General features: G+C 32.1%; 49 protein-coding genes, 2 tRNA genes and 1 rRNA gene (2 of these 52 cut by a window edge). 27 read left to right on the top strand and 25 right to left on the bottom strand.

The annotated features are described in order from the left end of the window. A 16S ribosomal RNA gene (locus tag TD29_RS07890) occupies positions 1-946 on the bottom strand (it extends 576 nt beyond the left edge of the window). 853 nt (positions 947-1,799) lie between these two features. Here TD29_RS07890 and thrS point away from each other — a divergent pair. From thrS to TD29_RS07860, 5 genes are all read left to right on the top strand, one after another. After that, positions 1,800-3,743 (top strand): threonine--tRNA ligase, encoded by a 1,944-nt coding sequence (gene thrS / locus TD29_RS07880; RefSeq protein ID WP_040279933.1) that lies wholly within the window; start codon positions 1,800-1,802, stop codon positions 3,741-3,743. A gap of 36 nt (positions 3,744-3,779) precedes the next feature. Then, complete coding sequence (gene infC / locus TD29_RS07875) at positions 3,780-4,325, top strand: translation initiation factor IF-3 (RefSeq protein WP_084203416.1); 546 nt, start codon at positions 3,780-3,782, stop codon at positions 4,323-4,325. Between the two features lie 64 nt (positions 4,326-4,389). After that, positions 4,390-4,587 carry a 50S ribosomal protein L35 gene (rpmI, locus tag TD29_RS07870; protein ID WP_040279932.1) on the top strand — a complete coding sequence of 66 codons (198 nt, stop codon included), beginning with the start codon at positions 4,390-4,392 and terminating at the stop codon, positions 4,585-4,587. A 105-nt stretch (positions 4,588-4,692) separates the two neighbouring features. Continuing rightward, positions 4,693-5,037, top strand: a complete 345-nt coding sequence (gene rplT / locus TD29_RS07865; RefSeq protein WP_040279931.1) for a 50S ribosomal protein L20 — start codon at positions 4,693-4,695, stop codon at positions 5,035-5,037. A gap of 162 nt (positions 5,038-5,199) precedes the next feature. Then, positions 5,200-8,469, top strand: a complete 3,270-nt coding sequence (locus TD29_RS07860; RefSeq protein ID WP_040279930.1) for an amidohydrolase family protein — start codon at positions 5,200-5,202, stop codon at positions 8,467-8,469. Positions 8,470-8,512: 43 nt separating this feature from the next. On the opposite strand, the gene TD29_RS07855 is transcribed toward TD29_RS07860, so the two are convergent. From TD29_RS07855 to tgt, 12 genes are all read right to left on the bottom strand, one after another. Continuing rightward, positions 8,513-9,589 carry an adenylate/guanylate cyclase domain-containing protein gene (locus TD29_RS07855; RefSeq protein ID WP_040279929.1) on the bottom strand — a complete coding sequence of 359 codons (1,077 nt, stop codon included), beginning with the start codon at positions 9,587-9,589 and terminating at the stop codon, positions 8,513-8,515. Positions 9,590-9,597: 8 nt separating this feature from the next. Continuing rightward, positions 9,598-9,873 carry an EF-hand domain-containing protein gene (locus tag TD29_RS07850; RefSeq protein ID WP_040279928.1) on the bottom strand — a complete coding sequence of 92 codons (276 nt, stop codon included), beginning with the start codon at positions 9,871-9,873 and terminating at the stop codon, positions 9,598-9,600. A 57-nt stretch (positions 9,874-9,930) separates the two neighbouring features. Beyond that, entirely contained in the window at positions 9,931-11,115 is a 1,185-nt protein-coding gene (locus TD29_RS07845) for a hypothetical protein (protein WP_040280135.1), read from the bottom strand. A gap of 243 nt (positions 11,116-11,358) precedes the next feature. Then, on the bottom strand, positions 11,359-12,090 hold the full coding sequence (locus TD29_RS07840) for a sulfotransferase-like domain-containing protein (RefSeq protein WP_040279927.1): 732 nt from the start codon (positions 12,088-12,090) through the stop codon (positions 11,359-11,361). Then, positions 12,077-13,000, bottom strand: a complete 924-nt coding sequence (locus tag TD29_RS07835) for an aminotransferase class IV (protein WP_040279926.1) — start codon at positions 12,998-13,000, stop codon at positions 12,077-12,079. Before TD29_RS07835 ends, TD29_RS07840 begins: the two co-directional genes overlap by 14 nt. 130 nt (positions 13,001-13,130) lie before the next feature. After that, entirely contained in the window at positions 13,131-14,177 is a 1,047-nt protein-coding gene (locus TD29_RS07830; RefSeq protein ID WP_040279925.1) for an AI-2E family transporter, read from the bottom strand. A 147-nt stretch (positions 14,178-14,324) separates the two neighbouring features. Then, on the bottom strand, positions 14,325-15,212 hold the full coding sequence (locus TD29_RS07825; RefSeq protein WP_040279924.1) for a hypothetical protein: 888 nt from the start codon (positions 15,210-15,212) through the stop codon (positions 14,325-14,327). 1 nt (position 15,213) lies between these two features. Next, a complete protein-coding gene (gene dnaB, locus TD29_RS07820) occupies positions 15,214-16,752 on the bottom strand; it encodes a replicative DNA helicase (RefSeq protein WP_040279923.1) in 1,539 nt (512 codons plus the stop codon). 167 nt (positions 16,753-16,919) lie between these two features. Then, a complete protein-coding gene (locus TD29_RS07815; protein ID WP_040279922.1) occupies positions 16,920-17,873 on the bottom strand; it encodes an acetyl-CoA carboxylase carboxyltransferase subunit alpha in 954 nt (317 codons plus the stop codon). A 189-nt stretch (positions 17,874-18,062) separates the two neighbouring features. After that, on the bottom strand, positions 18,063-18,974 hold the full coding sequence (locus tag TD29_RS07810) for a DMT family transporter (RefSeq protein WP_040279921.1): 912 nt from the start codon (positions 18,972-18,974) through the stop codon (positions 18,063-18,065). Beyond that, a complete protein-coding gene (locus tag TD29_RS07805) occupies positions 18,961-20,031 on the bottom strand; it encodes an LptF/LptG family permease (RefSeq protein WP_040279920.1) in 1,071 nt (356 codons plus the stop codon). Before TD29_RS07805 ends, TD29_RS07810 begins: the two co-directional genes overlap by 14 nt. A gap of 69 nt (positions 20,032-20,100) precedes the next feature. After that, positions 20,101-21,231, bottom strand: a complete 1,131-nt coding sequence (tgt, locus tag TD29_RS07800) for a tRNA guanosine(34) transglycosylase Tgt (protein ID WP_040279919.1) — start codon at positions 21,229-21,231, stop codon at positions 20,101-20,103. 222 nt (positions 21,232-21,453) lie between these two features. Between tgt and TD29_RS07795 the strand changes: the two genes are divergently transcribed. From TD29_RS07795 to TD29_RS07785, 3 genes are all read left to right on the top strand, one after another. Beyond that, positions 21,454-22,299: a transketolase gene (locus TD29_RS07795; RefSeq protein WP_040279918.1), complete on the top strand. Its 846-nt coding sequence runs from the start codon at positions 21,454-21,456 to the stop codon at positions 22,297-22,299. Positions 22,300-22,320: 21 nt separating this feature from the next. After that, positions 22,321-23,274, top strand: a complete 954-nt coding sequence (locus TD29_RS07790; RefSeq protein WP_040279917.1) for a transketolase family protein — start codon at positions 22,321-22,323, stop codon at positions 23,272-23,274. Positions 23,275-23,434: 160 nt separating this feature from the next. Further along, a complete protein-coding gene (locus TD29_RS07785) occupies positions 23,435-24,025 on the top strand; it encodes an outer membrane beta-barrel protein (protein WP_040279916.1) in 591 nt (196 codons plus the stop codon). A 78-nt stretch (positions 24,026-24,103) separates the two neighbouring features. Here TD29_RS07785 and TD29_RS07780 read toward each other — a convergent pair whose 3' ends face one another. Then, a complete protein-coding gene (locus TD29_RS07780) occupies positions 24,104-25,042 on the bottom strand; it encodes an FKBP-type peptidyl-prolyl cis-trans isomerase (RefSeq protein WP_040279915.1) in 939 nt (312 codons plus the stop codon). Positions 25,043-25,168: 126 nt separating this feature from the next. On the opposite strand from TD29_RS07780, the gene TD29_RS07775 reads away from it, so the two are divergent. Beyond that, positions 25,169-25,549: an RNA-binding S4 domain-containing protein gene (locus TD29_RS07775; protein WP_040279914.1), complete on the top strand. Its 381-nt coding sequence runs from the start codon at positions 25,169-25,171 to the stop codon at positions 25,547-25,549. Between the two features lie 57 nt (positions 25,550-25,606). After that, positions 25,607-26,110 carry a phosphoribosyltransferase family protein gene (locus TD29_RS07770; protein ID WP_040279913.1) on the top strand — a complete coding sequence of 168 codons (504 nt, stop codon included), beginning with the start codon at positions 25,607-25,609 and terminating at the stop codon, positions 26,108-26,110. On the opposite strand, the gene TD29_RS07765 is transcribed toward TD29_RS07770, so the two are convergent. Further along, on the bottom strand, positions 26,102-26,620 hold the full coding sequence (locus TD29_RS07765; RefSeq protein ID WP_040279912.1) for a shikimate kinase: 519 nt from the start codon (positions 26,618-26,620) through the stop codon (positions 26,102-26,104). The genes TD29_RS07770 and TD29_RS07765 overlap by 9 nt on opposite strands. A 129-nt stretch (positions 26,621-26,749) precedes the next feature. On the opposite strand from TD29_RS07765, the gene TD29_RS07760 reads away from it, so the two are divergent. The 12 genes from TD29_RS07760 (at position 26,750) to TD29_RS07705 (ending at position 41,894) form a co-directional block, all read left to right on the top strand. Then, positions 26,750-26,822, top strand: a tRNA-Lys gene (locus TD29_RS07760). A 58-nt stretch (positions 26,823-26,880) separates the two neighbouring features. Further along, positions 26,881-26,964: transfer RNA gene (locus tag TD29_RS07755), tRNA-Leu, on the top strand. A gap of 268 nt (positions 26,965-27,232) precedes the next feature. Beyond that, positions 27,233-28,132, top strand: a complete 900-nt coding sequence (locus TD29_RS07750) for a MerR family transcriptional regulator (protein ID WP_040279911.1) — start codon at positions 27,233-27,235, stop codon at positions 28,130-28,132. Between the two features lie 53 nt (positions 28,133-28,185). Continuing rightward, entirely contained in the window at positions 28,186-29,652 is a 1,467-nt protein-coding gene (locus tag TD29_RS07745) for a phytoene desaturase family protein (RefSeq protein WP_040279910.1), read from the top strand. A gap of 1 nt (position 29,653) precedes the next feature. Next, positions 29,654-30,493 carry a phytoene/squalene synthase family protein gene (locus tag TD29_RS07740; protein WP_040279909.1) on the top strand — a complete coding sequence of 280 codons (840 nt, stop codon included), beginning with the start codon at positions 29,654-29,656 and terminating at the stop codon, positions 30,491-30,493. A 4-nt stretch (positions 30,494-30,497) separates the two neighbouring features. After that, positions 30,498-30,947: a sterol desaturase family protein gene (locus tag TD29_RS07735; RefSeq protein WP_040279908.1), complete on the top strand. Its 450-nt coding sequence runs from the start codon at positions 30,498-30,500 to the stop codon at positions 30,945-30,947. A 16-nt stretch (positions 30,948-30,963) separates the two neighbouring features. Next, a complete protein-coding gene (locus TD29_RS07730) occupies positions 30,964-32,127 on the top strand; it encodes a lycopene cyclase family protein (protein ID WP_040279907.1) in 1,164 nt (387 codons plus the stop codon). Positions 32,128-32,204: 77 nt separating this feature from the next. Next, entirely contained in the window at positions 32,205-35,111 is a 2,907-nt protein-coding gene (locus TD29_RS17855) for a sensor histidine kinase (protein WP_052467024.1), read from the top strand. A gap of 15 nt (positions 35,112-35,126) precedes the next feature. Further along, on the top strand, positions 35,127-35,879 hold the full coding sequence (locus TD29_RS07720) for a LytR/AlgR family response regulator transcription factor (RefSeq protein ID WP_040279906.1): 753 nt from the start codon (positions 35,127-35,129) through the stop codon (positions 35,877-35,879). Between the two features lie 120 nt (positions 35,880-35,999). Continuing rightward, the gene (locus tag TD29_RS07715; RefSeq protein WP_040279905.1) at positions 36,000-38,627 is read left to right on the top strand and encodes a T9SS type A sorting domain-containing protein; all 2,628 of its coding nucleotides are present in this window, start codon (positions 36,000-36,002) and stop codon (positions 38,625-38,627) included. Between the two features lie 156 nt (positions 38,628-38,783). Next, entirely contained in the window at positions 38,784-40,862 is a 2,079-nt protein-coding gene (locus TD29_RS07710; RefSeq protein WP_040279904.1) for a T9SS type A sorting domain-containing protein, read from the top strand. Positions 40,863-41,018: 156 nt separating this feature from the next. After that, entirely contained in the window at positions 41,019-41,894 is an 876-nt protein-coding gene (locus TD29_RS07705) for a hypothetical protein (RefSeq protein WP_040279903.1), read from the top strand. A gap of 135 nt (positions 41,895-42,029) precedes the next feature. Here the strand turns inward: TD29_RS07705 and TD29_RS07700 are convergent, their stop codons facing one another. The 5 genes from TD29_RS07700 to TD29_RS07680 all read right to left on the bottom strand — a co-directional run bounded on the left by TD29_RS07700 (position 42,030) and on the right by TD29_RS07680 (position 48,101). Next, positions 42,030-42,605 (bottom strand): TlpA family protein disulfide reductase, encoded by a 576-nt coding sequence (locus TD29_RS07700; RefSeq protein ID WP_040279902.1) that lies wholly within the window; start codon positions 42,603-42,605, stop codon positions 42,030-42,032. A gap of 91 nt (positions 42,606-42,696) precedes the next feature. Next, positions 42,697-43,578, bottom strand: coding sequence for an anti-sigma factor (locus tag TD29_RS07695; RefSeq protein WP_040279901.1), 882 nt, complete (start codon positions 43,576-43,578; stop codon positions 42,697-42,699). An 84-nt stretch (positions 43,579-43,662) separates the two neighbouring features. Beyond that, positions 43,663-44,334 (bottom strand): Crp/Fnr family transcriptional regulator, encoded by a 672-nt coding sequence (locus tag TD29_RS07690; protein WP_040279900.1) that lies wholly within the window; start codon positions 44,332-44,334, stop codon positions 43,663-43,665. A 120-nt stretch (positions 44,335-44,454) separates the two neighbouring features. Next, complete coding sequence (locus TD29_RS07685) at positions 44,455-46,725, bottom strand: aconitate hydratase (protein ID WP_040279899.1); 2,271 nt, start codon at positions 46,723-46,725, stop codon at positions 44,455-44,457. A 239-nt stretch (positions 46,726-46,964) separates the two neighbouring features. After that, a complete protein-coding gene (locus tag TD29_RS07680) occupies positions 46,965-48,101 on the bottom strand; it encodes an acyltransferase family protein (RefSeq protein WP_084203415.1) in 1,137 nt (378 codons plus the stop codon). Between the two features lie 38 nt (positions 48,102-48,139). Between TD29_RS07680 and TD29_RS07675 the strand changes: the two genes are divergently transcribed. Both TD29_RS07675 and TD29_RS07670 read left to right on the top strand, forming a co-directional pair. After that, complete coding sequence (locus tag TD29_RS07675) at positions 48,140-49,282, top strand: hypothetical protein (RefSeq protein WP_040279897.1); 1,143 nt, start codon at positions 48,140-48,142, stop codon at positions 49,280-49,282. A 3-nt stretch (positions 49,283-49,285) separates the two neighbouring features. After that, complete coding sequence (locus TD29_RS07670) at positions 49,286-49,879, top strand: SCO family protein (protein WP_152611485.1); 594 nt, start codon at positions 49,286-49,288, stop codon at positions 49,877-49,879. Here the strand turns inward: TD29_RS07670 and TD29_RS07665 are convergent. The 5 genes from TD29_RS07665 to TD29_RS07645 are packed head-to-tail and all read right to left on the bottom strand — an operon-like array spanning position 49,876 to position 55,249. Then, positions 49,876-50,070 (bottom strand): GldL-related protein, encoded by a 195-nt coding sequence (locus tag TD29_RS07665; protein WP_040279895.1) that lies wholly within the window; start codon positions 50,068-50,070, stop codon positions 49,876-49,878. The two genes, TD29_RS07670 and TD29_RS07665, sit on opposite strands and share 4 nt — an antisense overlap. Further along, complete coding sequence (locus TD29_RS07660) at positions 50,071-51,024, bottom strand: AAA family ATPase (protein WP_040279894.1); 954 nt, start codon at positions 51,022-51,024, stop codon at positions 50,071-50,073. It lies immediately after the preceding gene. A gap of 2 nt (positions 51,025-51,026) precedes the next feature. Next, a complete protein-coding gene (locus tag TD29_RS07655) occupies positions 51,027-52,466 on the bottom strand; it encodes a peptidylprolyl isomerase (RefSeq protein WP_316931851.1) in 1,440 nt (479 codons plus the stop codon). Beyond that, positions 52,450-53,301 carry a hypothetical protein gene (locus tag TD29_RS07650; protein WP_040279892.1) on the bottom strand — a complete coding sequence of 284 codons (852 nt, stop codon included), beginning with the start codon at positions 53,299-53,301 and terminating at the stop codon, positions 52,450-52,452. Before TD29_RS07650 ends, TD29_RS07655 begins: the two co-directional genes overlap by 17 nt. Position 53,302: 1 nt before the next feature. Beyond that, positions 53,303-55,249, bottom strand: coding sequence for a peptidylprolyl isomerase (locus TD29_RS07645; RefSeq protein ID WP_040279891.1), 1,947 nt, complete (start codon positions 55,247-55,249; stop codon positions 53,303-53,305). Positions 55,250-55,557: 308 nt separating this feature from the next. On the opposite strand from TD29_RS07645, the gene TD29_RS07640 reads away from it, so the two are divergent. The 3 genes from TD29_RS07640 to TD29_RS07630 form a co-directional block, all read left to right on the top strand. Then, complete coding sequence (locus TD29_RS07640; RefSeq protein WP_040279890.1) at positions 55,558-56,013, top strand: SRPBCC family protein; 456 nt, start codon at positions 55,558-55,560, stop codon at positions 56,011-56,013. Beyond that, positions 56,006-56,242, top strand: a complete 237-nt coding sequence (locus TD29_RS07635) for a hypothetical protein (RefSeq protein WP_040279889.1) — start codon at positions 56,006-56,008, stop codon at positions 56,240-56,242. The genes TD29_RS07640 and TD29_RS07635 overlap by 8 nt, the downstream gene beginning before the upstream one ends. A 100-nt stretch (positions 56,243-56,342) precedes the next feature. After that, positions 56,343-56,986, top strand: the 5' end (the start) of a protein-coding gene (locus TD29_RS07630; protein ID WP_040279888.1) for a M1 family metallopeptidase. It continues 1,213 nt past the right edge of the window; the window shows 644 of its 1,857 coding nt (coding positions 1-644); its start codon is at positions 56,343-56,345; its stop codon lies off the right edge, out of view.

Below are 56,986 nucleotides of genomic sequence, written 5' to 3'. Positions count from 1 at the left end.
ACCACATGCTCCACCGCTTGTGCGGGCCCCCGTCAATTCCTTTGAGTTTCATTCTTGCGAACGTACTCCCCAGGTGGGTTACTTATCACTTTCGCTTAGCCACTCAGACCGAAATCCGAACAGCTAGTAACCATCGTTTACGGCGTGGACTACCAGGGTATCTAATCCTGTTCGCTCCCCACGCTTTCGTCCATCAGTGTCAGTTGATTATTAGTAATCTGCCTTCGCAATTGGTATTCTATGTAATATCTATGCATTTCACCGCTACACTACATATTCTAACTACTTCATAATAACTCAAGATAACCAGTATCAAAGGCAATTTTACGGTTGAGCCGCAAACTTTCACCTCTGACTTAATTATCCACCTACGGACCCTTTAAACCCAATGATTCCGGATAACGCTTGGATCCTCCGTATTACCGCGGCTGCTGGCACGGAGTTAGCCGATCCTTATTCTTACAGTACCGTCAGAGCTCTACACGTAGAGCGGTTTCTTCCTGTATAAAAGCAGTTTACAACCCATAGGGCAGTCTTCCTGCACGCGGCATGGCTGGATCAGAGTTGCCTCCATTGTCCAATATTCCTCACTGCTGCCTCCCGTAGGAGTCTGGTCCGTGTCTCAGTACCAGTGTGGGGGATCCCCCTCTCAGGGCCCCTATCTATCGTTGCCATGGTGTGCCGTTACCACACCATCTAGCTAATAGAACGCATACTCATCTTTTACCACCGAAGCTTTAATTATTAATTGATGCCAATCAATAATACCATGGAGTATTAATCTTCATTTCTAAAGGCTATCCTCCTGTAAAAGGTAGATTGTATACGCGTTACGCACCCGTGCGCCACTCGTCATCAAGAGCAAGCTCTCATGTTACCGTTCGACTTGCATGTGTTAGGCCTGCCGCTAGCGTTCATCCTGAGCCAGGATCAAACTCTTCATCGTTAATTTTTAAGTCTTACGACTATTCTTTTAACAACTAATCGAAATTGTTTAATTTCAGTACTCAAAATGGTCTATTCTTTTGTTTTTAAAGCTATCGTTTCCAATAACTTTTTTACGCTGTCAATTCAATATGTTAATGAACTTTTTTATCTCTTATCTTAAGCACTTTATTACCTAAGCGGGTGCAAATATAAAACCCTTTTTTAATTCCTACAATGTTTTTTTTGTTTTATTTTGAAAAAAAATTTAACTCTTTTTTTTGGCAACAAAAACAATCTTTGCGTGAACTTTTTCCCTAAAAACGTTACCGTTTTTAGCGGCTGCAAATATACAACCTTATTTAACTCTCACAATGTTTTTTTGCTTTTTTTTAGAAAGTTTTTTTAAACTTCTTTTAATACAAAAAAGACAATATATACATGAACTTTTATTTACTCAAAACGTTACCGTTTTTAGCGGCTGCAAATATACAACCTTTTTTAATTCCTGCAATGTTTTTTTTTATTTTTTTAAAAAAAATTTCCAAACAATATAAACACTATAATTTTAATGAACTTATCACCGTAAACGTTACCGTTTTTAGCGGCTGCAAATATACAACCTATACTTGACCAAATCCTAATCTTTTTGAACCTTTTTTTGAAGTATTTTTCAAAACTGAGATTAACACCTTATTACTAACGAATTACACGAGACAATAATTACTATGATATTAACTAAGCTCATCATAAAGACCTTTATATGGACTACTCGGTAGAAGATTATACACAAAACACAAAATTATACATATATATATATTGTTTGTCTGTATTTATCATACTATCTTTGTATACTTAATATTTACTCTATATAAATGATTGACATTACACTACCAGATGGCACTGTAAAAAGCTTTAATGAAGGTACTACTGCTATGGACGTTGCTAAAAGCATCAGTGAAGGATTTGCAAGAAATGTTATTTCGGCAAATTTTAATAAAGAAACAATTGAAACATCTACTCCTTTATATAATGATGGTTCATTAATTCTTTATACGTGGTCTAATGATGAAGGAAAAAAAGCATTTTGGCATTCAAGTTCTCATGTATTAGCTCAAGCTCTTGAAGAATTGTATCCTGGGATTAAGTTATCTATAGGACCTGCAATTGATAATGGGTTTTATTATGACGTAGATTTTGGAGAATATTCAATTTCAGAAAAGGACTTTAAGGCTATAGAAACGAAAATGATTGAAATCGCTAGAGGTAAGCATGATTTTAAAATGCGCTCTGTCACCAAAGGTGAAGCTCTATCCTTATATAAGTCACAAAGCAACGAATACAAAGTTGAGTTAATCGAAAATCTTGAAGATGGAACTATTACATTTTGCGATCATTCAACATTTACCGATTTATGTCGAGGAGGCCATATCCCTAATACAGGTATAATTAAGGCTGTTAAAATAATGTCTGTTGCTGGTGCTTATTGGAGAGGTGATGAGAATAATAAACAATTGACTAGAATTTATGGCATCTCATTTCCGAAGCAAAAAGAATTAACTGAATATTTACATTTACTAGAAGAGGCAAAAAAACGCGACCATAGAAAATTAGGTAAAGAGTTAGAGTTATTCACCTTTTCTCAAAAAGTTGGTCAAGGTCTTCCTCTTTGGCTACCCAAAGGTGCTGCGTTAAGAGAGCGTCTTGAGAATTTTTTAAAAACAGCTCAAAAGAAGGCTGGTTACGAAATGGTAGTCACGCCACATATAGGACAAAAGGAATTATATGAAACCTCTGGTCATTATGCTAAATATGGAGAAGATAGCTTTCAGCCAATTACCACTCCTAAAGAAGGTGAAGAGTTTTTGCTTAAACCGATGAATTGTCCTCACCATTGTGAAATCTATAATAGCAGTCAATGGTCATATAAAGATTTACCAAAACGTTTTGCTGAATTTGGCACTGTTTATAGATATGAACAAAGTGGAGAGCTACATGGTTTAACTCGTGTAAGAGGCTTCACTCAAGATGATGCACATATTTTTTGTACACCTGACCAATTAGATAAAGAATTTAAAGATGTTATTGATTTAGTATTATATGTATTTGGCTCATTAGGTTTTGAAAACTTTACAGCCCAAGTATCTCTTAGAGATCCTGAAAACCCAGAAAAATACATTGGTACTGATGACAATTGGAAAAAAGCAGAAGACGCCATATTAAATGCTGCTATAGATAAAGGATTAAACTATATCGTTGAAACTGGAGAAGCTGCTTTTTATGGACCTAAACTAGATTTTATGGTTAAGGATGCGTTAGGAAGGCAGTGGCAACTTGGTACAATACAAGTAGATTACACGTTACCAGAGCGTTTTGATTTAACATATAAAGGTAGTGATAATGAATTACACAGACCTATAATGATACATCGAGCTCCTTTTGGAAGCTTAGAACGTTTTATAGCTATTTTACTAGAACATACTGGTGGTAACTTCCCGTTATGGTTGATGCCAGAGCAAGCAATTGTACTGACATTAAGTGAGAAATATGAAAAATACTCCGAAAAAGTTTTAAGTTTGCTAGAAAATCACGAAATTCGCGCCCTCGCGGATAATAGAAACGAAACGATTGGAAAGAAAATTCGCGAAGCCGAAATGAACAAAATACCGTTCATGATTATTATAGGCGAGAATGAAGAAAATGAAAATAAAATTTCTGTACGCCAACATGGTGGTGAAGATTTAGGCATGATTAGTGTAGAAGAGTTTTCAGAAATAATTACAACAGAAGTCAATAAGACATTAAAAACATTTAAATAAAAATTTAGTTTAACTTAAAATATATAAGCCATAGCAATACGTAGAAGACACAACTCTAAGCGAGTCGTAAAAGAAGATCAACACAAAATCAACTCTAAAATTAGAGCCGAAAAGATAAGACTTGTAGGCGATAATATAGAGGTTGGAATTTATGCAATAAAAGATGCACTAGCCATTGCTGATGAGCAAGGGTTAGATCTTGTTGAAATTTCACCAAAAGCTGATCCTCCAGTTTGTAAGGTTATGGACTATAAGAAGTTTCTTTATGAACAAAAGAAACGTGATAAAGCTCTAAAATCTAAAGCAACAAAGGTAACTATCAAAGAAATTCGTTTTGGTCCTCAAACTGATGATCATGATTATGAATTTAAAAAGAAACATGCTGAGAAGTTTTTAAAAGATGGAGCAAAATTGAAAGCATTTGTGTTTTTCAAAGGACGATCAATCATATTTAAGGAACAAGGTCAAATCTTATTATTAAGGTTAGCTCAAGATCTTGAAGAATTAGGTAAGGTTGAACAAATGCCTAGATTAGAAGGTAAGCGAATGACGATGTTCATCGCGCCAAAAAAAGTAAAATAAGCTGAACCGACGCTTCGGAACAGTATTAAAAATAATAAGCGAATCGTAAATAAAATAGGAAACAATGCCTAAAATGAAAACAAAATCTAGTGCTAAAAAGCGTTTTAAGCTTACAGGTACTGGTAAAATTAAAAGAAAGCATGCTTTTAAGAGTCATATTTTGACAAAAAAATCTAAAAAGCGTAAGCTTAAGTTAACTCATGATGCTTTAGTACATAAAGCAGATGAGGATAACATTAAAACAATGTTACGTTTAAAGTAATCTTGTTTTAATCGGTTAAAACAAATTTATAAACCCTGGAGTTAGGCAAAATAATTTAGCAAGTATCGAACTATCGATCGCCTACTACAAAACACAATTAAAGAAATGCCAAGATCAGTAAATTCAGTAGCAAAAAGAGCCAGAAGAAAAAAGGTTCTTAAGCAAGCAAAAGGTTACTTTGGAAGACGTAAAAACGTTTGGACAGTAGCAAAAAATGCGGTTGATAAAGCGATGCAATATTCGTATAGAGACCGTCGAGTAAAAAAGAGAAATTTCCGTTCATTATGGATTATGCGTATTAACGCAGGAGCTAGAGAGCACGGAATGAGTTATTCAAAATTTATGGGAAAACTTAAAGCTAATAATATCGAATTGAACCGTAAAGTTCTTGCCGATTTAGCTATGAATAATCCTGCAGCTTTTGAAGCTATAGTAAATAAAGTAAAGTAAGGCGTTGGCCTAAACAATAACAACAATTCGCTTATAAAAACCGATTCAGAAATGAATCGGTTTTTTTATGCACTACAATTCTGTGTACTTAATATTTCCGAAGAGATTGAGTTTATACATTTTTATTTTTTAGTAACTTACAAAAGAAATAAAACCAATACAATGAAACTTAGTCAACTCATTACGTGCCTCATCCTACTTATATCTCTTACCTGTTTTAGTCAAGACGATAAAAAAAATAAAGAACAAGATAAACCTTGGGATGTATCTAATCCTGAAGGTAATTGGGATTTTAAAGAGTTAAAACTATCGACCACCGAAGGCACTTGGATGAATCTTGATGTGAGTCCTGATGGTAAATCTATCGTTTTTGATTTATTAGGAGATATCTATAAACTCGATATAAATGGCGGAAACGCTAAACTCTTAAGAGAAGGATTACCTTTTGAAATCCAACCGCGATTTAGTCCTGATGGACAATTTATCTCTTTTACTAGTGATGCTGGTGGAGGCGATAATATATGGATTATGAATAGTGACGGTACAGATCCTAAACAAATCACCAAAGAAAAATTTAGATTATTAAATAATGCAATTTGGACTCCCGACGGTAATTATTTAATTGCGAGAAAACACTTTACTTCTGGTCGATCTCTAGGTGCTGGAGAATTATGGATGTACCATAAAACTGGAGGAAGTGGTATACAACTTACTAAAAAGAAAAATGACCAACAAGATGTAAATGAGCCTAGCTTATCTCCAGACGGTAAGTACTTATATTATAGCGAAGACGTGTATCCAGGTGGTTTTTTTCAGTATAACAAAGATCCAAACAGTCAAATCTACGCTATAAATCGTTATGATATGGAGACTGGAAAAATTGATAGAATAACTGGTGGACCAGGTGGTGCTGCTCGTCCGCAAATATCAAGAGATGGTAAGAAATTAGCATTTGTTAAACGGGTTCGAACAAAATCAGTTTTATACATTCATAATTTAGAAACTGGAGAAGAGTGGCCCATTTACGACCAACTTAATAAAGACCAACAAGAAGCTTGGGCTATTTTTGGCGTGTATACCAATTTTAATTGGATGCCAAACAATGAGGACATTGTCATTTGGTCTGGAGGAAAAATAAACAAAATTAATATCAAGTCACTTGAGGTTTCAAATATTCCATTTCAAGCCGATGCCACGATTAAAATTGCAAAAGCTCTTGAAGTTGACACACCTGTTTCTCCTAACACTTTTGATGCCAAAGTAATTAGACATGCGGTTACATCTCCAGATGGAAAATCTATAGTCTTTAATGCCATAGGATATTTATACACCCAGAAATTACCAAATGGTAAAGCAAAACGATTAACCACTGGTACCGATTTTGAATTTGAACCAACCTTTTCTCCTGACGGAAAAACAATTACTTATGTCACCTGGAATGATTTAAATTTAGGAACTATAAAATCTGTTTCGGTTAAAGGAGGAACTCCAATACAATTAACTTCGGAAAAAGGCATCTATAGAAATCCGTCATATGCACATAATGGGAAACAAATAGTTTATCGAAAAGAAGGTGGAAATAACGAACAAGGAAGAACTTTTGCCAAGAAAACTGGATTATATCTTATGAATTCTGACGGCTCTAACCCTAAACGAATTACCAAAGAAGGTGATTTTGCAATGTTTAATACTGATGATACAAGAATCATTTATCAAAAAGGTGGACAATTTTTTGGTGCATTAACCAAAGAATTAAAAAGTGTAGACCTTAATGGTTTTGATCAACGCACAGTTGTAAAATCTAAACATGGTAATCGACTTGTACCAAGTCCTGATGGTAATTGGATAGCTTTTGTTCATTTGCACAAAGTGTATATGGCTCCAATGCCAAAGGCTGGTAAAACTTTAGATTTAACAGATAAAACTAAGTTTGTTCCTATCACCAAACTATCAAAAGATGCAGGTATCAATTTGCATTGGTCAAAAGATAGTAAGACCATACATTATACATTAGGCAACAGCTATTTTACTTCTAAAGTTACCGAAGAAATGGAACTTGTAGAATCTGGAATACCAATAAACTTAGAGGTAAAAACAGATAAACCAACAGGAAAAATCGCTTTAACAGGTGCACGAATAATTACTATGGAAGGTGATGAAGTTATCGAAAACGGAACAATCGTTATCAATAATAATAGAATTGAAGCCATTGGTAAATTGTTAGACGTCACTATTCCTAAAGACGCAAAGGTATATGATGTGTCTGGAAAAACAATTATGCCAGGAATGGTTGATGCTCATGCTCATATTGGAGGTTTTCGTTACGGCTTAACGACACAAAAGCATTGGCAATTTTATGCAAATCTAGCTTTTGGTGTGACCACAGCTCATGATCCATCTGCGAATTCTGAAACGGTTTTTGCACTGTCTGAGTTACAAAAAAACGGTACACTTGTTGGTCCTCGCCTCTACTCTACTGGCTTTATTTTATATGGAGCTGATGGCGATTTTAAAGCCGTGATTAATAACCTTGAAGATGCACGTTCTTCAATTAGAAGAACAAAAGCTTTTGGAGCTTTGTCTGTTAAAAGTTATAATCAACCGCGACGTGAGCAAAGACAACAAGTGTTACAAGCTGCTCGTGAAGAGGGTATTTTTGTAGTTCCAGAGGGTGGATCTACGTTTTATCACAATATCACTATGGTGATGGATGGTCATACAGGTGTTGAACATAATATTCCGGTAGCTCCAGTATATAAAGATGTTTTAGAACTTTGGGGACACAGCAATGTTGGTTATACACCTACTCTTATTGTAAATTATGGTGGAATGAATGGCGAAATGTACTGGTATCAAAACACTAATGTTTGGGAAAATGAAAAATTATTAAAATATACGCCTCGAGGTATAATTGATTCTCGATCAAGGCATCGCATCATGATACCTGACGAAGAGTATGAAAATGGACATATATTAGTTTCAAAAACCAGTAAAACCTTAAGTGATGCAGGAGTTAAAGTTAATCTTGGTGCTCACGGACAATTACAAGGTCTTGGTGCACATTGGGAATTATGGATGTTACAACAAGGTGGTATGACCAATCATGAAGCTTTACAAGCTGCTACCATTAATGGTGCCGATTATATTGGAGCTGCTAACGATATTGGTTCATTAAAAGTAGGCAAATTAGCAGATTTAATTGTGATGGATAAGAATCCGTTAGACGATATTCGAAATTCGGAAAGCATTATTTATACCATGATTAATGGACGATTGTATGATACCGAAACAATGAATGAAATTGGTAATAATCCTAAAGAACGAACACCATTCTATTGGGAAAATTCAAACTACAATCAAGCTTTTCCTTGGCATGAAGACACTCAAAGTTTTACTAGAGGAGCGTGTGGTTGTCATGTAGGTTCCCATTAAATTATTGCTTTTAAAAAACCGATTCTATTATGAATCGGTTTTTTTAATTTTGATGTATTGCTATTATTTTTAACGTATCTGATTTTCCTTTAAGTAGAATTTCACCAAGATTTTTTACTGAATACTTTAATTTTAAATCCATAGTACGTAATAGTACTTCGGAAATTAATAAGGATTCATCATGTGTATTGCATTCATCTTGAATTCTTGCTGTAGTATTAATAACATCACCATGAAATGCCAACTCCTTTTTCACAGTACCTACTTGAGTAATAATTAACTCACCACCATGAACTCCTGCTTTAAAAAAAGGTTCTATATTGTATTTTTTAAGATAGTATTTAGATCGTCTTTTTAATTGTTTTGCAAAAGCAAAATACAACTCTATACAGTTATTATTTTTAATTCCTTTTTTCAATTTCCAAGTTATGACAGCTTCATCTCCTACATATTGATATATTTCTCCATCATATCTAGATACAATTTTACCTAAATCAAAAAAACAATCTTGCAAGAATTTACTATACTTGGTATGACCAATTTCTTCGGCTATTGTGGTTGAAGATTTTAAATCGATAAACATAAAAATCCGTTCTTCTTCAGTAGGGTTTCTATATTTGCCCATGAGCATGTTAAATAATACACCTTTACCAAATTTCTCAAAGGCCAATTTCAGAAATAAGAAAATAAAAGATGCTAAGAAAAAATAAGAAGTCGCTAACCAAAACAGTGCACTTTCTTTCCACCAACCAGGTTCATTTTGTAAATCTATATCCATATCAACCTCTATTAATGCAATAATAAAGGTTAAAGAAAAGATAAGCACTAATATATATATGCCTGTTTTTAAAATTATAGATAAACCAAGATAGATATTATTTGTTATAAATTTTTCGAAGGCAAATTCAATAATGGCATAAAGGCAGCCTACTAGCACACCTAGAATGACTCCAAAATGAATCCACTCGGTAATAGGAATTACATTTTTAGGATTTACAAAAGATACGCCTTGCTCCTCGCCATGAGCAACAAACCGAATGAGAATAAAAATAGAAAACGCCAAAACCCAATAAATAATAGCGAAAAATAATTGCTTAGAAAACTGTTTAAAGCTATACATTAAAGTCTCTATTTATCACTTAAAATTTCATTTACGGCAAACTTAAACTCTTTCCAATCTACTAAACCATCACCATCTTTATCATAACCTTCTATTAACTTCGATGCGACTAATCCTCTTAAAAATCCGCTAATTTCTGCCTGTTTCAAAAGTTTAACGATTTCACTTTTTGATAATTTCCCATCACTATCTTTATCAAAAAAAGCAAATGCTTCTTCAGGAGAATTGAAATGATTAGTAATTACAATTTGTATTTTTTTAAGAATTTTCTTTTTTGAAGCCATTAAAATTCAGTTTTAACGTATATAAATTAGTTGTTGATCTTAAAATATTTATTTAGTTTAAGTTTTCTGTTTCTTCTTTTTAGCTGCTGGAAACAATACATTATTCAAAATTAATCGATAACCAGGTGAGGTGGGATGCAAATCAAGTTCAGTTTTTGGATCACCCACTTTATGCGTATAATCTTCTGGATCGTGCCCTCCATAAAACGTAAAAAAGCCTTTTCCTTTTATGCCATGTATGTATTTTGCTTCTCCATTTGTTTTATTCTCACCTAAAACTAAGACGTTTGATTTTATCTCCTCGCGAGTAAAAGAGGTCGTTTGTCCCATAAAACCTTTTACTAAAGCGGTATGATTTTGGTTAAGCATAGCTGGAATTGGATCCCATTTTGCTGAGAATTCCATGAGCGAAAAATAATCTGTAGTTTTCGGGATACGTCGTTTTCTAGTCATATCAATGGATGAAAACTCATACACATTTGGGCTTGTTTCTAATAAATAATCTTTAAATGCGAATGTTTTAGAATAATCAATCTTATTTTGATAACCTGCATCACTCCCATCACCATCAAACATTGGTTCACAAATATCAACACCATCTGCAGATAATGCGATATCAAAACTATCTGTAGCACTACACATCGCAAACATAAATCCGCCACCAATCACATATTCTCTAATTTTTTTTGCTACCGCTAATTTTTCTTCGGAAACTTTAGAATAACCCAAACTCGTCGCTAATGCTTCTGCGTTCTTTTTTTCTTGAATATACCATGATGCTGAACGATATGCTCTATAAAATTTTCCGTATTGTCCTGTAAAATCTTCGTGATGTAAGTGCAACCAGTCATACAGTAATAAGGCATCGTTGAGTACCTCTTCATCATAAATTGTTTCATAAGGAATTTCGGCATAAGTCAATACCATAGTCACAGCATCATCCCAAGGTTGCAATCCTTTTGGAGTGTAAACAGCAATTTTTGGTGCTTTTTCTAATACGACTGCTTCCATGTTTTGTGACGGACTAGCAATCATTTCTAAAATTTCTTCTGCTTTAGAATTTGAGACGACTTCAAAAGTAACACCTCTAATTTGACATTCTTTTTGAATTTCTTCAGAATCTGGCAATAAAAAAGAACCACCCTTATAATTTAAAAGCCATTTGACTTTAAGTTGTTTTTCTAGCGTCCAGTAAGTGATTCCATAGGCCTTTAGATGATTTCCTTGACCTTCAGCATCCATAGGGATTAAAATATATGAAGCATATGCTTGAATGGTAACAAAGCATAAAACCAATACTATAATTGTTTTTTTCATGTATTATATCTAATATTTTTAAACGGTCATCTATTATTTGCATTAATCGTTTTATTACTAATAACGCTATTAACATACTCGTTTTATACTTGAAATATAATCAAAAATTATTCCGAAGCTAAACCCTTTAATATAGTTTTATAGATTTTTTAGCACAGTTAAGTTTATTTAGGTCAATGCTAACTTTTGGAGTTCATTATAATAAGGCAAAGACTCTTGTAATAATGGTATTAAATGCTTCGGAAATGGTTCTGATTTAGGTTTATATTTTACAAAACCAGAAGATTTATGGACATTGTCATACCAATATTTTGCCCAAACACCATCTTCTTTACGCTGAGATGGTATCCATTTAAGCATATTTTCATCATACAGAATCCCAATATGTTCACATAATTGTCGCAATACACCTTCAGGATTTAATAATACATTCTTAGAATCGAGAACCACAAAATCGATATTTTGCTTTTTAAATTCTTCAATTAAATCCATGTGTAATTTATAACCAACATCATAGAGTGTAGGGTTTTTAATAACTTTATCGAAAGATGGTAACATTTCCGAAGGATTTCTAGTAAGAATCACATTGGTCAATCCTTTCATAAATGAACGATCTAAATCTAATAAATGATGGGTCATGTTTTTAAAAAATAGAACTTGTTTTTCCGAAGAATTCATCATCATTTCTACTACTTTGTCTCCATCATTTTCCATAGTTGCCAAAATATCTTGAGCTCCAGGATGATATGCTTTAGCATTAGAATTTTTAAGATAATAGGCGTATAAAGGCTCATCAAAAACTTTAGTATCATTACGCTGAGCAAAACTATACATTAAAGCTGTTGAAATATTTCTAGGTCCAGACCACACCGAAATTCGTTTTATATCATGATTTTCCATAAGCCACAGCATCTTCAATAAGTTCATGATATAAAGCACTCAGTTTTCTTGTAAAATCTCCATAACTTTTTTGCCCTATTTCACGACCATCAATTTTTGTTACTGGCGTTAAACCACCAAAAGTTCCTGTCACAAATGCTTCATCAGCTCCGTACACATCAAAGAGAGAGAAATCTTTTTGATGACACGTTATTCCATTGAGATGACAGGCTTCAATAACTTTTGCTCTAGTAATCCCATTCATACAATATTGCCCAGTAGAAGTCCACACTTCTCCGTTTTTTATAATAAAAAAATTAGTTGCATTACACGTAGAGACAAAACCATTCACATCTAGCATTAACGCCTCATCTGCACCAGCTTCTATAGCTTGGATAAGTGCTTGAACTTCGTGTAGTTTACTGTGACAATTTAATCTAGGATCTAAATAATCTGGAGAACCACGTCTTATTGTAGAAGTAAATAGGGTAATTCCTTTTTCTTTACTTTCTTCGGAAGCTTTTTTATATTCGGGAATAATAACAATGTTAGGTCCAGTAATTGTTAGTCTGGGATCTTGGGATGGTGTTTTTTTTATTCCGCGAGTAATCATGATACGTACATGAACATGATCTGTCATATTATTTTCGTTGAGCACATCCCAAACAATACGCGTTAATTCTATTTTAGAAAATGGAAATTTCATACCAACAGTCGCAGCAGACATCCATAAGCGATCCAAGTGATCATCAATAAAAACCAATACGCCTTTGTGCAAACGTAAAGCTTCCCAAATTCCATCACCTACAAGATATCCACTATCAAATACTGAGATTTTTGCTTCTTCTCTTCGGAAATATTCTCCGTTAATATAAATTTTGATGTCTTTGTTTCTGTCATCTGCGACAGCATTATGCGTTCCATGAACCATGTTTTCTAAATTAGAGATGATTCTAGAAAGATAATTATTTCGAATGACAGTTTGAAATAAAAGTTTATCGCTTTAAATAATACAGCATTTAAATTAGAAGTAACAAATAGATTGAATATTAGAAATACATCTACTTTATTCGTGGGCTAATACTTCGTTCTGGACCAGATAGTAAAGATGCAATAACTTTGGTGCCAGGAAATTGTTCTAAGATAATTTTAATAAATACGGTGATAGGAATAGCCATAATTAAACCTGGAATTCCCCAAATAAATCCCCAAAGCATGAGCATGATTAAAACAGCTATGACATTTATAGAAAAGGATTTTCCCATAAAAACAGGCTCTAAGATTGCTCCAAATAAAACCTGAACTCCAGATATTGCCACGATAAAGAAAAATAATGTACTTGATGGATCTAATTCTACAAAAGCAAATATTGACAGTAATATCACTGAGATAAATGAACCAACCATTTGAACAAAGTTGATTAAAAAAGCAAATAATCCCCAAAATATAGGAAAACTCACATCAAAAAACACACAAGCTAAACCTGTAAAAATACCTGTTAACAAACTCACCAAAAACTTCACTTTAATAAACGTGATTAAATCTCGTTCTATTTTCATAAAAGCCTTAACAGACGTATGTTTTCGTTTTAAAATTGTATTGTTAAGCACATTATGCATATTAATAGATTCAGACAACCATAGTATGGTAAAAAACACTATCATTAAAATGTTAGTTAGAAATTTTCTAACAAAATCAAATGTTGATCCTATATTTTCTTTTTCAAAAAATTGTGCTAAAAAATTACCATCTTGTTCGTAATCAATTCCAAAACGATCTTGCATGTAAAGCATAAGGTCATGAATTTTCACTTCTGCCTTGCCAAAAAAGCCTGTATCATTAGATAAAATTTGTTTACTAGAAAGTTGTACCAACTCTACTCCAATCATAACACCTGCAACAATTAAGGCAATAACCAAAATTATACTTAATAATCTTGGCACGTTACGACGACCTAACCAACGCATCAATGGTAAAAACAATAAAGCAATAAACATTGAAGAAATCAATGGTATAAAGATAAACGATAAAATTTTGAGTAAATAAAATACAACAGGTACCACTATAAATAGTAGTAAAATATTAGTGGTACGTCTTTGTTCTAACATGAGGCAATGTTTGTTTCTTAATAGCAAACTCTTTTGACTATTTTAAAAATTAAAAGTCAAAGATGAATTCGTAAAAGCAAATTTAGGGGAAAATGTTGTTATTGAAGTAGAAAATGAAACGAGTTTTGATAAATAAATGTTAAATACTTAATCTTTCAAAGACATAACTTCTTCTAACAAAGCCGGTAAACCTGATTCATTTATCTCATCATTGTTCCAAAAGCTTAATACACAACTAACAAACTGACCTCTAAGCTCTTCTGCTACATAATAAATTGTAAGTGTCTCTGCTCCAGACAGTCCAACTAATAATGAATTTACACCAGTAACATCATAAACAGCAGATTTAGCAATTGTTTCTTTTCCTTCAAAAATTATAGGAACAGAAGATTCAGAAATAACTTTACCTCCTTTTTTATGTTTTGTAATAAGAAACTGATGCTCAACAGATTCTTTTGCGTCTTCAATATCTTCATGAATTGACCAATTCATTTGACCATAATAAGGACACTGCACATTTCTTACATTCATCCATCTGCAATTTCCCCCTAAACTTATTTTTCTTCCAGCAAATTTAATACTATCAACTGTAGATGAAACAAAAGTTTCTTTAGGAATTTGCTCTGTAAGGAAATCATTTATAAACTGTCTTTCAAAAAACAGATCTCTTTCTTTTGTATATGCAAATGAAATGATGGTAACTTTTGTAGTATTATCTAAAACATAGTAGATGACATTTAATTTTAGATGGTCTGTAAAAGTTTCAGACTTATCATAAACATAATTATTTAATCCTAGCTGTGAGTCAGTAGACTTTGGGTCTTTATTTTTGATTTTATAAGTTCGTAAAATTTTCTTTAAATCCTTTTCATTGAATTTTGAATTAAATGATTTTGACGTAATATCTATTCCATCTACATTATAAAAAATAGCATTAGAATTAATAACTGCCTGTAATCTATCTATATAGTTATCATTTTGAGAATAAGTAATACTACAAATAGAAAATAACAAAAAAATAGCTACTTGTTTCATTTTAAAAAGGCACATCATTATCATCTTCCTCTGGACCTCCAAAAGCATCAGATGCTGATGGGAAATTATCTGGAGTAAATGTATTATCATTTGATGCTGCATTCATTTTAGAATGAAACTCTCCAAAAGGTGTATCAAAATCATCTAAATTATCAAATTTACCTAAGTGACCAATAAACTTCAATCTAATATTTTCTAAGCCACCATTTCTATGTTTGGCAACAATGAACTCTCCTTGACCTTCGGTTGGTGAACGCTCATCATCATCCCATTCGTCAATTTTATAATATTCTGGTCTATAAATAAATGACACAATATCTGCATCTTGCTCAATGGCTCCAGATTCACGTAAATCTGATAATAAAGGACGCTTACTTCCTCCACGTGTTTCTACTGCACGTGATAATTGAGATAAGGCAATTACAGGAATTGATAATTCTTTTGCTAAAGCCTTCAAGTTTCGAGAAATGGTTGAAATCTCTTGTTCACGGTTTCCTCCTTTTTGACTACCACCTGCTGTCATTAATTGCAGGTAATCAATCATAATCATTTTAATTCCGTATTGAGAGGCCAAACGTCTAGCTTTTGCACGTAAATCAAAAATAGATAACGAAGGCGTATCATCAATAAACAAAGGTGCTTTTTCTAAAGTTTTCACCTTTACGTTTAACTGCTCCCACTCGTGCTTTTCTAATTTTCCGGTTCTTAACTTTTCCGAAGATAAGTTCGTTTCCGAAGAAATTAAACGCGTAATTAATTGTACAGATGACATCTCTAATGAGAAAAACGCAACAGGAATGTTACTTTCTACGGCTACATTTCTTGCCATGGTTAAGGTAAATGCTGTTTTACCCATACCTGGACGTGCTGCAATAATAATTAAATCACTGGGTTGCCAACCTGAGGTTAATTTATCTAATTTGGTAAATCCTGTTGGAATACCACTTGTACCTTCTTTATTAGAAATCTCTTCAATCTTCTTTTTGGCTTGTATTACTAAACTTTGAGCAGACTCTGTTGATTTTTTAACGTTACCTTGAGTAACTTCATACAGTTTAGATTCTGCATTGTCTAATAAATCAAAAACATCTTTGGTTTCATCATAAGCTTCTTCTATAATTTCGTTGGAAATTTTAATTAAACTTCGCTGAATATATTTTTGTAGAATAATACGTGCATGAAACTCGATATGCGCTGAAGATGACACGCGTTGTGTTAACGAAATCAAGTAAAAATCACCACCTATTAAATCTAATTTTGCATCTTTCTTTAATTGGCTAGAAACGGTTAATAAGTCAATAGGTTCACTGTTTTCAAATAATTTGAAAATAGATTCAAAGATGTGTTTATGCGCTTCTTTATAAAACGCATCTATACTTAAAATGTCAATAACCTCATCAACACCTTTTTTATCAATCATCATAGCTCCAAGCACAACCTCTTCTAAATCAATAGCTTGAGGCGGAATTTTCCCTTTCTCTAAGCTAATAATTGTGCTTTTATCTATTGGATATCCTTGTAGTTGGTTGGGTTGCTTCATAGGTGCGAAAGTAAATAAATTGTAAACTAAAAATGAATTAAAAAATAGTTCAATCTTAACAGGTCATCAACAATTTAACTGTTAATAACTTGATTATATTGTTAATAGCGACAAAAAAAACTGAAACAAAAAAGTTTCAGTTTTTTTAAGTCTATGTTTTATGAGGATTAGCCTTTAAATACTCCCATGTCTAAGTATTTTTCCATGCGCTGATTCACTAGATCCTTTGGTGATAAGTTTTTAAGCGCTTCATAATTTTTCTCGATAGCATTTTTAACCGCTAAAAAAGTTGCCTTTCTATCTGTATGCGCTCCACCTAATGGTTCTTTAATGACTTCATCAATTAACTTAAGACGCTTCATGTCTGGTGAGGTTAATTTTAAAGCTTCGGCAGCTTGTTCTTTATATTCCCAGCTTCTCCATAAAATTGACGAACAAGACTCAGGAGAAATAACAGAATACCAGGTATTTTCTAGCATTAAAACTTTATTTCCTACACCTATACCTAAAGCACCTCCAGAGGCACCTTCACCAATAATTATGGTTATAATGGGCACTTTTAAACGTGTCATCTCTAAAATGTTTCTTGCAATGGCTTCTCCTTGTCCGCGTTCTTCAGCTTCCAACCCTGGATAAGCACCAGGTGTATCTACTAATGTCACTACAGGAATTCGAAATTTTTCGGCAGATTTCATTAAACGCAATGCTTTACGGTAGCCTTCAGGATTAGACATTCCGAAGTTTCTATACTGACGTGTTTTTGTATTAAATCCTTTTTGTTGACCAATAAACATATAGGTTTGATCTCCAATTTTACCCAAACCACCAATCATCGCTTTGTCATCTTTAACATTACGATCACCATGTAATTCTAAAAACGAATCTCCACACAGTGCATTAATATGATCTAATGTATAAGGCCTTTCAGGATGTCTTGACATTTGTACTCGCTGCCATGCTGTCAAGTTTTTATAAATCTCTTTTTTTGTATCGAGGAGTTTTTTTTCAATTTTTTTACACGTTTGTGTAACATCAACATCACTTTCTTCACCTATAATTTGGCATTTTTGAAGTTGGTCTTGAAGTTCTTTTATTGGTAATTCAAAATCTAAATATTCCATAGAAATTTTGATTTGTTATTATTAGTTATTACTTGGTCATTGAATAGTAACCACAAATATAAAAACTTTATATTAGTTAAAGATTGAAATGTCTTTAAAAGAAAAACGGATTTCATTTTGTTGTCTTCGGAAATGAGCCAACACAAACACCTAGAGATTCATTACCATTTATTTAGTTATGAGTCTCCATTAAGACTTGTTCACTAAACTACTTTTGTTTTTATGGTTCTTATAGTTTTTAAGAATTCCATCTGCTATTACCGTTGATAAAACCAAAAATGCACCATAATAAAATTGTGTGCTCATAATTTCGGTTTCGGGAAAAAGCACTAATGCTAATGCAATACCATAAAGCGGTTCTAGATTATAAGTTAAAATCACAGTATACGGACTTATATGTCGCATCACATCTACCGAACCTATAAAAGCATAGGCAGTACACACAGACGCTAAGATGGCAATATACACCCAATCAGATGTTGATAGCACAAAAAATTCTGCTGTAAAACCACCATGATATAACAGAATAAATATTGACAAAAACACAACTCCGCTTAAAAATTCATAAAAGGAAATAACTGTAGCACGATGCTCTGCAATAAATTTTCCGTTAATCACTGCAAATAATGTGGAGAATAAAGCTGAAGATATACCTAACAAAATCCCATTAAGATATTTGATTTCGCTTTGTGTGATTAAAAAAACGCCTAGTATGACAATCATTCCGAAGAGAATTTCATACCAAATAATTTGTCGTTTATAAATTAAAGGTTCTATAAATGAAGCAAAAAAAGCACCTGTAGAGAACATGGCTAAGGTTATAGAAATATTTGATTGATTGATGGCTTCAAAAAAAGTAATCCAATGTAAAGCAATGATAATACCTGCTCCAAAAAATTTAAGTTTTGTCTTGGTAGAAACTTGTATTTTAAGCTTAATAATTTTGATATATAAAAACATCAATACACCAGCAATAAGCATACGATACCAAACTAAAGCCGTAGAGCCAATAGAAATTAATTCTCCAAGTATAGCAGTAAATCCTGCTATAAAAACGAGAAGGTGCAAATGAAAATAATTTGTAAGCTTAGCGTTTGGCATTGAATAGTAAATATGCAGCTAAGATCCCAAAAACAACATTTGGCAACCATACAGCTACTATTGGAGAAAAACTTGATTGTGCTGCTAATACACTAAACACTTTATCAAAAAACACAAAAATCATCGCAATAGTAATACCAAATGCTAAATTAATTCCCATACCACCTCGACGTTTAATTGAAGATACAGATACTGCAATTATGGTTAAAATAAAAACAGATACAGGTAAGCTCCATTTTTTATGTTTAACCACTTCGTAACGACCAATATTTGATGAACCTCTTCGTTTTTCTTTTTCAATAAAATCGATGAGATCTCCATATTGAAGTGTTTCGGCAATGTATGCTTCGGGAGTTAAATCATCTGTGTCAAACTCAAAAGCTATATCTTTTCTTCTTGAAGTTTCAATACTATCATTATCTACTCCAAAAATACGTTTGGTGTAATTTATTAAACGATAAGTAGAATCTTGATCAACAATAGAAGTAGCCGATATTTTATACGTAAGTTGATTACCTTCAAAATGCTCTAACGTAAAATTACTCCCACGTTTTGAAACCGGATTAAAATTACTGACATAGATATAATCATTGTCATTAATTTGCCTATAAATATTTGTAGTTTGAGTGAGTTTGGCATTTTTTTTAAGATAGGTATATTTAAACTCATTAAACCCTTTACTAGCATTTGGCGCAAGGTATAATCCCATGATTAGGGCTAAACTTGCCACAAGTGTAGCACCAATCATATAAGGTCTTAAAAATCTCCAAAAAGACACACCAGAGCTTAAAAAAGCGACAACCTCTGTATTATTAGCTAACTTAGACGTGAACCATATTACTGAAATAAATAAAAATATTGGGTATAATAAATTCGCAAAGTAAATTGTAAAGTCTAAGTAATATTGAGCGACGGCTACAAAAGGTACTTCTTGGGCTAGAATTTTATCAATTTTCTCAGCAAGATTTACTGTAATCCCAATAGGAATAAACAGTAACAGCATCATTAAAAATGTAAATAAATAGCGTTTTAATATGTACCAATCAAGTATTTTCATCCTCTCCTAACCTCTCTAAATAAGAGAAATAATTACGTTTAAATTATCATTTTATAGTTGCTGTCGTCATTACAGACGCTTATCCATTTGTTTTACCATTTTATCTTTCCATTCTCTAAAATCTCCCGCAATAATATGCTTTCTAGCTTCTCGAGTTAACCACAAATAAAATCCTAAATTATGAATTGTAGCAATTTGTTTACCTAGCAATTCATTCACTGTAAACAAATGTCTAAGGTAAGCTTTGCTATATTCGGTATCAACAAAGGTGATTGCCATTTCATCAATAGGAGAAAAATCATCTGCCCATTTTAAATTCTTAATATTAATAGAGCCGTGTGCTGTAAATAACATTCCGTTTCTTGCGTTACGTGTTGGCATCACGCAATCAAACATATCAACACCTAATGCGATATTCTCCAAAATATTTATTGGCGTACCAACTCCCATTAAGTAACGAGGTTTATCCCAAGGCAAAATTTCACAAACCACATCTGTCATAGCATACATTTCCTCAGCAGGTTCTCCAACAGATAAGCCTCCAATGGCATTACCTTGAGCTCCAGCATTAGCAATATATTCTGCCGATTGTTTACGCAAATCCTTATACGTACTTCCTTGAACTATAGGAAAAAACGTTTGTTCATAATCATATTTAAATGGTGTTTTATCTAAATGAGTTAAACAACGCTCTAACCATCTATGCGTCATATGCATAGAACGTTTTGCATAGTTATAATCACAAGGGTAAGGTGTGCATTCATCAAAAGCCATAATAATATCGGCTCCTATACTACGCTGTATTTCCATCACATTCTCTGGTGTAAATACATGATAACTACCATCAATATGTGATTTAAACTTAACACCTTCCTCTTTAATTTTTCTATTAGCAGAGAGAGAATATACTTGGTAACCACCAGAATCTGTCAAAATATTACGATCCCAATTCATAAACTTATGCAAACCGCCCGCTTTTTCTAAAATAGGTGTTTGCGGTCTTAAAAATAAATGATATGTATTACCTAAGATAATATCAGGATTAATATCATTTTTTAGTTCACGTTGATGTACACCTTTAACAGATGCTACAGTGCCAACAGGCATAAATATAGGTGTCTCAATTTGACCATGATCTGTTGTAATTACACCAGCTCTTGCTTTACTTTGAGGATCACTTGCTTTTAATTCAAAATTCATAATGCGTATTCGTAAGTGAGCAAAGATAATTATCTCGACGTATTATGGTCTTAAACATTTAATAAATTTATGACTTCGGAAACATAAATACTAGTTTTCATATTTCATTTGAATAAAAATTGTTAGCAACTGACTAAAATCGTTAATAAGTGCAGGCATTCTATTTTTGATTCCCTTATCGAAAACTTTACTTTTGATACTTAAAATATTCACACTGTTTATATGCCAAACACACAACAATTACAAGACTTAACAACACAAGTTCGTAGAGATATTTTACGAATGGTTCACAAAGTAAATTCTGGACATCCAGGAGGTTCATTAGGATGTGCCGAATTTTTTGTTTCACTCTACCAAGATATAATGGATAGAAACGACACTTTTGATATGGATGGAATTGGTGAAGACCTTTTCTTTTTATCTAATGGTCATATCTCACCAGTATATTATAGTGTTTTAGCTAGATCAGGATATTTTCCTGTTGATGAGTTAAACACATTTAGACTCCTTAATTCTAGACTTCAAGGACACCCTACAACTCACGATGGTTTACCTGGAGTTCGTATTGCTTCTGGTTCACTAGGGCAAGGTTTTAGCGTAGCACTTGGTGCTGCTCAAAGTAAAAAGTTAAATGGTGATAACCATTTAGTATATAGCCTACATGGTGATGGTGAGTTACAAGAAGGGCAAAACTGGGAAGGCATCATGTATGCTGCAGGAAATAAAGTTGATAATATTATCTCAACTATAGACTTAAACGGTCAACAAATTGATGGTTCTACAGACGTCGTTTTACCTATGGGAAACATAAGAGCTAAATTTGAAGCTTTTGGTTGGACTGTTGTAGACATAGAAAACGGAAATGATATTACTGCTGTTTTAGAAGGAATGGCAAAAGCAAAATCATTAACAGGTAAAGGAAAACCGGTTTGTGTATTGCTAAAAACAATAATGGGTAATGGTGTAGATTTTATGATGCACACTCATGCTTGGCATGGTAAAGCACCTAACGATGAACAATTAGCCGAAGGATTAGCTCAAAACGCTGAAACTTTAGGAGACTACTAACCATCACAATCTAGATACAACATGAAGACATATACAAATACAGGAAGTAAAGATACACGCTCAGGTTTTGGAGCAGGATTAACAGAATTAGGACAAACCAATGAGAATGTTGTTGCACTTTGCGCAGATTTAATTGGCTCTTTAAAAATGGACGATTTTAAAGCCAATCATCCAGAACGTTTTTTTCAAGTAGGAATTGCAGAGGCTAATATGATTGGTCTAGCAGCAGGAATGACTATTGGAGGAAAAATTCCTTTTACAGGAACATTTGCAAACTTTTCTACAGGTCGTGTTTATGATCAAATAAGACAAAGTGTAGCCTATTCTGGTAAAAATGTAAAAATTTGTGCTTCTCACGCAGGATTAACGCTTGGCGAAGATGGAGCAACTCATCAAATTCTTGAAGATATTGGTTTGATGAAAATGCTACCAGAAATGACCGTAATTAATACATGTGATTACAATCAAACTAAAGCTGCAACTATTGCTTTAGCTAAACATGACGGTCCTGCTTATTTACGTTTTGGAAGACCGAAAGTACCTAACTTCACTCCCGAAGATCAAAACTTTGAAATTGGTAAAGCAGTACAACTTACCGAAGGTACTGATGTTACTATCTTAGCCACTGGACATTTAGTTTGGGAAGCTCTTGAAGCTGCAAAATCATTACATGAAAAAGGCATTTCTGCCGAAGTCATAAACATTCACACTATAAAACCTTTAGATGATAAAGCAATTTTAGAGTCGGTTGCTAAAACAGGATGTGTGGTTTCTGCCGAAGAGCATAATGTAATTGGTGGTTTAGGAGAAAGTGTTGCTAGAGTGTTATCACAACACAAACCTGCTCCTCAAGAATTTGTAGGTACACAAGATACCTTTGGTGAATCTGGAACATCTGATCAACTTATGGATAAGTATGGTTTAAATGCAAAAGCTATTATAAATGCTTCGGAAAAGGTCATCAAAAGAAAATAAGTTCTAATTGAATTATAACTTTAAAATCTAGCTCTAATCGGCTAGATTTTTTTGTTTAGAGACATTTGGGTGATCTGGCAAATTTCAGAAAAAAAAAGAAATAATTTTCATTTGGCAACGTTTTTGATACTATACATCCAAATCTCAAAAAACGAATATTATGCAAAAATTAGTTATTAGTACGTTATTATTAACGTTGTTTTGTTTGAGTGCGCAAGCACAAAACGGAAGTTCATTTGGTATTAAAGGTGGACTTAATTACAATGCCAATGGTGATTATTTTGAATCTATTGGTGAAAATGCAAGAAACCCAGAACGCAATGTTGGTTACCATGTTGGTGTTTTTGGAAAAATTGGTGACAAATTATATTTTAGACCAGAATTGGTTTACACGAGCACAAAAAGTGACTATGATAGTGATGAGTTTACAATGAAAAAAATTGATGCTCCTCTATTAGTAGGTATAAAAGTAATTGGCCCTTTAAGTGTGTTTGCTGGACCCTCGTTACAATATATTCTTGATACCGAATTTGATGGTATAAATATTGACGATGTTGAAGATGAATTTTCTGTAGGTTTAAACTTTGGAATTGGATTAAACCTCAATAAATTTGGTATTGACTTAAGATACGAGCGAGGTTTTAGCGAAAATGAAGGTACTTTTATTGAAAATAATTTGGGCACTGGTATTGTAAGTAGAATTGATACAAGACCAGATCAATTAATTTTGAGCTTGTCATTTAAACTGTAATGATCACGAAATTGTTTAAAACAAAAAAAAAGACGCTTTAAGCGTCTTTTTTTTGTTTTACTTTATAAACGAAATGAATTAACTTTCTTCATCCTGATTAGACGCTGTAGAGTTTTCATCTAAATAGTTTGGAATACCATCATTATTAGAATCATCGTTTGTTGGATCACCATCGTTATCTAAATCTTCATTAATAGTTAAGACACCATCATTATCATCGTCAATATCTAAATAATTAGGAATCTCATCACCATCGGTATCGTCATCTGTAATGTTTTCATTTACGTCAAGATCTTCTAAATGTGTAAAAACACCATCGTTATCATGATCATTAGGATTTGAAGCATATAGTTCAAATTTAAAGACCAAGTTAGCGTACGTTGGAATTGAAGGTGGAGGAGCATTAAAGTATGCTAAACCTGAAGGTAAAAACATAACACCTAAGCCATAATTATCATAACTTATTGTTCCATCTTCATTAATGGTTGGTCCATTTTCTGCAGTTTTGAAATCTTGCAACACATCTCTCCAACCAGGAATTACCTGTGTTAAATCTAAAGTAGTTGGATTTACTGTACTATCAAATACATCACCATCTTGTGCAAATCCAGTATAACTAATGCTTACATCATCTGAAAAATTAGGCTTAGGCCCTCCATCTCCTTCAAATAATGCTGGATTTAAATCTAATACATAATATTCATAATCCTGACTCTGGAATGTAGCTGTATACATCACAACATCATTCACCAATAATTCATTAGGATTACCTTCGCTATCTGTAGCAGAATCAGAGATAATAATATCATCTTTAGTGTAATTCATAGAAGAGTCACTAAAAAATGATTTGTTATAGTAATGTGTTTGCAAATACTCGATAAGAGAATCGCTATCAACAATTTGTTGCTCTCCTCTATCACGAGCCGGAACGATAACTACATCAGTATCATCTGGCGTACAGGCTGCAAATGTAGCAACCATAATGACAATAAAAATTGTTATATATTTAGAATTCATAGTGATAAATTTTTCTTTAATTCAAATAAAATTTGAAGTGTTCAATATTGCTTATTTTTAACGCGCAAGATACAATAATATAATACTTTTGCACAATACAATTAACGTCAATTTCACAGTTTTAATATGCGTATAGATAAATATCTTTGGTGTACTAGATATTGCAAAACAAGGAGTATTGCAACAAATGCTTGTAAAAAAGGGCATGTAAAGGTTAATGGTCAAGTTGTAAAGCCTAGCAGAGATGTTTATGCAACTGATAAAATTGATTTTAGAAAAGATCAAATTAATTACCAATTAATTGTCAATGATTTACCCGAAAGTCGCGTAGGTGCTAAAATTGTAAATTTATATGTTACCGATGTTACTCCTAAAGAAGCCTTTGATGCTAAAGATTTGCTCAAATATTCTAAAGATTATTATAGAAAAAAAGGAGCAGGTAGACCTACTAAAAAAGACAGGAGAGATATTGATGATTTTTATGATTCTCCAGAAGAAGATATATAAAATTTAAAGTATAATTAAGCAAACTCTTTTTTATATTTGATGAAACCGAAATTACCTATGAGTATTACTAAAAATATCATTTTAGATCATCAAGAAATACAGCACAAAATAAAACGAATTGCTTATCAAATTTATGAATGTAATATTGATGAGAATGAAATTATTCTTGCTGGTATCGAAGCTAATGGTTTTATACTTGCTAAAAAACTGAAGAAAGTTTTAGAAAACATTTCTGATGTTAATCCCGTTTTATGCAAGGTTACTATTGACAAAAAAAATCCGTTAGATTCAATAAAAACATCCTTAACAACAAGTGAATACTCAAATAAATCAATAGTTTTAATTGATGATGTTCTTAATTCTGGTGGTACTCTTATTTATGGTGTAAAACATTTTTTAGATGTACCATTAAAGCAATTTAAAACTGCGGTATTGGTTAACAGAAATCATAAAAAATATCCTGTTAAAGCCGATTTTAAAGGAATTTCACTATCCACATCATTACACGAACATGTAGTGGTAGATTTAACAAGCAAAGTGTATCAAGCTTTTCTAAAATAATTTTAAAATTAAATCATCTACGACCTCATTTATTTTTAAACCATCAGTTTTAATTGTAATGCTTGACTGTTCGTAATAAGGAGCTCTTTCAAAGATGTGCTTTCCTATAAATTCGTTTAGCGCATTCTTAGTGTCTATATGTGATATTAATGGTCTTTTATCTTTTTCTTCAAACAATCTATCTGACAATGTAGGAATAGATGCTTTTAAATAAATACTTAAGGCATTATTAGACTCTAAAATTAAAGTCATGTTATTTCCATAGCATGGAGTTCCTCCTCCCAATGAAATTACTGTTTTATTTAAGTTTGTAAGTTCTTTTAGGTAGCGATTTTCAATTTTTCTAAAATAAATTTCCCCTTTGCTCTCAAAAATTTTTTTTATCGAAGTTTGTTCTTTTTCTTCAATATAATCATCTAAATCAATATAATTATAACTTAAAATTTCAGCTAAATTATTGCCAATTACCGACTTACCCGATCCCATATACCCAATTAAAAAAAGCGTCATATTATGTTTATAAATTGATTACTAAAACGAAAATTAATGTTTGAACAAAAAAACAAAAAAAAAATTAAAAATAGGTTTGGTTTATTGATTAATCGTTTTATATTTGCAGCCTCGTTAGAGAAACTTATTGACTAGTTAGCTCAGTTGGCAGAGCATCTCCCTTTTAAGGAGAGGGTCCTGGGTTCGAGCCCCAGACTGGTCACAACAAGAAAAAAGTTAAGCATTTGCTTAACTTTTTTTTTACCTTTATTGAAAATAATGCGCACGTGGCGGAATTGGTAGACGCGCCAGCTTGAGGGGTTGGTGGACATTAGTCCGTGGAAGTTCGAGTCTTCTCGTGCGCACTTATTCTTTTCAGTCTAAAATGACTTATAACTCACAAAAAATCTTCTCTTAGAATGTAGCATTCTTAGACTTAGATATAGTTATTTCTCAATATTCAAAAGACTACCCTAAAATACCTTCCTTTAATAACTCAATTCAGAAGTAAATTAAAAATAGTCTCTCGTTTATTAACTAAATCTCATAATCGATTTACTAAGGTTTAAATTTTAAAAACGTAAATCAATCCCAAAAAAAACACTATTTTTGTTTAACCTTTTTAAACTAAAAATGAACAACATTAAAAACTCCTTTAGTATTAAAGATTTAGAAAATCTTACAGGCATAAAAGCCCATACTATTAGAATTTGGGAAAAACGTTATAATTTACTTCAACCCGAACGCACAGATACAAACATTAGAACCTATAGTACAGACAATCTACAAAAGCTTTTAAACATTAGCTATCTAAATAATAATGGCTACAAAATATCAAAGATTGCCTCACTTGACTCAAATCAAATACCAAATTTAGTTAAAGAGGTAGCTCAAAGTGATTGCACAAATAATCATGCCATTGACACCTTTAAACTTTCAATGCTCAATTTTGACCAAAAACTGTTTTATGACACCTATGAAAGTCTATTAAAAGAGAAGTCAATTATAGAGATGTTCTATCAAGATTTTATCCCTTTACTTACCGAAATTGGCTTACTATGGCAAACCGATACCATCACACCAGCTCACGAACATTTTTTAACCTCTTTAATTAGACAAAAGATTTTAATTAATACCGAAAAATTACAATCTCAAAATCAAGCAACAACTAACAGTGTTTTTGTATTGTACCTACCCGACAATGAAGTACACGAGCTAGGTCTTATGCTAATTAACTATCAACTCATTGCAAATGGGCACACGACTATTTTTTTAGGTCAAAGCGTACCTATTAACAGCCTAAATGATTTACTCAGTCATTATGAGAATATTACCTTTATATCTTACTTTACAGTTAAACCTGATAAAGAAGTTTTAGAAGATTATCTAATTGAGTTTTCAGAAAAAATACTAATAAAAAAATCTGTCAAGCTTTGGGTACTCGGTAAAATGATAAATGAGTTCGATAAAAGTTTACTCCCAAAACAAATAACAGCCTTCAACTCAATTGAAGATTTAGTTAAAAAAATATAAAAAAACTGAGTAAAAGTTACTTTTGTTTAACTTTTTACTAAATTTGTTAAACAATGAATACACACATTTCTATAATTGGTTCTGGGTTTTCTGCACTAGCTGCGTCTTGTTACCTTGCACGTGACGGTTACAACGTCACTATTTTTGAAAAAAACAAAACTATTGGTGGTCGTGCTAGACAACTAAAAAAAGAAGGCTTTACCTTCGATATTGGTCCTACATGGTACTGGATGCCTGATGTTTTTGAACGTTTTTTTGCAGACTTTAATAAAACACCAGAAGATTATTATACCTTAGAGAAACTTAATCCTGCATATTCTGTTTACTTCGGAAAAGAGGACTACATTACCATTGAGGATACTTTAGAGAAAATCTGCATTGCTTTTGAACATGAAGAGCCAGGGAGTTCTAAAAAATTAATGGCATTTATTGAAAACGCCCAAAACAACTACGATGTCGCTATAAAAGACCTAGTTTATAGACCAGGAGTATCTCCTTTTGAGCTCGTAACTCCCGTAACCATTAAAAAGATTGGTCAGTTTTTTAGTACCATTAAAAAAGATGTAAGAAAAGAATTTAAGAATGATAGATTAGCTATGATTCTAGAATTCCCAGTGTTGTTTCTTGGTGCAAAACCAGACAATACACCTTCATTCTATAGTTTTATGAATTATGCCGATTTTGGCATTGGCACATTTCACCCTAAAAAAGGAATGTATCAAGTTGTTCTTGCCATGGAAACTCTAGCCAAAAGTTTAGGTGTAAACATCCTTACAGAAAACCCAATAGATAAAATTATCGTAAATAATGGCAAAGCAACATCTCTTATAGCTAATGGTGTTGAACATAAAAGCGATATCATATTGAGTGGAGCAGATTACCATCATACCGAAACATTATTAGATGCTCAGTATGTACAATATTCTAAAAACTATTGGGAGAAAAAAACATTCGCGCCTTCTTCCCTCTTATTTTATGTAGGCTTTGATAAAAAACTTAAAAACGTAAACCATCATACCTTATTTTTTGATGTAGATTTTGACGTGCATGCAAAAGCTATTTATGATGATCCCAAATGGCCAGATAACCCTCTATTTTATGCAAGTTTTCCATCAATTACAGATGAAAGTTCTGCACCAGATGGTAAAGAAGCTGGTATATTCTTAATTCCTTTAGCTCCAGGTTTAGAAGACTCAACAGCATTAAGATCAAAATATTTTGATAAAATTATAGATAGATTTGAAAACTTAACATCACAAAACGTAAAAAATAATATTATATTTAAAGAGTCCTTTTGCGTTAATGATTTTATAAATGATTACAACTCGTATAAAGGAAACGCTTACGGAATGGCAAATACACTATTACAAACGGCATTTTTAAGACCTAAATTAAAAAGCAAAAAAGTAAACAATTTATATTTCACAGGACAACTAACGGTTCCAGGACCAGGAGTTCCACCATCTCTAATTTCGGGGAAATTGGTAGCAGAACTCATTAAAAAACACCACAGCAACTAATATGAAATCAATCTTTGATTCTGTTTCACACGCATGTAGCAAGACCGTCACAAAGTCTTATAGCACTTCGTTTTCTCTTGCAACAAAAATGTTGTCTAACACAATACGACAAGATATTTATAACATCTATGGCTTTGTAAGGTTTGCAGATGAAATTGTAGATTCTTTTCATGATTATGACAAACAAGTACTATTTAATAATTTTGCTAACGATCTAGAACTTGCATTAGAACAAAAAATTAGCTTAAACCCTATTTTAAATTCATTTCAAGAAACCTATCACAGACATAATATAGACAAACATCTAGTTGATGCCTTTATGAAAAGCATGCGAACAGATTTACATAAAAACACCTATCTAACCAATGAAGAATACAACGCTTATATTTATGGATCTGCAGATGTTGTAGGCCTAATGTGTTTAAAAGTATTTGTAAAAGGAGATCAAGAAAAATATGAATCTCTCAAGGATTCTGCCATGAGTTTAGGCTCAGCCTTTCAAAAAGTAAACTTTTTAAGAGATCTCAAAGCCGACTTTGAAGACTTGAGTCGTACCTATTTCCCAAATACAGATCTCAACCATTTAGATGAAGTTTCAAAACAAGCCATCATCACAGATATAGAAAATGATTTCGCTAAAGGGTTTGAAGGCATTAAACGTTTACCAATAGAAGCTAAATTTGGAGTTTTTGTAGCCTATAGATATTACAGTCAGTTGCTTAAAAAATTAAAGAAAACACCAGCTTTAGATATCAAATCAACTAGAATTAGAGTTGCCAATTATAAAAAATTTGAATTACTCACAAGAAGCTATGTTAAATATCAATTAAACTTAATGTAATCACATGCACACGATATACTGGATTTTAATTTTCTTAAGTGTTTTTAGCACTATGGAGTTCATGGCTTGGTTTACGCACAAATATGTCATGCATGGATTTTTATGGAGTTTACACAAAGACCATCATCACAAAGATCACAACAGTTGGTTTGAGCGTAATGATGCCTTTTTTATATTTTATGCCATTGTAAGCATGACATGTTTTTACCTATGGAGTTATGAAAACGTTTGGTATTGCCTGCCCATTGCTCTTGGCATTATGGCATATGGTGCAACCTATTTTATTGTTCATGACATTTTTATTCACCAACGTTTTAAAATGTTTCGAAATGCCAATAATTGGTACGCCAAAGGTGTAAGACGAGCACACAAAATGCATCATAAACACCTTGGTAAAGACAAAGGTGAATGTTTTGGGATGCTTTTCGTACCTTTCAAATATTTCAAAAAATAAGTAGCTTCATTCATTTATGACATCGCCTTCCCATTTCGATTTTATCATTATAGGAAATGGATTAGCAGGACTCCAATTAGCATTAAAACTAACTTCGGAAACGTGCTTTGACCAGAAAACAATAGCCTTAATAGATCCATCTGATAAGTCTGAAAATGACAAAACTTGGAGTTTTTGGGACGAAAAACCTTCAGCATGGCATGGAATAACCTATAAATCTTGGAGCAAAGCTACTATTATTACCAACAAAAGAACAACCAACTTAAACCTCAAACCATATACCTATAAAACCATACGTGCTATAGATTTTTATACCCAAGCTAAAGCACAACTCAATCAAAAAGAGACTGTCACATTCATTTTAGAAAACGTCACCTCTGTTATCGAGAAAAACGATGTTATAGTTACAACCAACAAAGCCACCTACACAGCTTCTCATGTTTTTGATAGTAGAATACCTAAAGATTTTACTTCGGAAAATGATAATAGCATTTCTATTATTCAACATTTTAAAGGTTGGGTAATCAAAACAGAATCTGACGTTTTTGATGACAACGAAATCACTATGATGGATTACCGTCTAAAAGATGGAAACCAAACCACATTTACCTACGTATTGCCATTTTCAAAACGAGAAGCTTTAGTCGAATTTACTTATTTTACAGCTAACACAGTTGAACAATCTACTTATGATACATTTATTAAATCCTACATTAAAGAGTATCTAAATATTAACTCCTACTCTATCATAGAAACCGAAGCTGGTCAAATACCAATGACCAATTACAATTTCTCAAAATGTAACACCAGTAAAATTACCAAAATAGGCACAGGAGGCGGTTGGGTAAAAGGTTCTACAGGCTATTCCTTTAAACATACCGAGAAAAAAGTAGCATTAATTATAGAGAATTTAAAAGCCAATAAAATTCCGTCACAGCAACTTTTCCGAAGAAAATATAAATTTTACGATACCATATTTCTTAAAGTTCTCAAAGATGACAATCATAAAGGCGAGTGGATTTTTGAAAATTTCTACTCCAAAAACTCAGTGCAAACCATGTTTAGGTTTTTAGATGAAGAATCTTCGTTTAAAGAAGAACTTAGTATTATGCTATCGCTTTTTTCATGGACTTTTATAAAGGCTTTTTTTAAAACCTTTACCATTCATAAAAAGAAATAAGCATTTTATTAAAAAAACCTAAACACCTATTCTTATTTTAATAGCTTTACATATCACCTAATTTGTAACGTTTACGATTGAAAAAATTACTCATACTCTTAATATTAATTTCGGCTTCCATTTTACCTGCGCAGCAACCTGTTAGTATACACTTAACAGAAAAGGACGGCTTGCCTGATATTGAATTTTATGATATTACTGAAGATAAAGATGGGTTTATATGGCTTGCTGCAGATAAAGGATTGTATCGTTATGATGGTAATAAATATGAGCTTTTTACGCATCCGTTAAAAAAAGGAAGATCTCTTTTTGGACTTAAATTTGACACAAAAGGCAGATTGTGGTGCAATAATTTAGCAGGTCAATTTTTTTATGTAGAAAACAATGAACTCCTACTGTTTAAAGACTTTGAAACCATCAAAACGCTCACTGAGTTTCTAATTTTTGAAAATAATTTAATCATAAACAATTTAAATCATGGTCTTGCCGTAAACCTAGAAACTAAGGAGGAAACTATTTTTATCGATAATTTAAATTCTGGCAATTCTTTTAGTAATATTGATTCTTCTCAAGGTCTATTTTATGAAAGTATAAACAATGTTATTTATCAATTTAACGCTCTAGATCTTACCTATAAAAAACAAATTACTAAGTCGAAAATACAAAGCCTAAAAGACAGAGGTGAGTCTAAGTTTTTTAAATATGAAAACGACTTATATTTTTTTAAACAAAATATAATAGAAAACAAACCTGAACTTTTTAAAATTAATACTGATAGTAAGGTAGTCAAAACCATACCTAGTAAGTTACAAAATGTTGATATAAACCACGTTTATGTAATTGACAACAACCTTTGGGTATTAACAAATAAAGGGATTCATATTGGAAAAATAACTAAAAACAAATTTGAACACATAAACACTTTATATCCAGAAAACTTTATTACAGATTTATTTATTGACAGTAATGACAACTACTGGTTTACTACTATTAACGACGGCATATTTGTTACACCTAATCAAGAATTAAAAACCTACAATGCCATTTATAAAAACAATAAAAAAGATATTAGTGATATTGCTATAATAGACTCATTAGCCTTTTTTGCAGCGAGTAGAAATGGTCAAATCTCTAAAATATCAAAACATAATATAGAAACGCTACCAATTAATAATACCAACGAAGTTTTTAATATCGCTTATAACCCTGTATCTCAAAAACTACTTACTTGCAGTCGTTCATCGTCATCTATTTTTGATGTTGCAACTCAAAAACAAAGGCCTGTTTATCAATTTTATTCAAAATCAATTTCAGTTATTGACAAAGATAATTACCTCCTTAGCTTGCCGTTTAGCGCATCTATATATAATGAAAAAAAAGACACCATATTTCCTATTCTAAATGTTAGAAGTTATGCCTCTGTTTACCATAAAAACTCAAACACAGCATATATAAGCTACATAGATGGGTTTAGAGCTCACAATTTGACAACTCATAAAACTCAAGACATCTTAAATAATGGTCAACCTGTTTTAGGCTCTGAAGTTGCCATAAATGATGATGGCTTCGTTTGTATAGCCACACACAATAATGGCGTTTTAGGATTTAAAAACAATAAAAAGATTTTTAGTTTTAATAATAAAAACGGGTTACAATCTCAAATTATTAATGCCATTCAATTCAAAAACAATACAATTTGGGTTGCTACAGATAAAGGCATACAAAGCTATAATTACAAAACTGGTAAAACCCAAAATATTACAAAACAAGATGGCTTAGCGTCAGGCAATATAAATACTTTAAAAGTTATCGATAACACGGTTTTATTTGGTTCTAATTTAGGTTTGTTTAGTTTTAACTCTACTAAAATTCAAAAAAAACAAAACGAATTAAAACCTTATTTCACTTCTATATCTATTGAAGAAAAAGACACATTATTACAGTCTTCTTATACAATTAAGCAGGATCAAAGTGAGATTAAAATTGAATTTAACACCAATGGTTTCCAAACTCATGAATTTGTAGAATATGCCTATAAATTAGAAGGTTATAATACAAATTATATTAAAATTGAAAACAATAGCAACTTTGTTAAATTTAACTCATTGCCTAAAGGAAAATTTAAATTTTTATTAAAAGCTAAAAATAAATTTAAAGATAGATACTCTAACCCAATTTCAATTAACTTAAATGTCACCTCTCTATTTTACAAAACACTTTGGTTTTATGCATTATGCGCATTTATAACCTCACTACTATTTTGGTTCTACTTTGATAAAAAAACCAAACGTTTAAAAAAGGAACAAGAAACAGAATTAGAAAAAGCAAATATAAGTAAAGAACTCGTTTTTACTCAAATAGAGAATTTGCGTTCACAAATGAATCCTCATTTTATATTTAATGCACTTAACTCAATTCAGGATTATATTATTTTAAACGAGAAAAAATTAGCACGTCAATATCTCGTGAAATTTTCACGTTTAATACGAACGTATTTAGAGCATAGCCAAACCAATGAGGTGTCTTTAAAAGAAGAAATAAAAGCCCTAAACCTTTATTTAGAACTAGAAAAAGAGCGGTTTGATGATGATTTATTTTTTAAGATCAATGTAGATAAACTATTAAACTTAGATACTATTTATGTGCCTTCTCTCTTTATTCAGCCTTATGTAGAAAACGCTTTAAAACATGGGTTACTTCACAAAAAGGACAACAAAAAAGTGGAGTTATTCTTTTATAAGGATCAGCTACAAAACATATTAGTTTGTGAAATAACAGATAATGGGATTGGTAGAGAAGCGTCTGCAAAAATTAATAGTCAACGTATAAAAAACCATAAATCATTTGCTACTACAGCCAACCAAAAACGAATACATTTAATCAATAGAAGTCAAGATAAAAAAGTAGCGTTAACCATTGATGATCTAGTCAACGAGAAGTTTGAAGTTGCAGGTACAAAAGTAACTATAACCATAACGCTCTAATAATACAATAAACATATGAAGGCCATAATTATAGATGATGAAAAACGTGCAAGACGAATTTTAAGGACAATTATAGAAGAAGAATGCCTCGAAATTAGCACCTTATTTGAAGCCGAAAACTTAGTAGATGGTGTTGCAATTATAAAAGCAGAACAACCAAACTTAGTATTTTTAGACATAGAAATGCCTAACCATTCTGGTTTACAAATTTTAGAATTTTTTAAAAATGAAGTCATTAATTTTCAAATCATTTTTACAACCGCTTATGGTCATTACGCTATTGAAGCTTTTAAATTATCAGCAATAGATTATTTACTTAAACCCATTGACGTTATAGAAATGAAAGCAGCTATATTAAAAGCATCAACTCAAATTAAAGAACATTTTATAAAAGATAAATTAATTACGCTTGAGCGTAATTTTGAGCAATTAGCGTTAAATAAAATTGCTTTAGAAGTTCCTAAAGGGATTAGGTTTGTATCTCATGAAGACATTTTATTTTTTGAAGCCGATGGCGCATATACCAAAGTACACCTGCAAAATGGAAAAACAGAATTAATTTGTAAAACTTTAAAACACTTTACAGAACAACTAAGCAATAAATCATTATTCTATAAACCTCATCGCTCCTTTCTTATCAATTTAAAGTACATGAATGAGATTACCAAAAAAGATGGTTTGCAAGTGATTATGAGTAATAATAAAAGTATTCCTATTGCTCGTGAGCGAAAAGAAGAATTTATGCATATTATAAATACAGTATTTTAATAAACGTAAATTCGTTTTAGTTTCCGTTCATTAGTAAAATCATACCATTCACAAAAAAGTCAAACAAACTCCAACTACACTTTATCATTTTTGTTTCATAATTATAAAACCAAATTTATTATGAAAACAAAATTACTTTTTTTATTACTATTTATTAGTGTGCATGTATTTGCTCAAAATCCAATTCAAACTTATCATTTTACAAACGGTAATTTTACGAATCAAAATACGTTGCCTCCAGCTAATGGAGATGGAAACTTGGTAAAAACAGGTACAAGTTCAACGCCTGTGCAAGACAGATTTGGCGTTACTAATAATGCCATACAATTAAATACAGATCAATTGCTTAGTAATCCTGTTACTAATACTTATGCACAAGATATTACTATTAGCTTTTGGATTAAATCTAATACCACAAATTTAGATAGAGATTTAGTAAACATAATTGCATCAGGAGGAAATTCTGATGGAAATTATATAAAGATTAATCAAACATCGACCAACGAGATTGGATGGAAATATGCTTGTGACCAACAAATTGCAACAAATCAGCTTTTTAGATCAAAATACACAGCTTTTCCAACTCCTGTTTTTAATAACCAATGGCATCATATAGCTATAAAAAGATATAGACTTTCTGCGGGATATTATGGTGATAGAATTACAACGGAATTTTTTATTGATGGTGTAAAAATTAGTGCTTTAACAGATGTTTTTACGTATAGTTATCCAAGTGCAGGTTATACTAATTTTTTATCAGGTAGTAATATTACTTTTAGAACCACTTTTAGTGATACCATAGATGATATTGATATTTACAACTCTGTTTTAACCGATGCTCAAATAAATACTTTAGCACAAAATACACCACCACCAGTAGTAACTATACCAGATGCAAATTTTAAAGCTGTATTAGTTGCAAATACTTTAATAAATACAAACGCTGATACAGAAATTCAAGTATCTGAAGCTAATAGTTTTAATGGTTCTATTATTGCAAATAATCAAAATATAGCTGACGCAACAGGTTTAGAAGCTTTTCCAAACCTAACCGAATTAAATTTATCTCAAAATAATTTGAATACTATTGACTTGAATAATAATACATCAGTTTCTATATTAAATCTTTCTAATAATAATTTACAAACATTATTTCTGATCCCAAATACATCACTAACAAGCATAAACGTGTCTAATAACAATTTATCTTTGTTAGATATTCGTAACTCTAATACTAATAATATAACTAGTTTAAATACAATAGGTAATTCCAGTTTAAACTGTATTAAGATTAGCGATGTTGCTTATGCAACTACAAACTTTACTAATATAGACTCACAAACATCTTTTGGAGATAATTGTAACCAACCTGTTTATGTTGATAAAAATGCTACAGGTGCTAATAATGGATTAACTTGGGCCGATGCGTACACAAGCTTGACTGATGCTTTAGCTAATCGACCTTCAGATATTTTTTGGTTAAAAGCTGGAACTTATATTCCTGGAACAGCAAGAATTGAAACCTTTACGCTTACAGACAACCAAGAAATTTATGGTGGTTTTAATGGAACCGAAACAGATATATCTCAAAGAAATATAATTGCAAACCCAACCATTTTATCTGGAGACATTAATGGAGATGATGCCATTATATTTAGTGCGACTGATGCCAATAGAGCTGAAAACAGTTATAGAATTCTAACAATTAGTGGTGATAACACCATTATAGATGGTTTTGAAATTACAAGCGCAAACGCTAATGGAAGTAACACAGAACAAAAAGAAGGTTCTGGTATTAATATTACAGGCTCGTATATTACATCAATAAATAACTGTCAATTTACAAAACACACCTTAGACAGAGCAGGGATTATAAAATCTATAGATGTTAGCGGAAGTATAATCATTAATATTAATAATACTATCTTTAAAGATAATCAGTCTGTTTTTGCGACTTGCTTTTATGGACGTTCTGCAAATGGTACAATTAATTTAAGTGTTGAAGGTAGCTTATTTACAAATAACACTGCAACAACAAATAATGGTGCTTCTCTTATATGGCTTAGACAAGATGCAAGTGGTACTCAAAATTTAGACATTATAAACTCAACGTTTGCTGATAATACCTTAAATTCTGGTACACCAGTAATAACATATCTTTCAAGTGTACCATCTGTAAATATATCTAACTCTATATTTTGGTTCAATTTAAACAGTAACGGGACGCAATTTGTAGATGCTTTACAAACTGGAACTTCTGGCTCAATAAGTAATTCTATTTCTAATAATAGTTTTTCAGGAAATTCTAACACATCAAATACTTCTAATTCAAATCCACTATTTACCGATGCTGCAACTGGCGATTATACATTACAAAGTTCGTCACCTGCTGTAGATACTGGAGATAATAGTTTTGTTACATCAACTACAGATTTAGCAGGGAATTTAAGAATATTCAACACAACTGTAGATATGGGAGCATACGAATACAACTCAACGTTAAGCACATCAAATCTTGAATTAGACAGAAACAAAATTTCGCTTTATCCAAACCCGACACATTCAACTTTAAACATTAAATCTTATCAATCAATTGAATCGGCTAAAGTCTATACGTTATTGGGACAAGAAGTCCTTAAAACGAACGCTAAAACTATAGACGTTTCAAACCTTCCAAATGGTGTTTATCTCATTCAGATTTCAGATTTAGAAGGAAACCAACACGTAAAACGCTTTATAAAGAAATAAACCAAAATTCTATTTATACTAAAAAAGGAAAGTCTTCAAGGCCTTCCTTTTTTTTATTGCTATTCATTTACAAAATCTTACCATTCACTAAAAAGTCAAACAAACTCCAACTACACTTTATCATTTTTGTGTCATAATTATAAAACCAAATTTATTATGAAAACAAAATTACTTTTTTTATTACTGCTTATTAGTAGTTATGCATTTGCGCAGTTTCCCACAGATGCAACCAAACATTATAGTTTTACAAATAGCGATATTACAAATCAAGCAGGTACTAATTATGATTTAGTACTTAATAGTGGTTACGGAACACCAACGTTTGTAACGGATCGTTTTGGGAATGCAAATTCTGCAACTGATTTAAATAATGGGCACTTTAATATGGGTGTTATGCCTAATAGATCGGGTTATGATGGAAATCAATTATCATTAAGTTTTTGGATTAAGTCAACAACAGATGGTATTTTATTTCATCAATATGATAATGTTCAAGAGAACGGTTGGATAATTGGACTTAACGGTAATTCCTTATTCTATAAAACAGGTTATTATTGTTCTGGTGGTTTATCTTGTGGTAGTTTTCCGGATACACAGTATATAAGTGATACGTTTTTAGATGATAATTGGCATCATATTGTAGCAATAGTAGGCAAAGAAAATGATGGTATAGATCAGCAATATATAAAGCAATTATACGTAGATAATGTTTTGGTCTTAGATTTTGTATTAACTACTGTGCCTTTCAATGGAACACAGCAAGTTGGTATGTTACATAGTAACGATACTTACAATGCCTTAACAGGAGGAACAACAGGTAATAACCGCTACGATGGACTAATGGATGATATATATTATTTTGAACGCGGAATTACTACAGCTGAAGTTAATGCATTATATAATGAAGGTCTGGTTGTAGATATTCCAGACGCTAACTTAAAAGCGGCTTTGGTTAGTGATGCGACAATAAATACTAATTCAGATTCGGAAATACAGCCTTCAGAAGCTATAAATTATACTGGTGTAATTAATGTGACAAATCTAAACATTGACAATAGTGCAGGTTTAGAAGCATTTGTAAACATATCGGGTTTAGATATTAGTAATAATAATTTAGAACATTTAGATGTTTCTAGTAATACTGCTTTAACAAGTTTAGAGGCAAATAATAATCAATTAATAACTCTAAATATTCAAAATGGTAATAATTCTAATATAAGTGATGCTAATTTTAATGTGCTAAACAATTACGGTTTATATTGTATTGAGGTAGATGATGTGAGCTACAGTAATACAAACTGGACTAATATTAATGCTTATACCATTTTTTCACTTAATTGTGATACAGCGAATGTTAATATACCTGATATTGCTTTAAGGACTAGTTTATTAAATAATACATCGATAAACAACAATGGAGATTCAGAAATACAAGTTGCGGAAGCTAGAGATTATACAGTAGGTCTTTATTTGAGCACTAGCGGAATCCAAGATATTACAGGACTGCAAGCATTCGCAAATGCGACTAACTTAGATTTAAGTTATAACAATGTCTCAATTATGGATTTTAGAGCTAATAGGTATTTAACTGGATTACATGTTGGAGATAATCCTTTAACGTCATTAAATATTAATGGTTTAAGCTCAATAACTACACTTATTATTAGCGATACAAGTTTAACAGATGTAGATTTATCAACCCACGAAAGCTTACAATATTTAGAAGCTCAATATGTACATAACATTGCCAATTTAGATTTATCATCTAATACAAATATCAATTACATATATTTAAGTGGTAACATGCTAACCAATATTGATTTAAGAACAGGTACCAATGTATCCAATAATTTGTTTATAGAAACTGCTGGTTCGCCTATGTTAACTTGTGTGTTTGTAGATGATCCTGCTTTTAGTTTAAATAATTCAATGAAAGATGCGATAACAGAGTTTTATCAATTAGATTCAGAATGTGCAAATTTCACCTTAAATACTGAAGATGTAGTATTTCAAAATAACGAAATTTCAATCTATCCGAATCCAACAAAATCAACTATAAATATAAAAACAGAATCAAATGTTGCTAACGTTTTTGTCTATTCATTATTAGGAAAAGAGGTAATTAAAACCAATACTAAAACTGTAGATGTTTCTAGTCTTTCAAAAGGTATTTATCTCATTAAAATTATAGATTTAGAAGGAAACCAACACGTAAAACGCTTTATAAAGAAATAAACCAAAGTTCAATTTATACTAACAAAGGAAAGTCTTCAAGGCCTTCCTTTTTTTTATTGCTATTCATTTACAAAATCTTACCATTCACTAAAAAGTCAAACAAACTCCAACTACACTTTATCATTTTTGTGTCATAATTATAAAACCAAATTTATTATGAAAACCATTTTATTATTTTTTATTGCATTAGTAACCACAAGTACATTTGCACAGCAAACATTTTTTGAAAATATTAAAGCAAAAGGCGAAAACCCAGTTTACATTGAGTATCCAGGTGTAGGCATTGATAACGAAGGAAAACAGTCAATAAATCTTAGTCAAGAAAGAGTTGGTCAATATAACGAGCCACAAGAAGTTATTGTAAAATTATTAAATCATGAAGGTATTGACTCTGGAATAGCTATTATAGATAAAAATGATAATGACGAAAAAGGAAGCCAATATATAGCAGATTTTACAAAAAACAGACAAACTTTTACTGGGTTTCCAAACACATATATCGTTTATGAAAAAGTGTTTAACCAAGGCTATGTAGCTATTGGCAATTATATATTTTTTATAGATCATTTTAACAGTCGTACAGAATTTGGCGACATAAATAGAGTTTATGTGCTAAAGGGTACAACACCAGATGGTGAGGCAACTTCAAAGACTAAAAAAAAGAAAAAAGGTTTCGGTAAATTTTTAAATAAAGCAAAAAATATTGCTCTAAATAATAGTGCAGGACCAGACCCTAGAAAAGCACCAGAATATAAGGCCTTGGCTCAAGAGAATGTGCGTAAAATGATATCTGATTATTTAACCGCTATGCGTGAAAAACAAATCGCCTATACGTTGACATCTAAAGATGAAGCAGATTTGGCTACTATGCAAAAAGAGGCAGACGCTTACAGTAAATATATTAAAGATAAGAACAATGCCTATTGGCAAAGTCCAGAAGGACAAAAAACACTTAGAGGTTGGAAATTTGCCGATGAGCATAAAGCGAGTTGTCTTAAAACTGAAGAATCTTGTGGTAGCCCATTTCATTAACCAACATAATACTATTTATTTAAAACAGTAATTAATCATGAAAATTTTAAAACCCTGTTTTTATTAAGACTTAAGGATGTAGGCTAAAAATTAGTTTACAAGGAGAGAAGTTGTCATTGGCTTCTCTCTTTTTTTCTACTGAAGCAACTCGTCAATGGTAGAAATTACCGTATCACTATTCCAGTCTGCTGCACCAGATTTATCTATAACAATCTCTCCTTTTTTACTAATTACATAGGTTCTAGGTATTGAAGTGACATCAAACTCTTGTGGATAATTTGTTAACGATTGATAAGCATTGAAGCTGTATGATTTGTTAGTAATGAAATTATTTATAAGCTCAGTATCTTCGTTTGAAACAAAAAGAAAAACGACATCGTCATTAGATTTATAATGTTGATAGAGTTGATCTAAACTCGGCATTTCGGCAATGCAAGGTGGACACCAAGTAGCCCAAAAATTAATGACAATTACTTTTCCTTCTGCGGAAGAAAAATCAAAAGTTTCTCCTTCCAAATCTTTTAATGACCAGTTATAACTTGTGAGTTTTAATCTTTCCGAAGTATCGATAACACTGGGTTTTACAAACATTGCAATCCCTTTTTGCAAAAATACTTGAATGGGTTGCCTCGTTTGTGGAATGATGAGTAATGCGATGATTACGATAAAAATAATATTAGATATCTTGAATCGTTTGGGTTGTTTTGCCATTGTTATAAATTAAGAAACGCATTACCATAGTCGGTAATGCGTTTCAAATCTAACAACAAAAACTCTAAATGTTGCTGAGTAATACTTTTAATTAGTTTCTTGTTACAGAACCAGAAATACTAGCAATTGGTCCTGTTCCCATTGAAATTGGTGTATGTGTCATAGCGTCTGTTGGTACAACATGCGCTAATGGCTTTAGCGTAAATGGCATAGGACTGTTATCTGGACTTGGCTCAACAGAAATTACAATGGTAGCATCTCTTAAATCTGTTGGAAATGTCATGCCATCAGGTGCATTTTGCAAATAATCTTCTCCTGGATATCCTGGACCATTTCCTGCATCACCTTTAAACATAGATGTTGCTGCATTATCATCTGCAGCTGCAGGATCTAAAAATGTTCCTGTACTAATTGGAGTACCGTTTAAAACAGCCCAACCTTCATATTTCCAACCTTCAGATAATGTTGGTAAGTCTAATCCTGCTACAGCAGTTCCACTCGAGTTATCTAAAAACCAAACACCACTTTCTTCGTTGGTATCATCCATATCTGTAGGCGTTGCTAAAATATAAGTTCCTGTAGAGGCACTAAAATCTCCAACAATACCATTAGAATTCACGCTCGCTGAAGTTCCTGAAAAATCACCAGCTAAAATTTTAGTAGCTGCAGGTGCAGGATCTGGATCTACTGCAGGCTCAATTGAAAGCACAAATGTTGTTGCACTATTTAATTGCTCTGTGTTTACTGTAAACGTTTGAGGAAAATTAACACTTGTAAAGGTTCCTGTTGATACTGGAGCGCCATCTACAATGATCCATCCTTCATAAACAAAATCACTTCCTAGTGATTCTAATCCGGTGAGATTTAGTGTCAAATCTGAGGTTGTAGGCGCACTAACTGTGTCGTCATCATTACTACATGAGGTGGCAAAAGTTCCTAATGCCAAAACTGCTAAAAACATTTTTTTAATCATCGCTTTATAATTTTTATTATTGATACGTCAAAATTATAACTTAGATAAATGTTTAAATGTTAGCTAGCTAACACATGGGAAATTTTATGCCGATCTTTTTAAAATTCTAATTTCATTTCTATTAAAATCAATGTAATTTTCTTCTTTAAGTTCATTGAGTAAAATATTAAGTGTTGGTCGAGATGTACCAATTAAAGAGGCTATATCTTTTTGAGTATAAGGATGCTTAACTACGTGATCTCCTGTTTTCTCGCAGTCGTACCCATAATCGGAACATAATTCATCTAAAAATTCCACCAATCTAGTTTTGGTGTCTTTAAACAAAAGTAATTGCAAGCGTCGTTCTAATTTTTTAAACTTAAACCCAATAAACTTGTAAACTTTAAAACTAAAGGTTTGATTGTCTCTCATAAGATCGTGCATAGTGGTTACACCAATAGGACAAATAGACGTAGAATTATCTATAGATTGCGCAAACTCATCTCTAACATTATCTCCAAGAATAGCTTTTTCTCCAAATAATTCACCTTTAGACAAAATAGCTTTTACAATTTCATCCCCATTTTCATTATAGTATCCTATTTTAACTTTACCTTTTTCAATGAGATAGACTTTATTGGCCGAGTCGTCTTCAAAATATATATAGTCTTTCTTTTTATACGCATCAAAGTCATGATCTTTCTTGTACGCTTTAAATTTGTGAGGACAAAGTACCTTAAATAGGTTAACATCGTCAAAAAACCATAGTGATTGCATTAGAGTGAGTTTTAATGTTAGTTGTTTTGAAGTCGTATAAACACTAATCTCCTTACAATACGTATTATAAAAAAAGCCTTTGATTTCTCAAAGGCTCATTTTAGTTTCTATTAAAAAATACTAAGCAGCATTTTCTTTTTTAATTAAGTTTAATGCCGAACCTTCATTGTACCAATCAATTTGTGCTTGGTTATACGTATGGTTTAACATCACTGTATCTTTACTTCCATCTGCATGAACAATTTCTAATGTTAATTGCTTTTCTGGTGCAAATTCATTTAAATCCGTAAAGTTAAATGTATCATCCTCTTGAATTAAATCATAATCACTTTCATTCACAAATGTTAATCCTAACATCCCTTGTTTTTTAAGGTTTGTTTCATGAATACGTGCAAAAGATTTTACAATTACAGCAACAACACCTAAATGTCTAGGCTCCATTGCAGCATGCTCACGAGATGATCCTTCACCGTAGTTATGATCACCAACAACTACTGATTTTACTCCTGCAGCTTTATAAGCTCTTGCAGTATCTGGCACACCACCAAACTCACCTGTTAATTGATTTTTAACGAAATTTGTTTTCTTCCCAAAAGCATTAACAGCTCCAATTAAGCAGTTGTTAGAAATATTATCTAGATGTCCTCTAAAACGCAACCAAGGTCCAGCCATAGAAATATGGTCTGTAGTACATTTACCAAAAGCTTTAATTAATAATTTTGCTCCCGAAATATCATTTCCAATTGGCTCAAAAGGTGTTAATAATTGTAGTCTTTCAGAATCTGATGCTACAGTTACTTGAACTCCACTTCCATCTGCCATAGGTGCTAAATACCCATTATCATCAACAGCGAAGCCTTTTGGAGGTAATTCCCATCCTGTTGGCTCGCTTAACATCACTTCTTCTCCGTTTTCATTAATTAACTTATCTGTCATTGGGTTAAAATCCAAACGACCTGCAATAGCAATGGCAGCAGTTATTTCTGGAGATGCTACAAATGCGTGTGTATTTGGATTTCCATCGGCACGTTTAGCAAAGTTTCTATTAAATGAATGCACGATACTGTTTTTAGGTGCATTTTTAGGATCTTCATAACGAGCCCATTGACCAATACATGGTCCACAAGCGTTTGTAAAAATCTTAGCATCTAATTTTTCAAATATATCAAGGATACCGTCTCTTTCTGTGGTATATCTTACCATTTCAGAACCTGGATTAATTCCTAATTCAGATTTCATTTTTAACCCTTTATCTAAAGCTTGTTGTGCCACAGAAGATGCACGAGATAAATCTTCGTATGATGAGTTCGTACAAGACCCAATTAAACCCCATTCTACTTTTAATGGCCATTCGTTAGACTTTGCTTTCTCTGTCATTGTAGAACCAACAGGAGTAGATAAATCTGGAGTAAATGGTCCGTTTAATAATGGATTTAACTCTGTTAAATTAATATCAATAACTTCATCAAAATATTGCTCAGGGTTAGCATATACTTCATCATCACCAGTTAAATATCCTTTAACTGCATTTGCTGCATCAGCAACATCTGCTCTATCTGTAGAACGTAAATAACGTTCCATAGACTCATCATAACCAAAGGTAGACGTTGTTGCACCTATTTCGGCACCCATATTACAAATAGTACCTTTACCAGTACAAGACATTCCTTGTGCTCCAGGTCCAAAGTATTCAACAATAGCACCTGTTCCTCCTTTAACGGTAAGAATATCGGCTACTTTTAAAATCACATCTTTAGGCGCTGTCCAACCAGATAGTTTTCCAGTTAATCTTACACCTATTAACTTCGGAAATTTTAATTCCCAAGCCATTCCTGCCATAACATCAACAGCATCTGCTCCACCAACTCCAATGGCAACCATACCTAATCCTCCAGCATTTACTGTATGAGAATCTGTACCAATCATCATTCCGCCAGGAAATGCATAGTTTTCTAAAACAACTTGATGAATAATACCTGCTCCTGGTCTCCAGAAACCAATTCCGTATTTATTAGAAACCGATTCTAAGAAATTAAAAACTTCATTACTAGTACTAATTGCATGTTGTAAATCTATAGAAGCTCCATTTTTTGCTTGAATTAAGTGATCACAATGCACAGTAGTTGGCACAGCCACTTGAGCTTTACCAGCTTGCATAAATTGTAACAATGCCATTTGTGCTGTTGCATCTTGACATGCTACTCTATCTGGTGCAAAATCAACATAATCTTTACCTCTTGCAAATGCTTTGGTAGGTGTTCCATCCCAAAGGTGAGAGTATAATATTTTTTCTGAAAGGGTTAATGGTTTACCAACAATATCACGAGCTGCATCTACACGCTCTGTCATGTTAGAATAAACCTTTTTTATCATGTCAATATCAAATGCCATATGTTTTATTTATAAGGTTGATTTTATAGAATTCATTTTGACTGCTTATTTTAAACTGAAAAGTCAATATGAGTTCATTTTTTAGTGAAGCAAATTTACAAATTATAAAGCGTATTTTAAAATATGTAACAAATGGTAAAAAACTCTGCACATACATCAACAAAAGCCTCAAAACACCATTGATCGTTAATGAATTAACAAATAAAACAGGTTTAAATTATAAATTTAACAAGTAATCGTTATTTAAAATGATTCTTAATTCTAGCAGAATCCCTTAGATTAGTCGTAGGTTTCTCAAAAAACACATAAAGCAAATAAGAGCCAATTAATGTGATCAGGCCATAAATTGCCACGTATATTAAAAGGCTTGAGGTTGTTAAACTTTCCGTAGGAAAAAAATGTTTCATGAGCTGCATTACTACAGAATAATGAATTAAATACATAGAGTAAGACATTAAACTTACAATCGTAATAGGCACCAAAACAAACTTTGGTGCTGATTTAACCTGCGAAAATAAAGGAAGCGTAAACATAATGGCAATGGATTGCAAAGGCAAATACAGTACATTCCAAAAAAACGAGTGGGTTTCTATAAAAATCTGTTGTGCAGGAATTACAATATTAAGACCTAAAAACAAGATTCCACCAATGATAAAAAACACCAATTTAAAGCGTCTCCAAAAACGAGGGTTGACTATAGAAGTCCAAGCTGCTAAAACGCCATAATATATAGCGTCTATTCTATATATGGTAACGGCTTTGAGGTTCACATTCCAAAAAATCATGTGTGTTGTTGGATGCGTCATATTATAGTATACTTTAGTCAGAAAGAAAAAAAGTAATATCATACATGTGATAAAAAAAAAGAGCCTAGATTTGTTGATTTTCAATTTCAGAAATAAAACAAGATACAACAATAAAGGCCCAACAATGTAAGCAAACTCTTCAATTGGCAAGCTCCAAGATTCGCCAAAAAACAATGGCATTTCCCATGAGAAGTTTTGCACAAAAAACACATATTGCCATAAATTATCTGGCAAACTAGTTCCTAAAAACAGGGCTAAAAGCACATTAAAACCAAGTACTAAATAATAATTAGGCAGTGTTCTAAACCAACGTCTTACCCAAAAATAGGTCATTTGTTTTCGAGTAAATTTTGAAGCAACAAAGCTGTTATATAAAATTCTACCAATTAGAAATCCGCTGAGTACAAAAAATATTTCTACGCCAACAACTCCTGCTATACTCATCAAATCTGTGAGTACATTTTTTGTTTGTGGAAAAATCCAAACGGCATGAGAACAAACCACTAATAAAATGGCTACGGCTCGCATGAGGTCTAGTCCGAAAATTCGTTTATCGTAGTTAATCTTCATTTTTTTTATAAATGCGGTTTCATTACATTTGATTAAATATGAAACGTCGATCTAAATTTATACTAATTTTTCTGGTTTTGATTCTTGGTGGTGTATTTATTTATTATACCTCCTTAAAGACAAGACATCAAGAATTAATAAAGTCTAAAATCTATTATACACTAGGTTTGGTGGATTCTGAATGGAAAACAAATTTAACAAACAATAGTATCACCTTTACTACACCTACTTTTGTAATTAGTAATATTTACAAATCTATGGAAGGGCCAAAATCTGATCAATTTGTGGTTATTGATGATACTACAGAAGAATTATTATGGTTAACCTCGTTTAAAACCAATGCTGTCTCGTCTAATGAGCAGTACAAAATGTCTAATGATTTTGTGTGCCATACTAATTTTGAATATCGCGATGCAGAGCATTACAACCGTTGGAATTTAACAGAGCGCATCAATTCTCAATACCCAAGAATTACATCTATTAGTAATGGTGTTGAAGCGTTTGAATTGCCTGATGGCTTTGGTTTCCCTGTGTTTTCTAACGAGCGTTTGTTTATCAATGCACAAGCCCTTAATCATAACATCACAGACTCTACGTTTAATATAAAACATCAAATAAAGATTGGTTTTACTAAAAATAAGGACAAAGCATTAGTACCATTACAACCAAAAACGGTATTTATGATGTTTCCATATGATCCTCAAAACCCATTTCAAGGTCCTACAGAACAAATACCAAACGCATGTATTCCTGTAGAAACTAAAAACCATTCGTATTTGGATAACGACGGAAATGCGCTTTCGGGACATTGGATTATTTCACCAGGAAAACATAGTTACACCTACAATGCATCGCAGCAACTACAAATAAAAGATAGTATTAGGTTACATCAAATTACATCGCATTTACATCCTTTTGCTAATCGCTTTAAATTAAGAGACAAAACTACTGGAGACATTATTTATGATTGTAACAGTGAAAACTACACCAACAAAATTGGGCTAAAAAATACACCTTCATTTTCGAGTCAAAAAGGAATTTGGATGTACCATGACCATACCTATGAAATGCTGTTAGAAGTTAACAACACTACAGATAATGATCAAGAAATGATGGCAAGTATGGCTATTTTCTATTACGATGCTGAAATGGAAAATAAAATCAAAGCATTAAAATTATAGCGTTTGAAAATTAAACTCATTTTAATTGCTTTCATACTAATGACTTCTTGTAAGGACGAGACTGCCCAATTGCCTATTTTGAGTTATAATTATATCGACGGAAAAAAGGAATTGTATAAAATTGATGCTTTTGAATTTAAAAATCAAGATGGAAAACTTATCACTTCTGCTTTAACGGAAGGACAAGTGCATACCATGAATTTCTTTTTTACAAGTTGTCCTTCTATTTGTCCGCCAATGCGACTACAACAGCAGGCTATTGCCGAGACGTTTTCCGAAGAAAAAAATTTTAAGCAATATTCAATTTCTATAGATTATAAAAACGATACGGTAGACCAACTCAAGCGTCATGTAGAGCTACATAGTATTAAAACTAACCAATGGAATTTACTACGAGCAACTTCTAAAAAACAATTAGAAGACATTGCTAAACTCTTAAAAACAAACTTCAAACCCAATGAAGATGGCACAGATTTTTACCACTCGAGTTATGTTGCTTTAATTGATAAGGAACAATATATACGTGGTTTTTATGATGTTCTAAACCCTAAAGAAGTAACGCTATTAAAACGAGATATTAGAAATTTACTAGACTAGTTTTTATGTCTATACATTTTAATGAGCGCAAAAATACCCATGATGATTGCAATTAATTCTATAAACGTACCAAACGTTAAAATTTGAGCACCATAAGGCCAATGTTGTATTTTAAAAAGTGCGCCTAAAATTGTTGCGCCTATTCCTAGAAGTAGTACAATTGCAGCAGGTATGAGTTTTCTTAAATTCATTTAAAACAAACTTTTAATGATTTGGTCATCACTTATACCTTCGGCTTCTGCTTTGTAGTTTTTAATTATTCTATGACGTAAAATCCCAGAAGCTACGGCTTGTACATTTTCAATATCGGGAGAGAATTTACCATGAATAGCAGCATGAGTTTTGGCTGCTAGAATTAAATTTTGTGAGGCTCTAGGTCCTGCTCCCCAATCAACAAACTCAGCCACCAAATTTGATGCAGTTGTTGCTTTAGGTCTAGTTTTGCTCACCATTTTAACAGCATATTCTATCACATTGTCTGCAACAGGAATACGACGAATCACATTTTGAAAATTAATAATTTCTTGTGCTGTAAATAATGCATTTACTGTTGCTTTGTGATCTGAAGTTGTAGCTTTAACAACCTGAACCTCTTCTTCAAAAGAAGGATATTCTAAATTGATAGCAAACATAAAACGGTCTAATTGTGCTTCTGGCAACGGGTAAGTTCCTTCTTGCTCAATTGGATTTTGAGTTGCTAATACAAAATACGGTAAATCTAGTTTATAGTTATGTCCCGAAACAGTTACTGAGCGCTCTTGCATGGCTTCTAATAAGGCTGCTTGTGTTTTTGGAGGCGTACGATTAATCTCATCTGCTAAAATAATGTTAGCAAAAATTGGACCTTTAATAAATTTAAATTGCCTATTTTCGTCTAAGATTTCACTACCTAAAATATCACTAGGCATTAAATCTGGCGTAAATTGAATACGTTTAAAATCTAAGCCTAATGCTTGTGCAATAGTGTTTACCATTAAGGTTTTTGCTAAACCAGGAACACCAATAAGTAAAGAGTGACCACCCGAAAAAATAGAAATAAGAATTTGATCTACAACCTCATCTTGCCCAACAATTACTTTGGCGATTTCGGTTTTTAGGGCATTATACTTTTTAACAAACTGTTCTATTGCAGCAACGTCAGACATATTTATTGTTTTTCAGTTTTTAACCAGTTACTTGTGAAGTCACAACCTTTATAATCGTCATTAATTTTTACATAGGTATCAGAAATCTTTTCTTCTTGCCAAATTCCAATGGCCTTGAATTGCTTCTCTTGTAAAGCGAGTGCTTTGATTTTTAAATAATCGCGTGCAAAATCTGCTTTGTGATCTTCAGTTCTATCAGTAACTGTTAATATTTTAAATTTAACTGGATTAACTCTATCCTGATCTTGTAACACTAAACTAATTTCATTATCTGCTAAATCTTGAATTTGTCCGTATAATTCTGGATCCATTTTTGTTAATTCTAAACTAGAATCTTGTGTGTAAGGGTTAATTAATTGTCCGCCTTCAAACTTAGTTTCCTCTTCATCACTAAACTCGCGTGCAGCATCGGCAAATGTTAAATCTCCAGATTCGATACGTTCTTTAACTTTTGTAATTTCTGCTTTTGCTTCCATTACAGATTCGTTTGTGATCTCTGGGCGCAATAAAATATGCCTAACATCATACTCTTGTCCTCTAATTTTTTCTAGTAATATTATATGATAACCAAAATCAGTTTCAAAAGGTTCTGATATTTCACCTTCTTGTAATGAAAATGCTACATCACGAAATTCTTTTACCATTTGAGGTCGTTTTCTATTCAGTGTATAAGCACCACCTTTAGATCGAGCAGCAGTATCATCAGAATAAAATACAGCTTTCGTAGCAAAGCTTGCTCCATTTTCTATAACATCGGCTTTATATTCTTTAAGACGATCTATAACGGTTTGCTTAGCTTCTTCTGTCACTTCTGGAATCACAACAATTTGAGCCACTTTAAGCTCAGTTCCAAAAATTGGTAATGAATCTTTTGGAATACTGTTATAATATTCTCTTACTTCTTCTGGTGTCACTTCAACATCTTCAACAATTTTACGTTGCATATCACCTGCCAACTTAGCGTTCTTGTTAATTTCAAACATTTCTTCGCGTAAGCTTTGTTCACTATCTTTATTATAGAATTCTAAAAGCTCTGTCATTGAACCTCCTTTTTGTTCTAGGAATGCACTAATTTGTTGTTCTATATTTGAGCGAATTTCTAATTCGTTAACTGTAATACTATCTTGTATGGCATGGTGAGCGTACAGTTTGTCTTCTAGCAATTTTCCGAAGAGCTGACATCTAGAAATCTCTTTTATAGAAACACCTCTAGCTTGTAATTGAATATACTCTTTGTCAATATCAGAATCTAACACTACAAAATCTCCAATTACGGCAGCTACTCCATCTACTTTTTTACGATCAGTATTAGTACCTGTTGTGTCTCTTTGCTTTTTTGAGGCGTCAACCACATCTTCAATAATTTCTTGCGCTACAGAGATATTCATAGCAAATAATGTTACAACAAACGCTGTAATAACGGACTTATTTATAGACTTCAAATTGTTTATTTTTAATTGCATCTTTAGTAATATCTTTTTCTAGTTGTTTAATCAACTCCAATTTTCTTTTATTAATTACAATTTGTTTAATTGTAGGTTTTACGTACTCTAAAGGCGCCAAATCGTTTTGAGAAAGGACGTCTTCAATTTGCATCAAATATAGGTCTAATGAATCTTTGAGTTGTACATAATTAGATTTTTTTAACAGTTCTTTTTTGTTTTCAGAATTTAGAACTTTAATTTTTTCTGTAATCTGAGATGCTTTCACCCAAATAGAATCATTAAGCGAATATCCTTTAAACTGAACAGAAATTGAATCTAAAAAACGTTTATCTGCTTGTTCAAAGCGCTTAAATCGTTTTTTGATATCTTCATCATGTAGTGCATTTTGAGATATTATGATATACCTAAATTTCACTAATTCTTCGTTGAGTTTAAATGTTTCTTGATTAGCCTCATACACAGCCTGAGCTTGTGCCATTGAAACTGAGGTATCAATACTTTTTTTTACCAAAGCTTCTAAATACGCTTTGCTATACAAATCGTTTTTATACTGTTGAACGAGTTTATTAAAATCGGTTTGTTTCTCTTCCGATAAGTTTCGCTCAGCACCATCTAATAATAGTTGTTGTGTTGCCCAACGATTAATAAAACTATTTACAATTTGCAGACTATCATTTTTGGGTGTTCCTTCAATTACAATATCTTCAATATCTTCTAGATATAGATAATTCTCATCAACTCTAGCCAAAGGAATTCTATCATCGGTTTCCTTAAAGAAATCGCATGACGTTACTAATGATGATAATATTAATAAAGCTAAAAATTGTCTCAAATTAGTTTTTTAAAATTTGTTTTTTAACTCGTTTAAGCACTTTAGAATTTATAGATACTTTAAACCGTTTATGAAGCGATGCCACCCAATTTTCTTCAATATGATTTTGATAATCACTTACCACTTTACCTCTTGCCTCTTCAAGTGTTTTTGAGGTTGCAGGCATCAGCTCTTTAACCAAAACCACATGGTACGAGTCATTATGCATATAAATTTGAGACACTCCTTTTTTAAAGTTAAAATCTTTAGGTAATGCTTGATTTCCTTCTTCAAAAATATTAGTTGTAGAAATCACATTACGATTGTTTTCTTTATTTATAGTTTCTAAAATAGTGTCTACGGAAATATCTTTTTTCAACTCACTTTGTACTTTTTCAATGGTTTCTTTTGAGGCAGAAGTTAAGATGATTGCATCAACTCTATTACGCCATTTATAATTAGAGGTATGCGCATCATAAAATTTTTGAAGTCCAACAGAATCTTTTACAGCCGCATTCCAAACTTCCTTTTCCATGAGGTCAAACAACAACAATCCGTCACGATATTCTTTTAAAACAAAAGCGAAATCTTCATTTTCAAATTCGAGGTTATCTGCACGGTATTTTAAAACTTGTTGTTCAAAAAAGTCTTCATATTCTTTGTTTAAAATCGTTTTATAATCTACCAACTTTTTATAATATTTACGTTGGTTCGACATTAAATACTCAGCAAATTCTCTATACGAAATCTCAGTATCTTTAATAATGATTATGGCTCCATCTTTTATCTCTTTTGGAGTTTCCCATGCTTGCTTAAAAAAGTTATCATTAAGCATCGTTTCCATGTAAGCAAAGCCTTCTTTTGTATGATCTTTAATTTCATATTTTGCAACTAGATTTTTCACTAAGGCAGAGTTAATAAGTTCTGATCTAGAATCTCGTTTTACTCTATTTTGAAGTTCAGCTTCAACCTCTTCAAAAGGCTGCACGCCTTTTTTATTAATTAATTTCACAACATGCCATCCATAATCCGATTTAAAAGGCTTTGAGATATCTCCTTTATTTTCTAATGAAAATGCTACAGATTCAAACTCTTTAGATCGTAACTGCCCACCAGTAAATGGCGATAAAGTTCCTCCTTTTTGAGATGAACTCTTATCATCTGAAAACTGCTTGGCCAATGATTCAAACTTCTCTCCTTGCTCTATTTTTTTATAAATTTGATTGATACGTGTTTCTGGATTAACGGTACTATCTTTTTGCTTTAAAGACACCATAATATGAGCAACTGTAACTTCACCTAAAGATTTACGCTTTTCAAAAACCTTAACCACATGATATCCAAAACGAGTTCTAAAAGGCATAGAAATTTCACCAACTGGTGTATTAAATGCTGCAGTTTCAAACGGATAAACCATTTTAAAACCACCAAAATATCCTAAATCTTCAGCAAACACATTTTTACCATCATGCACATCTTGTTGTACAGCTTCAAACCCTTCTTTAATCACACGATCACGTAATTTTAAAACTTTATTATAAACCTCTAAAGTATCATCTGTAACAGATTCATCTATACGCACCAAAATATGTGAAGCTTTAACATCATGAGTTGTACGCTCATAAGCTTCTTTAACCAAGACATCTGTAACCTTGTTATCAGACATGTAATTTTTAGTTAACTGCTTTTTATAATTATTAAATTCTCTAATATATTTAGCATCCTTATCTAATTCTAAACGACGTGCTTCTTTGACTTTTAATTGGTAATTAATAAACAGTTCTAAATAAGCATCAATATCTTTTTGACTCTCATCTTTTACGAGATCTAGGTTTTTGTTGTACACTCTTACAAATTCTGAAGCCATTACAGCGTCTTCACCTACTGTAAATAAAACATCATCTTTTTTAACTTGAGCTTGAGCCACAAGCGTGAAACAAAAACAAACGACGGTTACCAATAATTTCATGTGTTACTATTTATTTATTTTAAAAGCTGTAGTACATCTATCAGGCACAAAAGTCAATATGAGATAGATATTTATAATATTTAGACATCCTTGGTTTGGTGTGTCCAATTTCAGCAAAAATAAAACTTTTGTCATATAAAACAAGTTGCTTTTGATAAACGTTAAGACCATAATATCAAGTACTACAACTTATAACGCCTTAAAGTTAGTTTAACCGCTTGCCTATTATTATAGCTATTGAACATTTAAACGTGTATTTATTATGAGAAATACTTATCTTTGGTAATGAAAAACCCCTCTCAATTGAAATGAAATATACTACAGAAATAAAGGTTAATGTCCCTTTAGATGAGTTTATCAATAAACTAGATAATGTAGAAAACATGAAACATTGGCAACGTGGATTGGTTTCTGCAGAGCATGTTTCTGGCGATCTTGGTCAATTAGGAGCCAAAATAAAACTCATCTACAAATTTGGCTCACGTAAAATGGAAATTATAGAAACCATTACAAAACGTAACTTTCCTAATGAATTCCATGCAAATTACAAGATGAAATCCATGCATAATGTACAGCAAAATTTTTTTGAAAAAACAAGTAATGGTTTTACAAAATGGACGTCGTCGAGTGAATTTATACCTTTAAACCTAAAAATGAGAGTAATGTTATTTTTTATGCCAAGAGCATTTAAAAAGCAATCTCAAAAATACATGCAAGATTTTAAAAATTTTGTTGAAAACGGAACCTCTGTATCAAATGCGTAAACTAAAGCTCATATGGGACTTTAAAGGTCCTGATGCTCTTAAAACTGCTGAGCATCACGAAAAACACCTCAAAGAATTTATTACCATCAAAAAAACCAATCTCAACATCACTGGTTTTTCACAACTCAATACTATGCATAGCATCGCATTTATGGTAGTTACAGACGATGAAATGAAACCTATTAGAGACGCTCTAAAACCACATCGAGGCACTTTGTATGAAGAGTAAATTAATTTCATTTTTTAATTAAGGGTTAAGTCTTCTCTTTTTACAGATAAAATATTTACTTTTCAATACTTTAAAATTTCACGATTTTCAATTTTATATTATGAAAAAACACACGCTTTTGTATGCGCTAATAATTCTTGCATTTAATTGTAAAGAAAACCAAAAAGAAGCCGTTACTTCTTCTAAATATGTAGAAGAACCTCATTCTAACGCCAAACCTAATGAGTCGGTTATTAAACATTTAGACTTAGATATTGTTGTTGATTTTGAACGTGAAATAATTAATGGTTCTGCAACCTATACGCTTGAAAATAATAATGCTTCGGAAATCGTCCTAGACACAAAATTTCTAGACATTATTAGCACAGAAGCAGATAAAAAACCAGTAGATTTTGAACTAGGGCCTTTTAATAAACAATTAGGCCAATCTTTAAAGATTCCTATTTCCGAAGATACTAAACAGATCACCATCCATTATAAAACAACCGCTAAAACAGAGGCTTTACAATGGCTAAATGCACAACAAACTGCCGATAAAACACATCCGTTTTTATTTACACAAGGTCAGGCCATTTTAACGAGAACATGGATTCCTATACAAGATAGTCCTCAAATTCGAATTACTTATAATGCCAAAGTTACGGTCCCTAAAGAGTTAATGGCAGTTATGAGTGCTGAAAATCCAAAGGAGAAATCTAAAAACGGCATCTATCATTTTAAAATGAAGCAAGCCATTTCGCCTTA

Source organism: Psychroserpens damuponensis (genome assembly GCF_000826655.1).
GTDB lineage: Bacteria > Bacteroidota > Bacteroidia > Flavobacteriales > Flavobacteriaceae > Psychroserpens > Psychroserpens damuponensis.
This window is presented reverse-complemented; position numbering and strand designations above follow the sequence as displayed.

What these genes read in the sequence shown, in the direction of transcription:
- thrS (WP_040279933.1), top strand. Translation starts at nt 1,800, where the DNA reads ATGATTGACATTACACTACCAGATGGCACTGTAAAAAGCTTTAATGAA.
- rpmI (WP_040279932.1), top strand. Translation starts at nt 4,390, where the DNA reads ATGCCTAAAATGAAAACAAAATCTAGTGCTAAAAAGCGTTTTAAGCTT.
- rplT (WP_040279931.1), top strand. Translation starts at nt 4,693, where the DNA reads ATGCCAAGATCAGTAAATTCAGTAGCAAAAAGAGCCAGAAGAAAAAAG.
- TD29_RS07860 (WP_040279930.1), top strand. Translation starts at nt 5,200, where the DNA reads ATGAAACTTAGTCAACTCATTACGTGCCTCATCCTACTTATATCTCTT.
- TD29_RS07855 (WP_040279929.1), bottom strand. Translation starts at nt 9,589, where the DNA reads ATGTATAGCTTTAAACAGTTTTCTAAGCAATTATTTTTCGCTATTATT.
- TD29_RS07850 (WP_040279928.1), bottom strand. Translation starts at nt 9,873, where the DNA reads ATGGCTTCAAAAAAGAAAATTCTTAAAAAAATACAAATTGTAATTACT.
- TD29_RS07845 (WP_040280135.1), bottom strand. Translation starts at nt 11,115, where the DNA reads ATGGATGCTGAAGGTCAAGGAAATCATCTAAAGGCCTATGGAATCACT.
- TD29_RS07840 (WP_040279927.1), bottom strand. Translation starts at nt 12,090, where the DNA reads ATGGAAAATCATGATATAAAACGAATTTCGGTGTGGTCTGGACCTAGA.
- TD29_RS07835 (WP_040279926.1), bottom strand. Translation starts at nt 13,000, where the DNA reads ATGGTTCATGGAACGCATAATGCTGTCGCAGATGACAGAAACAAAGAC.
- TD29_RS07830 (WP_040279925.1), bottom strand. Translation starts at nt 14,177, where the DNA reads ATGTTAGAACAAAGACGTACCACTAATATTTTACTACTATTTATAGTG.
- TD29_RS07825 (WP_040279924.1), bottom strand. Translation starts at nt 15,212, where the DNA reads ATGAAACAAGTAGCTATTTTTTTGTTATTTTCTATTTGTAGTATTACT.
- dnaB (WP_040279923.1), bottom strand. Translation starts at nt 16,752, where the DNA reads ATGAAGCAACCCAACCAACTACAAGGATATCCAATAGATAAAAGCACA.
- TD29_RS07815 (WP_040279922.1), bottom strand. Translation starts at nt 17,873, where the DNA reads ATGGAATATTTAGATTTTGAATTACCAATAAAAGAACTTCAAGACCAA.
- TD29_RS07810 (WP_040279921.1), bottom strand. Translation starts at nt 18,974, where the DNA reads ATGCCAAACGCTAAGCTTACAAATTATTTTCATTTGCACCTTCTCGTT.
- TD29_RS07805 (WP_040279920.1), bottom strand. Translation starts at nt 20,031, where the DNA reads ATGAAAATACTTGATTGGTACATATTAAAACGCTATTTATTTACATTT.
- tgt (WP_040279919.1), bottom strand. Translation starts at nt 21,231, where the DNA reads ATGAATTTTGAATTAAAAGCAAGTGATCCTCAAAGTAAAGCAAGAGCT.
- TD29_RS07795 (WP_040279918.1), top strand. Translation starts at nt 21,454, where the DNA reads ATGCCAAACACACAACAATTACAAGACTTAACAACACAAGTTCGTAGA.
- TD29_RS07790 (WP_040279917.1), top strand. Translation starts at nt 22,321, where the DNA reads ATGAAGACATATACAAATACAGGAAGTAAAGATACACGCTCAGGTTTT.
- TD29_RS07785 (WP_040279916.1), top strand. Translation starts at nt 23,435, where the DNA reads ATGCAAAAATTAGTTATTAGTACGTTATTATTAACGTTGTTTTGTTTG.
- TD29_RS07780 (WP_040279915.1), bottom strand. Translation starts at nt 25,042, where the DNA reads ATGAATTCTAAATATATAACAATTTTTATTGTCATTATGGTTGCTACA.
- TD29_RS07775 (WP_040279914.1), top strand. Translation starts at nt 25,169, where the DNA reads ATGCGTATAGATAAATATCTTTGGTGTACTAGATATTGCAAAACAAGG.
- TD29_RS07770 (WP_040279913.1), top strand. Translation starts at nt 25,607, where the DNA reads ATGAGTATTACTAAAAATATCATTTTAGATCATCAAGAAATACAGCAC.
- TD29_RS07765 (WP_040279912.1), bottom strand. Translation starts at nt 26,620, where the DNA reads ATGACGCTTTTTTTAATTGGGTATATGGGATCGGGTAAGTCGGTAATT.
- TD29_RS07750 (WP_040279911.1), top strand. Translation starts at nt 27,233, where the DNA reads ATGAACAACATTAAAAACTCCTTTAGTATTAAAGATTTAGAAAATCTT.
- TD29_RS07745 (WP_040279910.1), top strand. Translation starts at nt 28,186, where the DNA reads ATGAATACACACATTTCTATAATTGGTTCTGGGTTTTCTGCACTAGCT.
- TD29_RS07740 (WP_040279909.1), top strand. Translation starts at nt 29,654, where the DNA reads ATGAAATCAATCTTTGATTCTGTTTCACACGCATGTAGCAAGACCGTC.
- TD29_RS07735 (WP_040279908.1), top strand. Translation starts at nt 30,498, where the DNA reads ATGCACACGATATACTGGATTTTAATTTTCTTAAGTGTTTTTAGCACT.
- TD29_RS07730 (WP_040279907.1), top strand. Translation starts at nt 30,964, where the DNA reads ATGACATCGCCTTCCCATTTCGATTTTATCATTATAGGAAATGGATTA.
- TD29_RS07720 (WP_040279906.1), top strand. Translation starts at nt 35,127, where the DNA reads ATGAAGGCCATAATTATAGATGATGAAAAACGTGCAAGACGAATTTTA.
- TD29_RS07715 (WP_040279905.1), top strand. Translation starts at nt 36,000, where the DNA reads ATGAAAACAAAATTACTTTTTTTATTACTATTTATTAGTGTGCATGTA.
- TD29_RS07710 (WP_040279904.1), top strand. Translation starts at nt 38,784, where the DNA reads ATGAAAACAAAATTACTTTTTTTATTACTGCTTATTAGTAGTTATGCA.
- TD29_RS07705 (WP_040279903.1), top strand. Translation starts at nt 41,019, where the DNA reads ATGAAAACCATTTTATTATTTTTTATTGCATTAGTAACCACAAGTACA.
- TD29_RS07700 (WP_040279902.1), bottom strand. Translation starts at nt 42,605, where the DNA reads ATGGCAAAACAACCCAAACGATTCAAGATATCTAATATTATTTTTATC.
- TD29_RS07695 (WP_040279901.1), bottom strand. Translation starts at nt 43,578, where the DNA reads ATGATTAAAAAAATGTTTTTAGCAGTTTTGGCATTAGGAACTTTTGCC.
- TD29_RS07690 (WP_040279900.1), bottom strand. Translation starts at nt 44,334, where the DNA reads ATGCAATCACTATGGTTTTTTGACGATGTTAACCTATTTAAGGTACTT.
- TD29_RS07685 (WP_040279899.1), bottom strand. Translation starts at nt 46,725, where the DNA reads ATGGCATTTGATATTGACATGATAAAAAAGGTTTATTCTAACATGACA.
- TD29_RS07680 (WP_084203415.1), bottom strand. Translation starts at nt 48,101, where the DNA reads ATGAAGATTAACTACGATAAACGAATTTTCGGACTAGACCTCATGCGA.
- TD29_RS07675 (WP_040279897.1), top strand. Translation starts at nt 48,140, where the DNA reads ATGAAACGTCGATCTAAATTTATACTAATTTTTCTGGTTTTGATTCTT.
- TD29_RS07665 (WP_040279895.1), bottom strand. Translation starts at nt 50,070, where the DNA reads ATGAATTTAAGAAAACTCATACCTGCTGCAATTGTACTACTTCTAGGA.
- TD29_RS07660 (WP_040279894.1), bottom strand. Translation starts at nt 51,024, where the DNA reads ATGTCTGACGTTGCTGCAATAGAACAGTTTGTTAAAAAGTATAATGCC.
- TD29_RS07645 (WP_040279891.1), bottom strand. Translation starts at nt 55,249, where the DNA reads ATGAAATTATTGGTAACCGTCGTTTGTTTTTGTTTCACGCTTGTGGCT.
- TD29_RS07640 (WP_040279890.1), top strand. Translation starts at nt 55,558, where the DNA reads ATGAAATATACTACAGAAATAAAGGTTAATGTCCCTTTAGATGAGTTT.
- TD29_RS07635 (WP_040279889.1), top strand. Translation starts at nt 56,006, where the DNA reads ATGCGTAAACTAAAGCTCATATGGGACTTTAAAGGTCCTGATGCTCTT.